This is a genomic window from Okeania sp. SIO2B3 (assembly GCF_010672525.1).
In the GTDB taxonomy this organism is placed as follows: Bacteria; Cyanobacteriota; Cyanobacteriia; order Cyanobacteriales; family Microcoleaceae; genus Okeania.
Genome location: NZ_JAAHGH010000020.1, coordinates 1 through 57,671, shown reverse-complemented (window position 1 = coordinate 57,671; position 57,671 = coordinate 1). Strand labels below are relative to the sequence as shown.

At 36.5% G+C, this 57,671-nt stretch carries 29 protein-coding genes and 1 pseudogene (1 of these 30 running past the window's edge); 18 read left to right on the top strand and 12 right to left on the bottom strand.

Going from position 1 to position 57,671, the window contains the following annotated elements:
• The 5 genes from F6K15_RS16845 to F6K15_RS16825 form a co-directional block, all read left to right on the top strand.
• A protein-coding gene (locus F6K15_RS16845) for a GAF domain-containing protein (protein ID WP_293062617.1) crosses the window boundary here: on the top strand, positions 1-1,017 show its final stretch. It extends 2,886 nt beyond the left edge of the window; the window shows 1,017 of its 3,903 coding nt (coding positions 2,887-3,903); its start codon lies beyond the left edge, outside the window; its stop codon occupies positions 1,015-1,017.
• A 173-nt stretch (positions 1,018-1,190) separates the two neighbouring features.
• Positions 1,191-4,073 carry a hybrid sensor histidine kinase/response regulator gene (locus F6K15_RS16840; protein ID WP_293062615.1) on the top strand — a complete coding sequence of 961 codons (2,883 nt, stop codon included), beginning with the start codon at positions 1,191-1,193 and terminating at the stop codon, positions 4,071-4,073.
• 1,251 nt (positions 4,074-5,324) lie between these two features.
• Complete coding sequence (locus tag F6K15_RS16835; protein ID WP_293062613.1) at positions 5,325-5,687, top strand: rhodanese-like domain-containing protein; 363 nt, start codon at positions 5,325-5,327, stop codon at positions 5,685-5,687.
• Positions 5,688-6,501: 814 nt separating this feature from the next.
• Entirely contained in the window at positions 6,502-7,602 is a 1,101-nt protein-coding gene (gene hrcA, locus F6K15_RS16830; RefSeq protein ID WP_363268132.1) for a heat-inducible transcriptional repressor HrcA, read from the top strand.
• 130 nt (positions 7,603-7,732) lie between these two features.
• Positions 7,733-8,095, top strand: a complete 363-nt coding sequence (locus F6K15_RS16825) for a hypothetical protein (protein WP_293062609.1) — start codon at positions 7,733-7,735, stop codon at positions 8,093-8,095.
• Between the two features lie 729 nt (positions 8,096-8,824).
• Here F6K15_RS16825 and F6K15_RS16820 read toward each other — a convergent pair.
• The 5 genes from F6K15_RS16820 to F6K15_RS16800 form a co-directional block, all read right to left on the bottom strand.
• A complete protein-coding gene (locus F6K15_RS16820) occupies positions 8,825-11,476 on the bottom strand; it encodes a CHAT domain-containing protein (RefSeq protein WP_293062607.1) in 2,652 nt (883 codons plus the stop codon).
• 964 nt (positions 11,477-12,440) lie between these two features.
• Complete coding sequence (locus F6K15_RS16815) at positions 12,441-14,105, bottom strand: ShlB/FhaC/HecB family hemolysin secretion/activation protein (protein ID WP_293062605.1); 1,665 nt, start codon at positions 14,103-14,105, stop codon at positions 12,441-12,443.
• 822 nt (positions 14,106-14,927) lie between these two features.
• The gene (locus F6K15_RS16810) at positions 14,928-18,884 is read right to left on the bottom strand and encodes a filamentous hemagglutinin N-terminal domain-containing protein (protein ID WP_293062603.1); all 3,957 of its coding nucleotides are present in this window, start codon (positions 18,882-18,884) and stop codon (positions 14,928-14,930) included.
• Between the two features lie 76 nt (positions 18,885-18,960).
• The gene (locus tag F6K15_RS16805) at positions 18,961-19,086 is read right to left on the bottom strand and encodes a hypothetical protein (RefSeq protein WP_293062602.1); all 126 of its coding nucleotides are present in this window, start codon (positions 19,084-19,086) and stop codon (positions 18,961-18,963) included.
• Positions 19,087-20,369: 1,283 nt separating this feature from the next.
• Positions 20,370-23,429: a filamentous hemagglutinin N-terminal domain-containing protein gene (locus F6K15_RS16800; RefSeq protein WP_293062601.1), complete on the bottom strand. Its 3,060-nt coding sequence runs from the start codon at positions 23,427-23,429 to the stop codon at positions 20,370-20,372.
• Positions 23,430-24,933: 1,504 nt separating this feature from the next.
• Here F6K15_RS16800 and F6K15_RS16795 point away from each other — a divergent pair.
• On the top strand, positions 24,934-25,080 hold the full coding sequence (locus tag F6K15_RS16795; RefSeq protein ID WP_293062600.1) for a hypothetical protein: 147 nt from the start codon (positions 24,934-24,936) through the stop codon (positions 25,078-25,080).
• 745 nt (positions 25,081-25,825) lie between these two features.
• On the opposite strand, the gene F6K15_RS16790 is transcribed toward F6K15_RS16795, so the two are convergent.
• The 4 genes from F6K15_RS16790 to F6K15_RS16775 form a co-directional block, all read right to left on the bottom strand.
• Positions 25,826-28,105 (bottom strand): adenylate/guanylate cyclase domain-containing protein, encoded by a 2,280-nt coding sequence (locus F6K15_RS16790; protein ID WP_293062599.1) that lies wholly within the window; start codon positions 28,103-28,105, stop codon positions 25,826-25,828.
• A gap of 233 nt (positions 28,106-28,338) precedes the next feature.
• Positions 28,339-28,608 carry a helix-turn-helix domain-containing protein gene (locus F6K15_RS16785; RefSeq protein WP_293062598.1) on the bottom strand — a complete coding sequence of 90 codons (270 nt, stop codon included), beginning with the start codon at positions 28,606-28,608 and terminating at the stop codon, positions 28,339-28,341.
• A gap of 174 nt (positions 28,609-28,782) precedes the next feature.
• Positions 28,783-29,544 (bottom strand): DUF928 domain-containing protein, encoded by a 762-nt coding sequence (locus F6K15_RS16780; RefSeq protein WP_293062596.1) that lies wholly within the window; start codon positions 29,542-29,544, stop codon positions 28,783-28,785.
• A gap of 888 nt (positions 29,545-30,432) precedes the next feature.
• Positions 30,433-31,287: an SWIM zinc finger family protein gene (locus tag F6K15_RS16775; protein ID WP_293062595.1), complete on the bottom strand. Its 855-nt coding sequence runs from the start codon at positions 31,285-31,287 to the stop codon at positions 30,433-30,435.
• Positions 31,288-31,475: 188 nt separating this feature from the next.
• On the opposite strand from F6K15_RS16775, the gene F6K15_RS16770 reads away from it, so the two are divergent.
• A complete protein-coding gene (locus F6K15_RS16770; protein WP_293062594.1) occupies positions 31,476-31,709 on the top strand; it encodes a hypothetical protein in 234 nt (77 codons plus the stop codon).
• Between the two features lie 56 nt (positions 31,710-31,765).
• On the opposite strand, the gene F6K15_RS16765 is transcribed toward F6K15_RS16770, so the two are convergent.
• Together F6K15_RS16765 and F6K15_RS16760 are read right to left on the bottom strand one after the other, a co-directional pair.
• Positions 31,766-34,957: a DEAD/DEAH box helicase gene (locus F6K15_RS16765; RefSeq protein WP_293062593.1), complete on the bottom strand. Its 3,192-nt coding sequence runs from the start codon at positions 34,955-34,957 to the stop codon at positions 31,766-31,768.
• A 1,008-nt stretch (positions 34,958-35,965) separates the two neighbouring features.
• A complete protein-coding gene (locus F6K15_RS16760) occupies positions 35,966-36,562 on the bottom strand; it encodes a hypothetical protein (protein WP_293062592.1) in 597 nt (198 codons plus the stop codon).
• Between the two features lie 1,401 nt (positions 36,563-37,963).
• Here F6K15_RS16760 and F6K15_RS16755 point away from each other — a divergent pair.
• From F6K15_RS16755 to F6K15_RS16745, 3 genes are all read left to right on the top strand, one after another.
• The gene (locus F6K15_RS16755; RefSeq protein ID WP_293062664.1) at positions 37,964-40,117 is read left to right on the top strand and encodes a polyribonucleotide nucleotidyltransferase; all 2,154 of its coding nucleotides are present in this window, start codon (positions 37,964-37,966) and stop codon (positions 40,115-40,117) included.
• 1,503 nt (positions 40,118-41,620) lie between these two features.
• Positions 41,621-45,703, top strand: coding sequence for a response regulator (locus F6K15_RS16750; protein WP_293062591.1), 4,083 nt, complete (start codon positions 41,621-41,623; stop codon positions 45,701-45,703).
• Positions 45,704-46,423: 720 nt separating this feature from the next.
• A complete protein-coding gene (locus tag F6K15_RS16745) occupies positions 46,424-48,100 on the top strand; it encodes an FAD-dependent oxidoreductase (RefSeq protein WP_293062590.1) in 1,677 nt (558 codons plus the stop codon).
• Between the two features lie 1,263 nt (positions 48,101-49,363).
• On the opposite strand, the gene F6K15_RS16740 is transcribed toward F6K15_RS16745, so the two are convergent.
• Entirely contained in the window at positions 49,364-50,284 is a 921-nt protein-coding gene (locus F6K15_RS16740; protein WP_293062588.1) for a sulfite exporter TauE/SafE family protein, read from the bottom strand.
• A gap of 201 nt (positions 50,285-50,485) precedes the next feature.
• On the opposite strand from F6K15_RS16740, the pseudogene F6K15_RS16735 reads away from it, so the two are divergent.
• From F6K15_RS16735 to F6K15_RS16700, 8 genes and pseudogenes are all read left to right on the top strand, one after another.
• A pseudogene (locus F6K15_RS16735) lies at positions 50,486-51,809 on the top strand (RNA-guided endonuclease InsQ/TnpB family protein).
• Between the two features lie 472 nt (positions 51,810-52,281).
• Positions 52,282-53,595 carry an AAA family ATPase gene (locus F6K15_RS16730; protein ID WP_293062586.1) on the top strand — a complete coding sequence of 438 codons (1,314 nt, stop codon included), beginning with the start codon at positions 52,282-52,284 and terminating at the stop codon, positions 53,593-53,595.
• An 18-nt stretch (positions 53,596-53,613) separates the two neighbouring features.
• The gene (locus F6K15_RS16725) at positions 53,614-54,243 is read left to right on the top strand and encodes a DUF4276 family protein (RefSeq protein ID WP_293062584.1); all 630 of its coding nucleotides are present in this window, start codon (positions 53,614-53,616) and stop codon (positions 54,241-54,243) included.
• Positions 54,244-54,313: 70 nt separating this feature from the next.
• Positions 54,314-54,445, top strand: coding sequence for a hypothetical protein (locus tag F6K15_RS16720; protein ID WP_293062582.1), 132 nt, complete (start codon positions 54,314-54,316; stop codon positions 54,443-54,445).
• 38 nt (positions 54,446-54,483) lie between these two features.
• On the top strand, positions 54,484-55,917 hold the full coding sequence (locus F6K15_RS16715; RefSeq protein WP_293062580.1) for a hypothetical protein: 1,434 nt from the start codon (positions 54,484-54,486) through the stop codon (positions 55,915-55,917).
• 224 nt (positions 55,918-56,141) lie between these two features.
• Positions 56,142-56,327, top strand: coding sequence for a hypothetical protein (locus F6K15_RS16710; RefSeq protein WP_293062579.1), 186 nt, complete (start codon positions 56,142-56,144; stop codon positions 56,325-56,327).
• Between the two features lie 112 nt (positions 56,328-56,439).
• Entirely contained in the window at positions 56,440-56,685 is a 246-nt protein-coding gene (locus F6K15_RS16705) for a hypothetical protein (RefSeq protein ID WP_293062578.1), read from the top strand.
• 701 nt (positions 56,686-57,386) lie between these two features.
• Positions 57,387-57,671: hypothetical protein (locus F6K15_RS16700; protein WP_293062577.1), on the top strand; the 285-nt coding region annotated here is incomplete at its 3' end.

Below are 57,671 nucleotides of genomic sequence, written 5' to 3'. Positions count from 1 at the left end.
TCTCAGGAGCAACAACAGCAAAAAGAATCATTAGAAAGTCAAATAGAAACTTTTTTGACAGAAATAGAAAATTCTTTTGATGGGGATTTGACAGTACGAGCTAATGTAACAGTAGGTGTCATGGGGACTGTGGCTGACTTTTTTAATGCCACGATTGAAAACTTACAGCAGTTGGTACTAAAGGTGAAGTCAGCAACAAATATTGTGAGTTCAACAACTGAAGGTAACAATGCTGAAATTGAAAAATTGTCCGGTGAAGCTCATCGCCAAGCAGAAGCGATCGCTAATGCTCTTGGGCAAATTCAGGTAATGACAAATGCGGTTAAAGCAGTAGCTGCTAATGCTCAACAGGCAGAAGCTAAGGTGCAGCAAGCAAATCAGATTCTCCAAACCAGTGATGCTGCCATGAACCGTAGTGTGGAAGGAATTGTGGTAATTCAGAAAACAGTGGAAGCAACCGCCCGGAAGGTGAAAAATTTAGGGGAAACTTCTAAGAAAATTTCACGGGTGCTGAGCTTGATTAATGATTTGGCAAATCAAACAAATATTTTGGCGTTGAATGCTTCGGTAGAGGCAACCAGAGCAGGGCAAGACGATCAAGGATTTGCTACAGTTGCTAGTGAGGTACGTTCTCTGGCGGAGCAGTCAGCCAGTGCTACTCAAGAAATAGAGCAAATTGTGGAAGAGATGCAATCTGGTACTAGCGAAGTTGTCAAAGCAATGATAGTAGGTCGGAAGCGGGTAATGGTAGGAACTCAGTTAGTGAAGGGAGCGCGACAAACTCTGACTGATTTATTGGATGTGAGTGCACAGATCAGTGAGTTGGTAGAGGAGATTACTTTGTCTGCTACTACTCAAGCTGATACTTCTAGTCAACTTTCAACAACAATGCAGGAGGTGGCAACGATCGCTAATCAAACTTCTGAACAATCTCTGACTGTTGCAGAGTCTTTTTCTCAGTTACTAGGAGTGGCAGGAGATTTAGAAAAGAGTGTGGCAGAGTTTAAGGTAAATTGAAGTAGCTATCAGCTATCAGCTATCAGCTAAAATCTGAAAAATTAGTGGCGCGCGCGTTCTGGACACCCTCATCATACACCTAGAAAAGCTGACTACTGAACGCTGACCGCTGACTGCTACTTCAAGGAGATGTAGCAAAACTTTTGAGATTTGACATAATATAATGTAATATAATGATAGAAATTGACGATCGAGCCTACGAATTTTTTGTAGAAGAAGCTACAGAATTACTACAGACTCTTGAGGAGGGATTAATAAATATCTCTCAAGAGCATGAGATCCAAAAACTACATCAACTAATGCGAGCAGCTCACTCAATTAAAGGTGGTGCTGCTTGTATTGGTTTAATGGGAATTCAAAAAATTGCCCACAATTTAGAAAATAGTATTAGAGCGCTTTATCAAGAAAATACTGTTTTTGACCTAGAGTTAGAAAATTTACTGCTGCAAGCTTTTGACTGTTTGCGATCGCCTACTTTAAAACAAATTGAAACAGGTAACTACGACCAAGAAAATTCGATGATTAAGGCGCAGCAAGTTTTTGAGCAGATCGAAAAGAAACTTGGGCATTCTTTAGAAGAAGCGGCAGAATTTCCCGAAGTGTCCATGGAAGAGGGTGATATGACCAAATTTCTGTTTACAGAAGAAATACCCTCTGGTTTAAATCGTTGGCACAATTTATTAGCTGGAAAGAATGGTTCCGGCAGTGGTTTATCCATTAAAGATGAACTGAAGAGACAAGCTGAAGTATTTGCAACTTTAGGGACAATGCTAAATTTGCCTGGGTTTACTTCCATTGCTCAAACTACGATCAAAGCTTTGGAAGTAAATCCAAAATACATCAAAAAAATTGCTACACTAGCTCTAGCAGATTTTTGGGCAGGGCAAAAAGCAGTATTAGCAGGCGATCGCACTCAAGGAGGAAATCCAAATCCCACGTTGGTCAAACTAACAAAACCACTAACATCCCGAAAGGTAGAAACAACTGCTAAGAGAAAACAAGTTAATCAACCAACTCAACCAGTAAAAGCTGTTGTCCCTAAAAAATCTGAAGTTGCAGCAGAAACAGAAAATGTCAAAACACCTAATAGTGCGACCGCATCAGTAAATATTTCTCAAAAACAAGCTTCTGCACCGGGAGTTACTAATAAAAAGAAACAAATTCAGCAAAATAAAATTACTTCTACATCCCCATCTTCATCTTCTTTAGGTGTCAGGATAGATATCAACCGTCTGGAAATGCTGAATAATTTGCTAGGAGAATTAGCAACTCAAGATAATAGTTTTATTCTCCAAAATGAACAAGCTCAAGCTGCAATAGGAACTTTAGAAAAAGGGTGGCAAAACTTTCATCAGTTAATGATGAAACTTCAAGATATGAATACTTTTTCAGAGGAATTAAATAAATCCCCAAATTCTCAGAATAATAAACTAGCATATCTTGTCAATATACTGCCAAATCTATTAGAAGAAATTGCTCAAGTAGGCGAAGCTGTGAATGATATTAAATTACTACATCAGCAAGGTCAACAAGTTGTCAAAAAAAGACAACAAACCTTACAGCAAATACAAAATAATCTCACAAAAACTCGAATGCTACCTGTGGAATCATTATTAAATCGATTTCCTAGAATGATTAGAGATTTATCAGTACAAAAGCAAAAACAGGTAAAACTAGAATTAGTGGGGATGAACACTTTAGTAGATAAAGCAGTTTTAGAGAAATTGTACGATCCTATAGTTCATATAGTCAGAAATGCTTTCGATCATGGTATAGAAACCCCAGAAATCCGACAAAATCATGGTAAACCCAAAGAAGGAACAATTACTATTAAGTCTTATTATCAAGGGAATTATACTTATTTAGCAGTTGAAGATGATGGTCAAGGTATAGATGTTAACAAAATTCGGAATCAAGCTATAGAAAAGAAAATTTTTTCTGCCACTGAAGCCGCGAAATTATCCACTAAAAAATTATACAAATTATTATTTTATCCTGATTTTTCAACTACAAAAAAAGTGAGTGACTTGTCCGGAAGAGGCATGGGATTAGAATCAGTTTACAGACAAATAGAATCATTGAAAGGAAATATTACTATTCAATCCCAACTTGGTAAAGGGACAAAATTTATTCTGAGACTGCCATGGACTTTAACAATTACAAAATTATTGGTTTTCCGCATGGAGGGAAATTTATTTGCAATTCCTTTAGATATTTTAGCAGGCATAATATATGTTGAACCTAGTGAAATTCAAGTTAATCAAGGGGAAAAAATATATTATTGGAAAGGTAAAAAGGTATCTATAGCACCATCAATTTTGTTCGATTGTAATTATCCCATAATCTCAGGAACTATTCAACAAGAACCAGTTGAATCTTCTTGGAAAAATTCTTATACAAAAAACTCTCAAGGAAAAGAAATGTTGCTATTAATATCTGAAGATTCAGAGACAATTGCCATCAAAATAGATCGAATATTAATGGAGCAAAATTTGACTATAAAACCTTTTAGCAAAATTTTAACACCACCATCATATTTATATGGTTGTGCAATTTTAGGAGATGGGAGCTTAGTACCAGTTATTGATGGTATTCAATTATTAGAAAAAACATTACACACTGAACAATTAGATAGTAAAAACTTACCAAAAAACACCTCTAAATTTAAACAGTCTACTATTTCTAAACTACCAACTATTCTAGTAATTGATGATTCTCTAACTACTCGCCAAGCTATTTCCAATACTTTACAAAAAGCAGGATATGATATTGTGCAAGCTAAAGATGGATGGCAAGGGTTAGTACAACTACAGCAACATACTCAAATTCAAGCTGTTATTTGTGATGTAGAAATGCCACAAATGAATGGTTTTGAATTCCTCAGTCGTTGTCGTAAACAATATTCTATGGCAGAAATGCCTGTATTAATGTTAACATCTCGCAGTAGTCAGCCCTATCGTATATTAGCTAAACAATTAGGTGCAAATGACTATTTAACTAAGCCTTATTTAGACCAAGAATTAATTAATAGTTTACAAAGCTGCTTACAAGTTTAATTAATTAGGACTTACCGAATAATTAGGGTTTGCGCTTAAAAGTCTTTTAGTAGGGGTAGGGGTAGGAGACAGGAGACAGGAGACAACCCACCCCTCGCCCCTCCCCCGACCGTGGAGGCAGGGCTGTTTCATTCTCAATAGACACGGGGACGCACCAGACACACCAGACACGGGGATGGAGGCTTTTAAGCGGCGTTGAACCAAATATCCTCTCAGAGCTTAAAGAGGCTTATTGGCTGAAAAATAGGCAAATTTTGGCAAATTTCACTGTTCCACTATGCCCATTACTCCCGTTCTCCATAAATCATTAATCTACAATACTTTGAAACAGCCCTGCTCCCAGGAGGGGAAGACAGGAGAAATGGCTTGGGAGCCAGGAGGTAGGAGCGGGCGTTTTGTCCCAAGATTTTTCTGCCCAACTATGCGCCTAAAATACGCTCCAAGCATGAGCGTTTTAGACGTGATACCAGGTACTTTTTTTGAATCCAAAAAGCCTAAAGTCCTTATATGTCAATGCTTTTAGATTTAATCAGCAGAGCAATAATTAAGGTTTAAAACCTCTTCTTTAAAGTAGAAAAAAGCGGTCGTTTGCGGAGCATGACCTTAGGATGGGATGGGGAGGTCTCCTCGCTGGCCGACCATCGACCAAGAGAAGAAAAAATTTTCCCTACCGAGTTAATCCTCTGATTTTCAAGGAGAGGTAATTGTTAATTGTTAATTATTAATTATTAATTGTTGAAGCACCTGCAACGTATTTTGGTCCGAAGCGACCGACAGGGTTTGTGGAGCATTCCGGGACGGAAAGCCATCTCAAATCCTAGTGTTTCCTACCTCATGGGTAAGTCCTGATTAATTTATATCAAATCTGCTCGGGTTCGGTAAGGTTTTCTGATTTTCGCTCTTTGTTCTATATTTTGTATAAATATTGTAGGCGTTGCTGATTTGAGGTATGGTATCATGTCCAGAAAAGAGGGCTAGCAAAAAACTTTTTCCTTCTACTCGGGCTTTCTTCTTCTTTCTTTCCTCCTGAGGAGGTCTTCCTGACTTCCCCTCCTGGGAGGGGCGCGCGGGTGGGTTGACTCCTAAGTAATTAATATTAATATCATACACACGCTTCAGCAACGCTAAATTGTACAAACCTGCTTGACTAAAATCAGAGAAAATGCTATAGATTACAACTAAAAATTGTAGTTAACCTGGAAAAGCTTTCTATAAGTTTATCATTAATGTCAAGTCATTAATTCTTCTAAAATGTCACAACAATCTTCCGAAGCGCCTTTACTCGATATTACTGTCGAAGAACTAGCAAACCGCTTAACAGATGGTATTCCTGAAAATTTACAATTAGTTGATGTTCGAGAACCTCAAGAAGTAGAAATAGCTTCTATTAAAGGTTTTAAAGTTTTATCTTTAAGTCAATTTTCTGAATGGTCAGACCAAATTCATGTCCATTTAGACCATGAGAAAGAAACTCTAGTCTTGTGTCATCATGGCATACGTTCAGCTCAAATGTGCCAATGGTTGAAGAGCCAGGGTTTTACAAATGTGAAGAATATTATTGGTGGTATTGATGCCTATTCAATCTTAGTAGATCAAAGTATACCTCGCTATTAGTCAGAATTCGGAACTTTTCGTTTCCGGCAAACTTTAGACTTCTCCTGAAAAGAGGGAGTAGGGAGTAGGGAGTAGGGGGAAAGAATTGATGATTTTTGCGCGATAATTGATTTTATTTTTGATTATTGGAGATGTCTTTTATTTACCTAAATATAAAATATTGCAAATATAAAATTTGCTAAACTCCGAAGATTTTATCCCACATTCCGCTCTAGTTTCAGCCATTGCCAAATATTTCTTTATTTCCCCACATCCTCCTCCTCGGAGGGGTTAGGGGTGAGTCCCCACACGATAAATCTAATTACACCAACGCTACTGGGTTTGATATAAAGTTCTCAATTACAGCAGATTTCAGGTAAATGAGGTCACATAATATATGAAAAGCCGAGTGCCAAACATTCCATAATTGTTGCTAAAATCCTCTGATCTTAGCAGACAGACGTAATAATAACACAGATTAATGGCGTAAAAACATAGATATTTTGTAGATATTTGTCTAGGATAATTCATGTTTTTAAGCTTTAGCAAGCAGCAGAGAAATATTTTTTGTTGTTGCTTGTTGCCTCACAGAAGTACGCTACTAGATGCTAGCTTAGTTTGCTCAGATGCCCACAGATGGTGCTTCCTTCCAATATCTATCGCTGAGGTTGAGTCGCACCGCTGTTCCTTGCTATACCTCAAACCAAGATAAATATGATTAGATAATAACGAAGTATAAGTTATATAAAGAAAAATAACTTTAGTGTTATGATTAACTCACATCATATTTGCTATTCGGTACCTTACATAATATATTCTCTCTACGTCCATGTCAGTGCAAGTTAATCTTAATAATCGTCATCAACATATACTATGGGCAACAGTTCGTCATTATATTGCAACAGCAGAACCAGTTGGCTCCAAATCTCTAGCAGAAGAGTACAATCTCAGTGTTAGTCCAGCGACAATTCGCAATGGGATGAGCTTTCTGGAAAAAATAGGACTATTATATCAACCTTATACTTCGGCTGGAAGAATTCCTTCAGACTCAGGCTACCGAATATATGTTGACCAATTGATGAAACCTTCAGAAAATCTGGCTTTTGAAGTTGAAGAACTTTTACAAAAACAATTGAATTTGCCAGAAAGTCGTCTAGAGGCCATACTTCAAGGATCGGCTCAAATTTTGGCTACTCTGAGTGGTTATATTACTCTAGTGACAATGCCTCAAACTGCCAACGCTAAGTTACGACATCTACAACTGGTACAAGTGGAAGCAGGAAAAATCATGCTAATTGTGGTGACAAATACCTATGAAACTCAATCTTTGATAATGGACTTGAGGGCTGTAAATCAGAAAAAACATGGGAACAATTTACCAGATAATTCTGTACTCCCTGACCCAGAAGATATTGATAGAGAATTACAAATATTATCAAACTTTTTGAATGGCCAACTACGAGGACGAGCAATAGGGGAATTATCTTCATTAGATTGGACGGAGCTAGACCGGGAGTTTGAGAAGTATGCTGAGTCAATCAAAAATCTATTGGAAAATTTAGCTTTCCGTTGTCAGACACCAGAGTATACTAAGATTCTGATTAGTGGCATCGCAGAAGTATTGCGTTTACCAGAATTCTCTAAACTGCAACAGGTTCAAACTATTATTCAACTATTAGAAGAAGAACAGGAACAGTTGTGGCCTTTAATATTTGAAGCCCCCAGTACAGACAAGCAGGTGACAGTAAGAATAGGTTCGGAAAATCCTCTAGAACCTATCCAAGGTTGTGCCCTGATTTCTGCAACTTATGGGAATGGGACAACTCCACTGGGAAGTGTAGGAGTTTTGGGACCAACTAGAATGTTTTATGAGAATGCGATCGCCATAGTAAAATCTACAGCAGATTTTCTCTCAGAAACTATTGGGAAAAGTTAGAGAATTTTAATCTTTCTAAGTTTCTCCGGATATGGTAAACAAATGCGCTCTGAAAATCACCTCTTTGGAGGAAGCATGACCCAGTGCCATGATTTATCTTAGAGAAAGATAGAGAGTTAAAGTCATAGACATGGGAAAACTAAAAAATATTGTATCAGCTTTCTTAGCAGCACTACAACCTAAATCAGAAGAACTAGAGGTTGAAACCTATGGTTTAACTGATAGTGAGTTTCCTCCAGAAAAAACCGAGGAAATTGTAGGATGGTTATCAAAAGGAATGATAAAAATGGGATATATTGGTAAGTCTTATTTAGTTTTTGACCATGGCAATGAAAACTGGGAAGATTTGATTTTGACAGCAATTTTGAGAGAAGAACCAATATTTTTATATCGACTAGAAAACAGACCTTCACCTGTTAATATTGGTTGTCATTGGTATTTAACTGAACATCCAAGTTTGAGACTTTATAAGTTACACTTTGAGGCTAATTAGGACGTGAGCGATCAAATCTAAAAGTATTGACATATAAAGACAAGTGCCTTTTTGGGGTCGAATTTCAGTGCAAATTTTTCAGCTGTTGATGTTCAAATTTGAGCGTATTTTAGGCAAAAGTTGGGCAGAAAAATTATTCTGACAATTGTTACTCCTACCTCCTCACTCATTCCCATTTCTCTTGTCTTCTGTCTTCTAATACCAAGCGTGAAAAAAGAATGTTACAAATAGTTTCAAACTTTAGATGTCGAATAATTTGCTGAAATTACTGAAGCATCAAAGTTTTGAGCTATAAAATCATAATGCATGACTTTTGACTTTTGACTGTCTTGAGTGCGTCTTGTATTCTGAGGAGACCTCACCAATTAGCACTCGCTTTTGAATTCCGTGAAACGGTATAACCCTACTAAAAGACTCTTGAACGCAAACCCTAATTAGGGCTTGCTGATTAAATCTCAAAGCATTTATAGATAAAGGTTTTAGCCTTTTTAGCTCTGGAAAAAGTACCTAGTTTTTAGCTCTTTATGCTCAAAAATCAGCATTTTGGCCAGGAGAGTAGCCCAAAAATTACTCCCCTACTCCCCTTCCCCTACTCCCCTACTCCCCTACTCCCCTACTCCCCCGCTCCCCTACTCCTTAAAAAAAGACTTTTGAGCGCAAACCCTAATTAGATTCTGCCTTTTGCCTTCTTCCTTTTTCCTTCTTCCTTCTTCCTTCTTCAAATAACTTCTATAACCAATTCCCGATCAAAACAAAAGTTGACCAGAAGTAGGGATGTTTAAATTCTGAATTTACCTCTTGTGCTTGAGCATCTCGTAACATTTTTCGTTGCGCTCGACGCAAAGCTTCTGCTTTAGTTATTTTTGGGTCAACCAACTGTTCATATAAATTTTTCATCAGCACAGCAGTTGCTTCATCACTCACATACCACAGACTAGCAATAGTACTTCTTGCCCCTGCTCTGACTGCAACTCCTGCTAACCCTAATGTTGCTCGATCGTCCCCAGTGGCAGTACGACAAGCACTCAAAACTAATAACTCTACAGGACTCGTTTGTTGAACGCCAGATTTAATCATACTTCGCAACTCTTCAACATTAATTCTATCATCCCAAGTCAGAATAAATGTATCTTCAACATTAGAACTAAATTCACCATGGGTTGCAATGTGAATTACTTGATAAGGAGTATCAGCGACTTCCGTATTAGCTTCCTTTTCTGTAAACGACTCATTTAGTAAAATCTCACTAGAAGCTTCAGCTTGAATATCCTCTAATTCTTGTCTCACATTTGGTAGTGGTGGAAAACCTTGACGACTTTCAGTTATTCCCATTCCCAGTACTTCCAGTTTTTTTCGTGCTAGTGGTTTAGGATCTATTAATTCTAGACTAGGAGCGATCGCCACATTATAGTTCTGAATTACATATTCCTGACCATCATAAAGACTAGCTAAAGGAATACTTCGCAACCTTCCTTCTAATACAAATACTAAGGTTTTGATCTTATTATCTCGCAATAGCTCTTCAGCAGGATAAATTAGCCATTGATAAATTTCTGCAGCAGGTTCCAAATAGTTTTCAATAAAAATTCGTTTTTGCGGAAATGTGAGAGCTGTTAGCATAGTTTCAATTTTTGAGTCTACTTCCGCTCTTGATATTTTAGTGCTGTAATAAACCAGAGGTTTTTCTGGTATAGCTAATATTACTGCCAAGCGATCGCGCAAAATAATTGTATAAAAAATAGCTGCATTTTTGTCTACGCGGTCTACTTCTACAGGTTTGGCATCTAAACAAGCATTACGAAAAAAATTATCTAGTTCAGCTAACTGCAAAGCTTCAATTACTTGTCGTGCTTGTTTTAATTTTTTTTGACTAATATCTGTTTTTCCAGGTGTAGAAGGTTCTAAAAGTAACTCTACTAATTCACGATAAATAGGTTCTACACTATCCCTAAAATCAAACTTGAATTCTGAACTAATAGCAACTATATCACTCCGCAAAGCTTGGAGAGTTTTTACTGATTGAGAATAAGCTACTATCGCTTCGTTTTTATTTCCTGTAACTGTTAAAATTCGACCTAATTGCCATTCCCACAGATAAACAATATCAGCAGCATTAATACTTTGAGCCAAAATTAAAGCTTTTTCTGTTAACTCTCTAGCTTCATTCCATTGCTGATTATGTTCATATAAAGTTCCCAAAGTTCCTAAACCATAAGATTCTGCTCTTGCATCTCCTAAGTTTCTTGCTTGTTGTACTGCTGTAACTAAGTAATCAGCAATTTTTGCTGGTGGATATAATGGTTTATTATTGCTATTTGCTAAAACTTCTTTTCTGAATTCTATTAAACTCTGAGCTAGATTAATTCTGGCATAAATACCTGGTTGAGAAACAGATAATTGATTTAATGAATCATCTATATTTGTCACTAATTCTGTGGCAGTTAAATATTGCTTTTGTTTTATAGCTAGGTTTAACTGATTGAGCATTGCTTGAATTTTAATTTCTACTATAGGTGATTCCTGAATAGCTCGTTGATAGAATAAATTAGCAGCTTGGGGATTATCTAAAAGGATAGCTGTATTACCTAAACTAATTAATATTATGGCAATCTCTTCTGTTGCTTGTAAATTTTCTGCTATTACCAAACTAGATTCTAAAGCTTTTTGAGATTCTGATAGTTGACCTATTCCTCGAAGCACATCACCCAAACTTTGTAATACTTTTGCTTTAATTATTGTATCTGGTTGTTCTTCCAGATTTTGTTTAGCTCTTGTTAACTGTTTAAATGCTTGAGAATATAAACCTAAAGCTTGTAAAGCCTGAGCTTGATTAATCACACTACGAGTAGACCCTAAATAATTACCAATTTTTTCATAAATTTCACTGGCTTCTTTCCAAGTATCTAAAGCTGCTTCTGATTGACCAATAGATAATTTTAATTGACCTTTTACTTCTAGAACACTAGCTGTAATTTTTTCTGTTTTTTGAGTATTTGATATTTGTTGAATTAGATTTAAACAATTATTTAAAGCTGCTTCAGCATCTTGCCATTTTCCTAGTTTGAGATAAACTAAACCTAAATTTCTGAGCGCTCTGATCTGACTATAATTATCTCCTTGAGTGGCATAATTATCAATAGCTACTTCTAACAGAGGTATACTTGCAGAAAAATCTCCTTTTTCAAAAAGTTTTTGTGCTTGTAGTTCTAAGTTACTAGCTGATATGGTTGGTGCTTGAGTTAGTAAATCCCAATTTATTTTACTTTTTTTAACTAGATGATTATTCAGGTAAATTGCCTGAACTTGTTTTACTTGAATACCTAAAATTAAGGCAGAAGGCAGAAGGCAGAAGGCAGAAGAAATAAGAAAAATTTTAAGCATATATTTGCTACAGAATAGTTCAACAATTAATAATTAATAATTAATAATTAACAATTAACAATTACCTCTCCTTTAAAACGGATAGGATTGACTCAAATCATCCTCTTAAAAGAGGAGGCTTGAAACCACAATTTTTCGGCAAAGCATAAAATTTTATATTTTTTGGCAAATAGTATTATCTTAATTTTGGATAAAATTATACCATGCATGAAAAAAAGAATTTTACAAATAAACTGGCTAGTAAATAACTAATAATCCACCTAAAATCTAAAACCTACCACCTAAAACCTAAAAAATTATTTGTAGCAAACATTTCTCAATTTGGTAAGTTCCTATGCAAAATTAATTACACATCCTATTTGACTTTCTGTTCCCTGTTCCCTGTTCCCTATCTCAACTAGGAAATTTATTTTGCACGACTACTTATTAGTATACAGCAGTTTTCATTTGGGTAGACCACAGTAGAAATCTCCAGAAAAGAAGGAGTAGGCAGCTTTGCTGTAGGCAGTAGGGAACCCACCCCTAACCCCTCCCAGGAGGGGAAGAATTGATAATTTCTGTACGATATAGATATTGATTTTTTATTATTACCAGATGTCTAGTAGAGACGTTCCATGGAATGTCCCTACAACGTTTGATGTGTGAAGATGTGGTTCATCAATTTGAAAAGCGCTGTATAGTAAAGAACGAGTTGGTGTTTGATTTATGTTGATGATCAACCTTAGACAGAGAAATATTTTTCCTACTGTTGCCCGTTGCCCATTGTCTGTTCCCTATTCCCTATTCCCATAGTATTTTTTTAATAGCTTTCTCCTGACGGCGTGTCGAAGACTATCCATAAGCAATTGATTCTGTCTTTTGTCTTCTGTCTCCTGACTCCTTCTTCAAAACAGAATACAATCAATTATCTAATATTATTTTTTTTGATATATTAAAAAATCGGAAATATTTAATTAATAAATGATTAGAAAGCTCTGTATTTAAGATAAAAGTATATACCATCTTCCTGTAATGAATCTCCATTTGTATCTATATCTACAAAAGGTATTCCCCAATCTAATTGAGCCGAAAAACGAGTTCCTACTTGAATTCTTAAACCCACACCTACAGAAGATAGAGTTTCCTCTACCAACTCAACATCATTACTATTCCAAACAGTACCAAAATCAACAAAAGGAGTTAATTGTAAAACAGCATCCCACTCTCGCACTCGCAGAATAGGAAACCGAAACTCACTAGAAATAAACAAACCATTATCACCAAGTAAAGCATCTTGACGATATCCTCTCACACTTAATCCACCTCCCAAACTAAACTGTTCTTGGGGAAACAAACTTCTAGGTGCTAATTGAATATCTGACCTAACTAAAAAAACTGTATCTGGTGCAAATAAACGTAAATATTGTGCTTGTCCCCGCCAAGAAAAATATCTCCCATCTGGAGCTTGATCATTAACAGTAGCATCAAAAGCATTTATCCCTAGAGAAAATTCTGACCGTGCCACAAACACATCATTAGTACTCCTAGAAGTATATTCCTGAAAAAAACGAACTGAAGAAATTCTAATCTCCCCATCATTTGGATCGGGAAAAAGTCCACCATTAAAAGTAGTTTTTGATTCATCTACAGAACCCGTTAAACCCAAAGCAATTTCTTTACTAAGAGTTTGATAAATAGGTTGGCGAAAACTTATCTCATAAGTACGAGAATTTGTTTCAATATCTAGTTCATCAAAAGGTTCTTCAATAATTTCACTATTGGTGCGACGATGACGTAAACTAATAGTTCCATTTTTAGAATTAATGGGGATAGTATAACTAAAGTCATCAAGAGTATCACTACCATCTGTATTGTAATAAGTCACATTAAGGCGATCGCCAAACCCAGTCAAATTACTATGAGAAAGTTGAACTTGGCGACGAACAGTACCCACACTAGGAGAACGTAAATTATCAGCAGAAAGTTGAGCAAAAAAAGCAGGTGCTTCTTCCACCTCAACCTCTAACCTACTCAAACCAGGACGAGAACCTGCTGTTAAATTAGCAGATAATCTCTCAACTAAAGGGTCAAGCTGAAGTAACTGTAAAGATTGAAATAAATCATCTTGATTTAAAGGCGTTTTAATACCAGATTCAATTCGACTGCGAATATAACCAGAATTAAGTCGTTTTAACCCCGAAATCTCAATTTCTTCAACGACCCCTTCTATTACTTCTATTGTAACTTTACCATCTTGCAAAGTTTGTGGGGGAATAAATGCCCCAGAAGTAACATATCCTCGATCAAAATATAGCTGAGTTACTGCTGTTTGTGCTTCTAGTAATTCGGCAAAAGAAATAGGACGATCTGTAAAAGGTTCAAGAATTTCCGCCAATTCTGTAGAACTAAAAACTGTACTACCAACAACTACAAATTGGGTTACTGTAATTTGACCTGGAATTTGTAGAGGAGGTGACTGGGGAGATGGTGTTGCTGGAGGTTGGAGTAAATCATCTGGTGGAGGTAATGGTTCTACTTGTGGTATGGGTTGAGGGTTAGGGTTAACTGGCCTAGGAGTTGTTTGAGCATTGGCAGGTTCAGAAGTAGAAATATAAGATAAAGAAATAAGAATTATTATCCAGACAATCATAACTTTTTTTCTAGGTTGAGGTCTTGCCTGAGCAAATAATAAAATTTGGTCATCGAAATAATAAAATTTTTTTTATAGTGTCCTTTCATAACTTAATGTTAAAACTCAAAATAAAATGCCCAAAATAATTTTCAGGGTGTAGAATGTCTCACCCATCATTGGGCTATTTTATCCATAGTTATACTTCTTTTTTTTCTATTTCCCTAATATTCAACGGAGAAAATAATGAGAAATTTGTTAACTTGGAGACGGTCGGTCAATAGAAAAAGTAGAGCGTTGCATAAATGCGCTTGAGATTTTAATAGTTTTGTGGAAGTGAAAGTGGAATGGGCATCTTGCCCGTTCCTGATATTTTCCCGTTCCTAATATTTTGGGGCAGGCAGGATGGGACAGGCAGGTATCCTGCCCCCGCTTACCACTTATATTTATCCCGCCCCCTCAGTAATGCCAAAAGTAGTGGCGTGACACAGCTAAAACTGTGGATTAGATTTTTTCCTATAATTCTGATTAATGAGAAAAGCAGCTCCCTTTTGTCTTTAACTATGGGATAGAGAAGCCAGTGCGCCCTTGCGGGTCCCCCGACAGTCACGCAACTGGCGTGGTGTTGTAGTGCCTCCTCCGGAGGAGCTGCGCTAACACGAGTGTCAGGGTAACGCCTGCAAAATAAGGATATGTCATATTTGACTATATTTTTATGAACTATAAAAGCATTTCTGTAAGTTTGGGTTGGGAAATAGGGAGATGGGAAAATCGAGAAATATTTGGTAATGGTTGAAGATGGAACATTTTTGAGGGCGAATGCCATTCGCCCCTACATATTTCCTATTTCCTATTCCCTATTCCAGTTCCAAATGCCACAGGTGAAAATAGATAACAACTAGGATGAATTAACTGTAAACCACCTGTATTGACAGAAGTTTCAGTAGTAGTGAGTATAATTGTACCACTGTCAGTCATGGCCCAACCCTGAGCTTGACGAATTTCTGGTAAGTTCTCGACTTCTGACCGATGGTAGACTACAACAGGTTGTCGATCGCCTCTCATAAAATTACTTGTATGACTGGGTATTTCTGTTTCCCATTCCACCGTTCCTCTCAAGACTGTCAATGGTTGAGTTGGATCTGGTGGTAAACCCCCTCGACCAGTAATTACAAATGAACTACCTTCCTTTTGAGTCTGAGTAGTCGCACATATATTTTTGGCCACTAATGACTCAGCATCTATGACTGTTGCAGATAATCTGACCACTCCTTGAGTGGGGTCTACTTGAGTATTAAGTTCAACTGTACCGTCAATGCCCAAAGTTGAAGTGGCAGTAATTTGACTACTATTATCAAGAAATAGCCCTTGTGCGTTAATAGAAATATTACCACCTCGACCCTCTATAGCATTGGCACTAATATTACTATTGTCCGAAATAATAAATTGTGCATCAATATTAATATCTCCACCTGTGGCAGACTCTGTAGCGTTGGTAGTAATTGCACTATTATTTTCTAGATTAATATCTGAAGCTTGTATAGTAATGTTACCCTGGTCTCCAGCTGTAGTTTCTGCACTCAGAGTACCATTGTTGAGTTCAATAGATGGAGCATTAATATTGAGGGAACCCGCCACCCCATTGCCAGAACTACTAACAGTAACGATCGCTCGGTCTTCCACTCTTAAATTTGGTGTATTAATATTGATAGACCCAGCATTGCCATTACCAAGGGTGCGAGCAGTAATAGTGCTGGAGTCACCAGAAATTGAATTTACTCCAGATAGAGTAATATTTTCACTGGCACTGACCGTTAAATTTCCTGCCTTGCCATCTCCAAAGGTGCTAGCACTGACTTCAGCTCCATCTAGAATTGTCAAGCGTTCTGTTTCTATGAATGCGTTGCCTCCATCTCCACTGCCTACTCCCAGAGACAAATTTCTTAAGTCTTCTACACTAGCAAGAATACTACTAGGAAGTCCACCATCTTCAGCACGACCAGTGAGTTCAATGTCTGTTGCTCGAATTCTTAAGTCTCCACTACTTCCCACTCCAGATGTACCTGCTCTGACTTGAGCACCATTTCTTAAGCTCAAGCGTTCGGTGTCAACAGTTAAATTTCCGCCGTTACCTGTAGCTTCATCAAAGACTGAGGTAAACAAGCCACTAGGGAGTTGACCGCTAGGAATAGTACCACTCATATCAATTTCTGTTGCTCGTACTGTTAAGTCTCCACTTTGACCTTGAGCAAATGTTCCAGTACCTATTAACCCTCCATCTTCTAACTGTAGACTTTGAGTATTAATTGCTAAATTTCCACCATTTCCTGTTGCTCCGGGTAAAACAGTTGTCAACAAACCACTAGGAACTTGGCCGTTTATACTTTGAACTAGAGATGATATTTCTGGCAATAAATTTTCACTGGTAGCATTACCTGATAGCTCTATTTCTTTTGCATTGACTGTAATATTTCCTCCATGACCGGAGCTGAAGACTGCCGCTTGAATTATTGCTCCGTCTCGTAGTATTAGACGTTGGGTATCTATTGTTAAGTTGCCCCCATCCCCTGTAGAACCTAATGCAACTTGACTATTTACACCACTGAGAAACTGACCATCTGGTGAAATACCCTCTGCTTCTATTTCAGTGGCATTAATTTCTATATTTCCTCCCTGACCTTCGCTAGAAGTAGATGCTAAAATTGAGCCTCCATTTGTCAACATGAGATTTTGAGTATTAATTGTTAAATTTCCTCCATCTCCAGTCTTAATTATTGCTGCACTCTTATTACTATCAGCACTAATAAAACCGTTATTTACCTCAATATCGGTGGCATTAATTTCTATATTTCCACCTTTGCCTTCCCCTTCAGTGCGAGCGCTAATTGTGCCTCCATCCTCAACAGTCAAGCGACCTGTGTTAATCAATATTTCACCACCATCACCACTACCAATACCCGATGGAGCCACAGTCGAGAAATCTTCAACTGCAGCCTGAATAGTACTTGGTAAAAGCAAAAAATCATTAGTAAAACTACCTTGTAAAGTAATCTCTCTTGCCGTCACAGTCACATCCCCACTGTCCCCCACACCAGACGTACCAGCTCTTACTTGTCCTCCATTTTGTAGAGTTAGAGACTGAGTATCAATAGTAAGATTTCCACCTTTGCCTGTAGCACCCAATAAAACTGTAGTAAAAAAGCTACTTGGTAGAAAACCATCTTCAGAAATACCGCTGACTTCTATTTCCCTTGCCTTAACTGCCAGTTCTCCACTATCTCCAGCTCCAAACGTACCAGTTCCTATTTGCGCTCCGTTGCGTAATACTATGCGATCGCTGTCAATTGTTAATTTGCCACTATTTCCTGTAGCTTCCGGTATAACTAGAGCTAAAATTGCACTGGGAAATTGACCATTTAGAAATTCTAACAGGAGTTGTTGCTGAGGAACAGTTGTTTCAAATACAATAGTATCAGAGGCTTCTATTTCAGTGGCATTGACAGTTAAATTTCCTCCTTGTCCTGGACCAAAAACGTTGGCTCCCAGTTGTCCCCCATTGAAAAGCTTGAGGGTTTGAGTATTAATTGTTATGTCTCCACCTCTACCTGTTGCTCCTGGTAAAACATCTGTAAATATGCCACTGAGATTTTGACCATCTGCTGATATATCCATAACTTCTATTTCATTGGCGTTTACTGTCAGCTCTCCGCTTGTACCTGTGCCAAATGTAGCTGTACTTATCTGTCCTCCACTTGTGAGTATTAAACGTGGAGCATTAGTTGTAATGGTTGCCCCACTGCCAGTTGCAGCAAATCCTACATCAGCATCCACAAAACTTTCTGTTACTTCCAATAATTCGGAAGATATCAATGAAATGCTACCTCCTGGTTTATTACCTAAAGTATTAGCTACAATAGTTGAACCTCCTGTGATGCTTACTTGTCTACCTTGGAGTTGAATATCACCACTACCTTCTCCACTTACATCCACAACAGCACCATTCTTGATTTGTATATTCTCAAAGTTTTCTACTTCTGAATAATTAAAAGTATAATTATTGGTGTTTTCTAATCTTACTAAACTGCTATCTCCAACGCTACCTATTTCTATTCTTCCTTGTTCTGTTGTCAGTTTTCCACTGTCAATAATTACCTCCCTTCCTATTAACCCTAAAGTTTCTCCAGATGGTACTTGTAGACCAATTTCTTCTGTACTTGATTGACTGACAATATTTCCTTGACACAGCGAGCAGGATGCCCGCTCTACAAAAATTTGATTGAAAAATAGAGCTGAAGGTTCTACTGATAATAAGTTACTATTTTGAGGATTAGTAACACTAAATAAACCATTTTCTCCTAACCTAATTTCGTTAGCTGTTGTCGCAATAAATGATCCTCTAATATCTAGACTAGAATTCGGACCGAATAATATACCATTAGGATTTACTAAAAATAAATTTGCTCCTCCTAATACTCCTAATTTTCCTAATATATTGCTGGCATTATTACCTGTAATTCTTGTTAATATATTTTCAATTCCTGCTGGATTTGTGAAGTAAACACTTCGATTTTCTCCAACGTTAAATTCTTGGAAACTATGAAATAAATTTGAACCTCTAATTGCTCCACCTTCTATCTGTTCTTTTAATCTATCTATGGAATTAATAACTGAATTTTCTTTCCCTAATGTTTGGTCGGGAATTATTTGAGCATTTCCTGAATTTTGGCAAAATAAACTAGAGAAAATTAGCCATATTCCTGATGTTGAACTGAGCAAAATTGGTAGAGATTTTAATTTCATAATTATTATTAAACATCGATCTATGATATATTTAGGGCTTACTGATTAAATATCAAAGCATTGACTGATATTGGTTTTAGGCTTTTTCTGTCTTTAAAAGTATGAGCTTTTCGGTTGCTGTAGTTAAAAAAGTGAGGATTTTCACCGAAGCAAAAGCCGAAAAATCACTCTGACAAAACTTAGCTCCTACCTCCTCGTTCATTCCCCGTTCCTCCTGTCTCCTGTCTTCCTCTCCCCTCCTGGGAGAGGGGCCCGCGGGTGGGTTGTCTCCTGTCTCCTACAAAGAGCAAAAAGACTTTATGAGCGCAAACCCTATTTATATAAAATGCGGTCATTTATAGCGCTGTGCGCAGGCAACAGGCAATAGACAACAGCAGTGCGATCCCGCGTCGGCGATAGACGCAAGCGGTCGGAACCCGGCGTTAGCGGAGCAGCTCTGTCAAGAGCTGGTCTCCTCGCCATGGGAATGCTGACCAAGAGAGGGAATGCGCACTTCTGTGAGGCAACAGGGGAATAAAAAGCTGTTTGCCCAAGCATTCCGTAGGAATCATATAAGACTTTTAGCTATTGGACACCTCCTGTAATTTGTAAATATGCCAGCGGACATTGCTATATAAATAGAATTTACCGAATAATTAATAATTAATAATTAATAATTAATAATTAAATAATTCGCGCCTTGAAGCCTCCTCATTTTAAGGGGAAAAAGCGGTCGAGGGATGGCGATCTTCGGAGCGGCTCTGATAAGAGCGGGTCTCGGAGCTGTCCGACCATCAACCAAGAGAAGAAATAATATTTCCTTATATTCAATTCCGTAACGGTTTTAACCTTCTTGTAATTACCAATTATCCATTATCCATTATCCATTAATGAAAGCATATTTCATATTAGTGAGGTACACCAGTCGCGGGCAAAATGCCCACACTACAAATACTTGACTATTCTTATGTGTACCTCATTTACCTTAAATCTGCTGTAAGAACTGACAGTACCGAAGAAATACTGAAATTATCTTTACTTTTCTTCTTCCCTCCTTTCTTCCTTCCTGAATTCTGTACATCGCCCTATCGACAGCTCCCCTACCAGAACTCAAGTCCGGTTAACGAAGTCAGAAGTCAGTAGGGGCCTTAACGATAGTTATGCGCAAGCTTTCGGCCGTTTGCTAACGCAGAGCTGCCGCTAATATCATGTCCGGTTGAATACTTACACTTTGGAAGAGGTAAGACAGGAGGCAGGAGGCAGGAGGTAGGAGGAAAGAAAAGGTCAGAAGGGAAAAGGTTTTTTTCTCACTGATTATCCGGACATGATATAACGCTCGTACAGAAGTTATTTTTGTAACGGGGAGTTGAGCAAGACTCCAAAAATATTTCGCCTTAAAAGGGGGGTTGCGCGACCCAATTATTTTGATAATTAGCGATCAAAAACTTCCTTATTTTTTCATTCTGACTCCTGACTCCTGACTCCTGACTCCTGACTCCTCCGTCGTTATTCCCCTAATACATAACAACCTGGGTGAATTAATTGTAAACTACCTGTATTTACACTGGGGGAAGTAGCTGTCAGGATAATATTACCAGATGTATTCATTACCCAACCCTGAGCTTGAAAAATTTCTGGTAATTTTTTACTCTGTTGTCTCTGGTAAACTAATACAGTTTGTTGCTTGACATCTGATGATGTAGTTTTTTTCGCGCCAGTTTCCCAATCTACGACCCCTCTCAATACTGTTAAGGGTTGAGTAGGATTTGGTGGTAGACCCCCTCGACCTGTAATAACAAAACTACTCCCTGCTATTCGATCTTGATTTGGTAAACATAGATTTTGTGCTACCACAGACTCCGCATCCACAACTTCAGGAGATAATGTCACCACCCCTTGAGTGGGGTCTACTTGAGTGTTGACATCAATTGTGCCATCAATCCCTAATGCTGAACTAGCAGTCAAATTGCTACTGTTGTCAAAAAATAATCCCTCAGCTGTAATATCAATATTACCACCTTGACCTTCAACAGCATTAGCATTAATTTGGCTACCATCTCTAGCTATAATAAACTGAGTATTAATCGTAATATTACCTCCCGTAGCATCCCCCCTAGCACTGGTAGTAATCGAACTGTTATTTTCTAAACTGATATTTGAAGAGTCGATCGTAATATTACCTTGGTCTCCAGCGCTAGTTTCTGCCGCCAGAGTACCATTGTTAAATTCAATTGATGGAGCGTTAATACTCAGCGAACCTGCTACACCTTCGCCGGAACTACTAACAGTCACTATACCCAGGTCTTCCACCCTCAGTAGGGGTGTATTGATTATAACTGAACCCGCATCACCATTACCCCTAGCACGGGAGGCAATTGCGCTTTCTGGACTACCGCCGATTTCTATTTCTCTATCTGTTATCATCATTCCCAATTCTTCTCTTTCATTGAAGTTGGAGTCGATGCCTGAAATAAAAATACCTTCTCTAGCATTTATTTCTATTGTACCTCCATCACCACCGCCGAAACTAGAGGTCACCACTTGACCACCTGTTGTGAGATTTAAGGTGTTGATATTCAGAGAAATATTACCTCCGTCAAAATCACTGTTACTTCTTGCCGTAATTAATGCTCCATTATCAATATTCAGGATAGGAGTAGTAATTTCTATACTACCGCCTTCTCCAGTTGCTCCTGACTCTGTACCAGCAGTAATAGCACTAGAATCACCATCAGTGGAACTAAATCCAGAAACAGTAATGTTATTATTGGCTTGAATAGAAATGCTTCCTGCTGTTCCATCTCCCTCAGTTCGAGCCTCAATTGTAGCCCCATCTCGGATTGTTAAACTATCAGTTTCAATGGATATTTCTCCACCATTACCACTGGATCTGAATTCGCCGTTATCCCTTACTGTGGCAGATATAGTGCTAGGAAAAATACCATCCTCAGAACGGCCAATCACTTCTATTTCATTAGCTTTAATGTTAAGTTCTCCTGCATCACCTGCACCAAGAGTAAAAACCCCTACAAATGCTCCATCCTGTATGCTCAAACTCTTAGTTTCAATGGAAAGAACCCCTCCATCCCCTGTTGCTTCTTCTTGAACTGTTGCAGACAAGGCACTACTAAACCCATCTTCTGTAATACCAATCAGTTTAATTTCTTTTGCTTGTACTGTCAAACTTCCTGCTTGACCTTCACCAAAAGTGTCTACTCCAATGTTTGAGCCATCTCTAAGTATCAACTGTTGAGCTTGGATATTAATGTTACCTCCTTTACCTTCCCCAATAGTACCTGTAGATATTTGAGTCTCATCTTGTAAATTGATATTTTGAGCTTCAATGGTTAATATTCCTCCATCTCCAGTGGCTTCCAATTCAACATCAGTGCCTATAAAATTGTTGAAATTAAAACCATCTTCATCTACTCGACTACTTTTACCTCTAGCTTCAATCTCAGTTGCTCTTAATGTTAAGTTTCCAGAATCACCTCCACCAAAAGTGTCTGTTGCAATCTCTGAGCCATCCCTGATAATCAAACGCTGAGTTTCAATATCTATATCACCTCCATTTCCTGTAGCTTCTTCGTTATTCCCATCTTCGTTACCAACATCACTAAAAATATCACTATCAGCTACTTCTACTACTTCTGAAGCAGTAATTTCTATGTCTCCTCCTGGCTGCGATCCATTTGTACTGCCTGTAATTTCAGATATTCCTGTAACAGTAATACGCCTCCCTTGAATTGAAATATCACCACCACCCTCATCTCCTTGAGTATCAATGACAGCAGAATTAATATCTATATCCTGAAAATTCTCAACCTCAGAATAATCTAACTCATAGCCTTTGTTTGTTGAATTTAACTTAACAACAGAGTTATTTCCTATTGCTCCTAACTCTACCCTTCCCTGTGGTACTATAATTACCCCTCCATCTACAATTACATCTCCTCCTACAAATGCTAGAGTTTTTTCTCCTTCTAATTCCAAACCTACTTCTACTGATTGATTAATAATTGCTCCTCTAGTTCGAGTCTCCAGTTGATTTGAGAATAGAGCTGAGGGTTCTACGGATAATAAATTACTGGTATGAGGTGCTGTAGCACTGAAGAGTCCATTTTCTCCCAGTCTAATTTCGTTAGCAGTTGTGGCAATAAATGAACCCCGAATATCTAAACTGGCATTAGGCCCAAAAAAAATGCCCTGGGGATTAACCAAAAATAAATTTGCCCCGCCATCTACCCCCAATTTGCCTAAAATACTACTGGGGTTATTACCTGTAATTCTAGTCAGGATATTTTCTATGCCGTTAGGATTGATAAAATAAACGCTTCTACCTTCTCTGATATTAAATTCCTGAAAACTATGGAATAAATTTGAGCCACGAATAGATCCTCCTTCAATTTGGTCTTTCAGTTGATCGATGGAATTGACTACAGAACTTTCTTCACCAAGGGTGTTATCTGGAACTATCTGAGCATTTGCCTGAGTTTTCCAGTTACTGAAAAAATTCCACAAGAAAAAAGTTAGTGATACTACGAAGAGAGAGGAATGGGATTTCACAACTAATTACCAATTTAATTAAGATTTATTATTTTGTAGACAACACCTATACTATCTAAAATAGTAGTAGATTGGGTAAAGCCGAGCAAAACCCAACAACAATATGTTCAAATTCTGGCCTTGGTGAATTAGTGTATGATATTAATCTTAATTATTTAGGAGTCAACCCACCCCTCGCCCCTCCCCCTCCCAAGAGGGGAACTCAGTCCTCAGGAGTCAGGAGGAAAGAAAGAAGAAGAAAGAGTAGCAGAAGGAGAAAGTTTTGGCGTTGCTGATGTGTGGGTATAATTTGTATTTTTTGACGGTTGCTAAACTACAGAAGGAAGGCAGAAGGCAGAAGGGAAAGAATAAGGTGAGAAGGTACAAAGTTTTTCATCAACTAATTATCCCGACAGGATATCATACCTCAAATCACCAATGTTCAAATTCTTATAGCTTCGTACCTTTTCTGAAGAATAATACTATCAGGACTTACGCATAAGATACGAAAAACTAGGATTTGAGATTGCTTCTGTTCGGTCCGGTCGCTTCAGACGAAAATACGTTGCAGGTGTGTAAGTCCTAATCTATCTTCTTGCTAAAACCCAACTACGAGAGCTTCTAACTTATAACTATTCAACCGGACATAATAGACTTGTCGCTTTATAACTATAAAAAACTGGTAAACCCTTATCATGTAAGGATTTTAGCCATTCTCATATCAAAAAACGTCTGGAATTATTACTGTGTCTTAATTTGAGCGATTTTTTTCTATCTATATTAGCGACAACTCTAATATAAGTCCTAGCTATATTTGATTACCGAATAATTAATAATTAATAATTAAATAATTCGCGCCTTGAACCCTCCCCTTGATCGGGGAAAAAGCGGTCGTTAGCGGAGCTTCCCGAAGGGTGGGATGGCTCCGAAACCTGCGCCATATCCATGAGACCAAGAGAAAAGAAATAATATTTCCTTATATTCAATTCCGTAACGGTTAAAACCCGAGGTAATTATCAATTATCCATTATCAATTATCAATTAATGAACATCTCCCTACCTGCCCATCTCCCTTATTACTAAATAAAGATGATATACAGCAAACGTTTTGAGATTTGGTATTAGATTTAGCGATCGCCACCTCAATCAATAAAATGTTGTCCTTTCAAATCTTCTCCGGCGAGAGTAATAAAAGATGGATATATATTGTGGTAAAATATTTATCAATTCCGGATCGATTGCCTATAGTATTGTAGTTATAATTAAGTTCAAGTAATTGGTGATGGCCCACATTTACCCTCTTAAAAGATTGTAAGTACCTAGTTAATATTATTGAGTATGTAAAATTTTTTTAAAGACTCACTATATCAGGGATTTAAACGATTACTTGGTGGGATATGATAGACGCAAGGGTTAACTATGAGTTAAACTATAAGTAGGATATGTAGTTAAATACTATCTCACCATAGTATACAACAGTATACACACTTAGATTGAGTTAGAAGAGTTACTTAGGAGAAGGACAATGACAGATAGACAACAAAAACCAAACCCAAAACGAGAAAGTACCTGGAAAAAGCCTACTGCTGACAAGCAGCCTACATTGGAAAAGCTAACTGACAAGGATTTAGACTCAGTAGCTGGTGGTCGTCGTCGTCGTCGTCGTCGTTAATCAATTACAACGATTGCTGTGTGTGCTAATTAAGTAATAACAGTAGTAGTGCCATATATCACAGACATTTAGTCTTAACTACAGGTATACCACAAAGAAAAAAAAATTGATATTCCATTTCATTTTACCTAAAAATTTCCCATATTTTAAAGATAGCGATTACTAACTAGAAGCTCTAGGCCTAATGTAATCAGCTATCTTTTAATGATTCCAGGGCTTGATATTAACTTCTACAGCTAGAGTTAAAAATTTTCCTCTAGCCTATTTTATGTGTAATTTTGATCATAATGTTGGTTGAAGACTCACGCTCTCCTTGAGGGGATCATCTTATGGTAAAACCAGTCAATTTTGTGGTTCTGACAATAATGTGTTCTAGTAGAGCAAATAAGGCTCCTGGGTTAGGAGTGTCATCGCTAGTCGCTTATGAGATCAACCCAAGACGTAACTAGCTTGTCCGTACAGAGTGCTTTGAGAGATGCGTAGAATGCCATTTAGCTGGTAAGAGCAGGGTAGGGAAGATATAAATTAAATTATTGTTGTCGATACTTTAAAATTTAGTATAAAGGTTAAATTTTGATTAATAGGGAAAAGGGAACAGAGATTTGTGGCAGATATTTATCCTGAATGACATAGTAAAAAGCTCAAGACTTAGTCAGTCGCAATGATGGAAATACGCTCTACTGCTTAAGTCCTAAAGATTAATCAGGATATACAGTAACTAATTCATTCCCCAACACATCATTTACTATCGTTGCAAAGAAGATTGATATAAACTATCAAGTTGTTCTAAAGCAGATTGAGGCTTAAAAGTAAAGCGGATGTAAAAAGTCTTTGATGCTTCTTCTACTCTTAATACTTTTCCATAAATATGCTCACTCATAAACGATTTATTGCTAGGGTTTAATAAATTAAGTTGGATATTACTGTGAGCTAATGGTAGTGAATCTTCTGAAGCATATCTGTTAATTTCTATCTCCGCTCCTCTTTGAGAAAGCTTAACTAACTTTCCCTTAAACACAGTATTACTAATATGTTTACCTTCTACAATTAAATAAAAGATAGGAATTGGTTTTTCTATCGGTAATAGAATTTCCTCTTCTTTCGGCAAAAATAGATTATATTTATCGCTAATTCCTCCCACCTCATAAATATTAATTGGATTACTAATACCTTTAGGCCTAATTTCCTTCGTACTATCTATCCTTAATTGTGAGGTGCCGATCGCTGCCCTAGTAGCATTAGAAATCAAAATTTGATTTCCAGTGGCATAGCTTTCTATCCGAAAAGCCAAATTAACTTCCCAACCAATAGCAGTATATTCAGTATGTTCTTCAGAGCCAATATTTCCGACTACAGCATCCCCTGTATTAATACCAATACCCATTTCTAAAGCTGGAAACCCTAGAACTTTAATTTTTTGATTAATGGATTTCATTTCTAGCTGCATTGCCACTGCACAGGCCACAGCTCTATGTGCATCATCTTCTCTAGCTATGGGAGCACCGAATAAAACCATTATCCCATCACCAAGTAGTTTGTCAATACTCCCACCATATTTTGTAATTATTTTTAATATATCTTTGAGATAAATATTAATAATTTCTACAACACTTTCTGGGGATAGTTGCTCAGAAAGGGCAGTGAACCCTCTTAAATCAGAAGTTAATACAGTTATACATTGCCTCTTACCTCCTATTTTTAAACCCTCTTTACTTTCCAATAAGTTCTTGACTATTTCATTGGAGTGATAACGAGCAAAAGTTTTTCTAATCAGACTAGCAGTGCCAGCAACATAACCTGTAATAGCAAATGAAGAAACTACTATTGCTAATAAAGGAGGCACTACAGGAAGCCACCATCCCCAAATAAACATAATATAAGTGCTAAGAAAAATGATCCCAGCTTCTAGGGTGAGGTGCTTCAATAATGTTAGTGACAAGAATTTTTTTGTTTGATTTCGCCACTGCCATGTAACTATGGCACCAACTCCAGACCAGATAAAAATCCATAACCATTCCTGGGGTTCAGACCAAGTTTTGATTAAGGGACGTTCATTTAGGGCCGCACTAATAATTTGACTAATAAAATTTGCTTGTAGTTCTACTCCTGCCATTGGTTTTGGTGGAGCTAACAAATGACTACTATAGGGTGTATAGAATAGATCGTTGAAGCTTTCTCCTACTGCTCCAATTAGAATTATGCGATCGCGTCCCCAGTCTGGGGGGACTCTATCTTCAAGAATATCTGTCAGAGAAACTTGTTCAAAATGACCACTTGGCCCTCTATAGTTAATTAATAACTGATATCCACGGGAATCAGCTCTGACATAACCACCTTCATTTTTTTGAAAAGGAGGGAATACCTGATTTCCCACACGCCAGCGATCGGTTCCCTCTACTATTTCTGCTCTAATATTTTCCTGTTCTAAATAAAACAATGCTAAATGCAGGGCAAAGCTATAAATAATTTCCCCATATTTATTATCTAAGTAGAATAAGCCTCGCCGAGCTCTATTATCTGCATCGACAGGGGTATCATTTGCTCCTACTTGTCCTTTTTCTTGTAAAGCAGGTGGTGGTGCTACTCCTTCTCCTCTATCATCCCCTACTACTTTTTGGATGCCAACTAGATTAGGAGTGTTTTGAAATACTTCAACCAGTTTTCGATGACCAGGTGGTACAGGTAAATTTCGGTAAATATCTAAACCAATAGCTCTGGGTTCCATTGCTATAAGTTTTTTGAGCAGCTTGGCAAGAGTTGCATCAGGAATTGTTCCCCGGCCTACTCTGCGGACATCGGCTTCATCAATACCAACAATTATGATACGTTTGTCCCTTGGAGGTAAAGGTCTATTTCTGATATAAAAGTCGTATGTACCCCACTCCCATAGCTGCAATATTCCAGTTAGGCGGAGTAATATTATCAGTAGAGTTACGCAGGGAGTAGTTATCCACACCCCGCGCCACTGCCAAATTAATGAGTTAGTTCTCGATCCAAGAGAATCATAATGAGATTTCAGTGACATAGTTCATAAAAATATAGTCAAATATGACATATTCTTATTTTGCAGGTGTTATTCTGACGCTCGTGAACTACAACACCACGCCAGTTGCGTGACTGTCGGGGGACCCGCAAGGGCGCACTGGCTTCTCTATCCCATGGTCGAAGACATTTGGGACTGCTTTTTTCATAATGTTTAAAGAACCGTTGACATCAGCATCGATTAACCCAATGCTTGCGGTACGATACAAACCTCATTTATGTATAACTTTTATTATACTCCCACACTAAGCTGGCGCTATAGTGTGGGCTTCTCGTTTCCCTGCCCTGCCATTGCATCGGGAGCCACGAGATTTCAGGATGTCTGGGCCCTGTCGCCCTATTTTTGATCTTACGGTTTTCTTCCCACCTAGACAATCTTTCACTAAAACGATAGTTGTACTGCCGACGTAACAATTCTAACCACAATTCTATGGTGGCTATTTGGTATGAGTTGGGCCTTAATTTATATTGGTAGGCAGTGCGCATGGTGGAAAATTTCCAGGGTTATAGCAACATCATAATACAAGTTTTTCTACCAGGACGAAGGCTTCTGCTGAGATAGCATGCAAATTGAATGGGCATCGAACCAATTCAATTTGCTGCTGATTCATCTAATGGTTTCTCAATATGTTTAACTTTTAGGCAATTTAACAATTTATATTACCTTTGAGCAGGTTGTATTTCTTGACAACAATCAAAGATTTTACTATCAGCATAGTCCCCTAACCCAACTGATTTTAACAGTTCTTTCCAGGCATTAGGATAAGCAACACGAGATTTTTCTAAAGTTGTAATTGTTTCACTCCAAACTGATGATTCAGCATAGAGTTTAGCTTGCTCTAATGGTTTTTCCTGCAGTTGTTTTAATTTAGCTTCTGTTTCTGGCTTGAGAGGGGTACGTTTTAGCCATCCATTAATGTAATAATCTAAAGCACGTTCTTCTGGATCACAAATTATGCCAAAGTGCCAAACATAAGTGTTATTAGGTTCTAGTTCAACTGTTTTTGGCAAACTTACTTTGACAATTCCAGCGGACTCAGGCAGAGATACACCTACTTTATATATTGGTTCTCTGACTCTATTGGTCCAATCAAATAAAGCAAATTCTGCCTTTCGTTTACTACTTTTAGGAACATAAAGGTAAACAGTTGGATTAGGACTAACTGTTGTACCAATATTATTTTCTGGTACTACAGCAGTTAGATTACTTAATTCTTGTTTAATTATTGGATTACAAGGACCGCGAGACCCAGCTCCTCTAGTTCTCGATGGTGCACCTCTTGAAGTTGTTGGTGGAAATGTTACTGCCTGTAATTGTGGGCTTGATTCCACCTTAGTTTTTTCTGTTTGAGGGTGATTGACTGGAGGAGCTGAAACTAAAAGACTTACTAAAGAAAGTCCTAAAAAGTTTCGTACAAACATGATAAAAAATCACCACCGTATAAACTAAAGTTATATAGCTATTGGTATTTTTAGCTATTCTATCCTATTATAACATATAGTTGTTTTACATTGTCTATTAATAATAGAATAACGAACTTACAATTATTAAGTTTGTGTGGAGTAATTATTGTGCAAAAATGGAACTGCTAATTTAGCAATAGTAATTAAGAGCTTCAATTTTTTTATCTATTAGTTAGTATTGCTTTACAGAGTTGCCAGATTATTTGTAAGCAAACAGCAGTCAGCTATCAGCTATCAGCTTTATTACCTTTAAAGGAGAAAAAAAGCAATTTTATCAAAACTTCAGAGTACGAATTTCTGGTTGATAATTTAGTATAAGTTGAACGAATGCTTGCTTTATTTGTTAAAAAGCTGAATGCGAGCGCATTCCGCACCGAATAGCTGACCGCTAATAGCTGTTTGCGCAGCATTCCGCAGGAAATGCTTACGAATTATTTAATTAATAATTATTAATTAGGGCTTGCTGATTAAATCTAAAAGTATTGACTTATGAAGACAAGTGCCTTTTTGTGGTCTTTAAAAAGTGCGACTGTTTCAGTCTAAAACGCTCATGCATGGAGCGTATTTTAGGCGCATAGTTAGGCAGAAAAATTTATTGGGACAATTCTTACTCCTACCTCCTCATTATTCCCATTTCTCCTGTCTCCTGTCTCCTGTCTCCTACCCCTATTAAAAGACTAGTGAAGCGCAAACCCTAATTATTAATGATTCGGTAAGTTTTTTTTTACCGAATAATTAAGGTTTAAAGCTTCTCCTTGGCTGCGCCATGGGATGTCGTTCTACAAAGATAAAAGATATTTTTAGTCAATCTTCTTTCCTCTTCTTTTAAGGATAAATAATTGTTTATTATTCATTGTTAATTTTTGAATTATCTTGTCCCTGGTTTAAGGCGGTTATTACTGCCTGTTGACTAATATTTTGATAAATTTTCTTAAAATAATCCTCGATTGTATCAGCAGATGTACTCAAAGGAAGAGGTCCTAAAACATCTAAAACTGTCTCATTACTTGGGGGTGGTGTAATCACTACTAGGGACGAATCTAGCTGTTGTTTGTATTCCCAAAAATCCTCAAAATTTGTAGATTCTTGAGTTGCTGAATTTGGAGATTTTTGTGTTTTTTCTGCTGTGATTTTTTCTGTGATTATGGAATTTTCTTCTTGACTTTGACCACGTTTTTGCCGAAGAACTTCTAATATTTTTTCTTTGCTACGACCGCGTAATTGAAATAATAAAAATGGATCGTCACTAAAGCGATCGCCTAATATATAATAAACTGCTGCAATATGTTTACAAACTCTAGCTTTGTCAGGGCAGTCACATGTAGCATGGATATCGTCTAAGGTAAATGGAAATAGTCTTAAACCATTAGCAGCAAAAACTTCTTCTATATTTTGAGGCATTTCTCCTGCTAATAATTTGGCAGTAAAAATTGCTCTTTGTGACATTGTTTCAATGACATAATTCCAGTCTTCATCACTAAAAGTATCTAACCATAATGATTGTTTATATGGTTCTGGAGCTGTTCCTTGAACTTGGGAAATAATTTCTTTGTCTTTAAATTCTAGACTCAGAACGTTTCCTTGTCTGGCATAATTTCTTGCTCTTTCTAATCGCTTTTTAAACCGATAAGAATTTAACAAGTCTATCCATTGTTGAGTCCACCATTCTTTATCACTTTGTGAGTTGTTATAGTTAGTCATTTCAGTTATCAGTTATCAGTTATCAGTTATCAGTTATTAGTTATTAGTTATCAGTACCTCAAATCTGAGAGGAGATCTGAAAATTTTTTTGATACTGAATTTTGCCCCCCTAGCCCCTCAACTTTGGGGGGAACAAGAGTCAATTTGCTTCTAATAATACCCATTCTCAAAACTAACGCTATACTTGGATGATACTTCAGTTATCAAATAATGAATACAAGCAAAATACTTTTTCTCTAATTATTAGCCAGTTAATGTTAATTATTCTGATTTTTACTTCTCCCCTACTCCCCTACTCCCCTACTCAAGAAAGTGTAGAAAAGCTTTTGAGAAATGGTATAAGTCCCCCAATTTTGGGGGATTTAGGGGGCTTGGATGTAGCAAATGGGACTTTTCAGACAATCCCTGAAGCAGGAGGCTAAATACAGAATTCTCTTTTTGTTATCTAATCATTTGATTACTTTTCCAATACTCAAATTTATTCTTCTTCAATTACTTTATTTCTATCAAGTATTAATAAATTTCTCAACTGGTCTGTATCTAGTTCAGTTAACCATTGTTCTCCTGCACCTACTACTTGTTCTGCTAGTTCTTTTTTACTTTCAATTAAGTCGTGTATTTTTTCTTCTAAAGTTCCGGTACAGACAAATTTATGTACCTGAACATTTCGGGTTTGACCGATTCTAAATACCCGGTCTGTAGCCTGATTTTCTACTGCTGGGTTCCACCATCTATCAAAGTGAAAAACATGATTAGCACGAGTTAAATTTAAACCAGTACCTCCAGCTTTTAAAGAAAGAATCATTACTGGTGGACCTTGAGGGTCTTGTTGGAATCTGTCTACCATTTCTTCTCTTTGATTTTTGCGAGTTGCTCCATATAAAAATGATATTTCTCTACCTAATTTTTCTTGCAAGTAAGGTTGTAATATTTTTCCCCATTCGGCAAATTGAGTAAAAATAATAGCCCTTTCTGTTTCTGAAATTATTTCTTCTAACATGGCAGATAAACGTTGCAGTTTTCCTGAGTTTTTATGGCTAATTTCTACTTTTTTCCTACTACCTTTTTTAATCTGTAGAAGTACAGGATGGTTACAAAGTTGTTTGAGTTTTACTAATAGGGCTAAAATTTTACCTCTTCGCTGAATACCATCAGCAGCTTCAATTTCTGCTAAGGAAGTTTCAACTATGTCTTGATAAAGTTTTGCTTGTTCATTTGCTAGTGGGCAAAAGATAGTATTTTCTTGTTTTTCTGGCAAGTCTTGAATAATATCTTTGTCAGTTTTGAGCCGACGTAGAATAAATGGTTGAACTAGAGAACGCAAAGTTTGTAATGAATTTGTATCTCCATATTTTTCAATAGGAATAGCAAAGCGACGTTGGAAAAATTGTTTTTTTCCTAAATATCCAGGATTCAAAAAATCTAAAATTGACCATAATTCTGAAAGACGATTTTCTACGGGAGTTCCTGTTAAACCAATTCTAAAGGATGCTTCTAATTTTCTCACAGCTTGAGATTGTTTTGCTTCTGGATTTTTGATATTTTGAGCTTCATCAACTATTACTGCCTGCCATTTTATTGTCTGTAATATTTTTTCATCTCGATACAATAAAGCGTAACTGGTTATGACTAAATGTTTGTCTTTAATTACTTTGAGAAACTCTTTACCTTTAGCACGTTTATCACCATGATGTACTATTACTTTTAAGGTTGGTCCGAATTTTTTAACTTCCCTTTCCCAGTTCCCTAATACTGAAGTGGGGCATACTAATAATGTGGGTGCTTCTAGTAATTCTTGTTCTTGTTGATTGAGAAGAAAGGCTATTGTTTGGATGGTCTTACCAAGACCCATATCATCTGCCAAACAAGCACCTAAACCCCAACGTTCCAAAAATGTCAACCAACTTACGCCCCGCGCTTGATAAGGACGTAGTTCGCCACGAAAATTCTTCGGAGTTGGAATTTCCTCTAAGGAACGATTATTCGTTAAAGTGTCCAGAAGTTCTTGGAGTTGACCGCCAGCTTCAAAATTAACGACGGGTAACTTTTCCATTACCTGAGTATCTCCGGTGGCCAATCGCAAAGCATCTTCTAAAGATAAAGCCATTTCGTCTTGACGACTGGCAAAGAAATTTTGGGCTGCCCGGATATCTTGGGGTTGCAGTTCGACCCACTCGCCGTTAATTTCTACTAAAGGACTATCTTTTGCCACTAATTTATTAAATTCGGCTTTAGTTAATTTCTGACCTCCAATGGACAATTCCCACTGGAAATTGAGGAGACTTTTTAAGCCTAGTCTTTCAGTTTTTTTAATTTTTGGAGCTTGGGCACGAATACTTAGACCTAAGCGGGAAGCCCATCCTTCTCTATTAGCTAAACTAGGTGGTAAAATCACTCCTAAACCACTGTCTGTAAACCGCCAACTCCCACTTTTAATAAATTCATAAGCTTGGTGTGGAGTTAATTGGCAATTTTGGGGAGTTGCTTGTTGTAAACTAGGTTCAATAGTTGGGTAAATTCTTGATGCTAAACCTAAACCACTTAGCAGTGTTTCTTGAGGAAATTTAATTGTTCGTCCTTGATAGTTGAAGTTTTCTACAGGATTTTTCCAAATTGTCTTGGCATCGACTAAAAATTCTGGTTCGTCTATTGCTTGAAGACAATATTCTAGAGTCCAATATTTGGAATTGTTGGATGGTGAATGAAGGTTAAAACAGGTAATGAATTGATTTTCTGTGGTTTGATATTGTTGGAGTGGGGATTGCCAATTATCCAGTATTTTTCTAATTTGCTGTGTTTCTTTAGTGGCAGGTAATTTTAAAGCTGATTGTTCTGATAAGGATTTTAACCATTGTTTAATTGCGGGATTTAATGAGGCAATTTCTGTTTGAGGTATTTCGGATGATATTTGTCTAATTTGTGCGTCTATTGTTTTTTGCAAGAAATCTTGGAGTAGTTCTTGACTTGCTCTGAGATTTGGTAATTTTGAAGTGTTATTTTTGGGGATAATTTGTAGATTTTCTAAGGAATCTAAGGAAATAGTTGACTGCCAATCTAGTTGATATGTGCGACAAGCAAGAGGCATTTGTAGGGTGAAATTTTTCAGTCTATTTTGGTCTGTAGCACTATCAAGTAAGGGTTTCCAAATAGAAAAGTTTTGTTCATTTGATTGTTGTTCAATAGTTGGTAAAAATTTACATCTTGCTAATAAGTCAAGATTCCATCTAGCAACATGAGACCAAAACCTTAAATCTGCTCCAATAAAAGATTCAGTAATATTGCCCAGAGGAAAAGAGCGTAAAAATTCTATTGTTTGTATAGGGTCTAGGCAAATTCCTTCTATTTGCCAGGGATAAAGATATAACTTTTCTGTGGTTTCTGAGAAATTAGTCGCAGAATGAAGTGGGTATAATTTTTGGCTAGATTCTAATGATTTTGTGGGAAAAGCTAAAGTTTGGTTTGTTGTGATTTTCTGATTTTTTAAATAAATATCAGTCTTTTCCTGGAATAGCTTCAAAAGTTCATTTCCAGTTATTGCATAAGGATTATTAATTATTTTTCCTGTTTCACCAGCATCCTCTTCTGTAATTCTGCGCCAAGTTTCTCCCCAAATAAATAAAGAACTAGGTTGTTGATGTTCGGTCAGCCAAAAACTATGTAAAATTGCCATATTAAAATATTTATTAAAAAGTTTATATTTTGACTACAAATTTTTTCTAGTGAAAATTTTTGAACAATGAAATTCAACAATGAAAAATGGCATCCGAGTTAGAATAACTGGATGCAAACTTCATCATTTGCGATGAAAGGTAAGTAGGATTATTATAGCGGTTTATCTTGTAGCACAGGCATCTTGCCTGTAATAGTCCAGTAGTGGACTGACACAGCTAAAAGTTTGTAGAGCGTTTTTTTCTATAGTTCTTGTTATAACAAGGTTTGAGCATTTTTGATAATGCAACATTTAAGGTGTGTCGGTCTAGTCGGAAAATTTCACTATTCATCTCCTCACTGCCAAGCGATTAGATTGGAATGCTGGCCAGGTCTCTAAGTTGGCTGGTTATCTTGGTGAAAAGATAAGCATTTATGCGGTGTGGGGAGAGCTAATAGAGGCGGTCACTTCTGTATTAAAAGGTCTTAATACAAAAGTGACCGGTTGCTCAAATCTAAGTGATACCGAGCTTCGAGTGGTTGAGGTGTTTTTCCCTAAGCTCCTGGATGACTTTCAGTAGGATGCGGTTAGTGCTGAGGAGACAGCACAGCAAATTTATCTCGCGTTGGGGTTAGGGGAATTGTCAGAGAGGTTGCTTTGGAGAGTGGTTAGTTTGTTTGCCCACTTCAGAAGTAAGGCCGACTTGAATGTGGAGGAATTGGCTGTGTTTAGGGAGAATAGGCTGGTTTGATTAGATATCCGACCTTTTCTGATTCAACACTGAATTCAATCTGCGTGATGATTGCTATCCGCTCGCTTCCCCAACCCAAGAGATCATAATTTTCATTTTGCTCCCCACATTAGGTGACGAATAAAGGTAACTTATGTTAGGTTTCACTTCGTTATACCCAACCTACGGCTATTACAGCTACGGCAATCCCGATTGCACTAAGCAACTCCGCGCGATTGCACCATGGATAATAGGGCAAGGCACTTGCAATGCTCTCTTTCTACAAGCAATCGACACGCTTACTTTGGCACCACCAGGTTATTGCACGTACAGCCTCCTGGGTTTATACATTTTAAAAAACATAGTTTAGTAGCATATACATACCCTAAAATGTTCTTATTTGTTGGGTTTGTTGCAACTCCCTTATCATCAAATTTGACATAATTATTAAGATTCAATGCCACCCAAGAAGCCACTGGGATAAGCATCCCATTATTTGATCCCATTGCAATGGACGAACCGCATGTAACCATGACATGCGCGACATATTTTTCCCTAGGCTTGCCTTCTGTATCGGCTCCAGTAAATATCAGCGCAAATCCTGCAGTTAAGTCACTTAATTGCTCCGCATTTGTGATGGGGTTAGTTTTGCCTTCGATGAAAAAGCACGGGATAACCGTATTTTGAGTCAGGCTGTTTGGGACTACTTGAAAAATCCCGGACAAATATGTGTAATACTGAACTGAATTGTAGCATATATTAGAAGAAAGTTTTTTGATATCATTACTGAAGCTTTCTTGGGTGTAATTGCGCGGGCACTGTTCTGGTTTCGTGAGTCCGTTGAATTTTCTCACGACTTCTGTTACCTGATGGAACTCGTCATATTGCATTTCCATGTGTGTTCTCCTTTAATCCTAATTTTACTCTTCTGGGTAAACCCGAAACTGACCTCAAAGCATCTTATTGAGCGCAAACAATTGCTCAAACCAAGCAAAGGTAGAAAATCCTCTTGACATCCTCCCTGGCCTAAAGGCGCGGGGATTCCTACCGAGCCATAGCTCCTCGGCGGGTTGACGTCTCACAGACTGCTGCACCCACCCCTCTTGCTCCCCTCCCGGGAGGGGATGGGGGTGGGTTACGCTTGCCTCCGCGTCCGCGCACGAGTCTCGGAATGCCCTCCCGCGACTTAATCAAGAATTCTTATAGATGTTTATTTGTGCCTTCTCTTTTTAGCTGCTTATTGACCTGAAGGCTTCCCTTGTTCTGCTCTCAACTGAAGGAGTTTCGACCTAATCTTCTTTTCTACAGTATTTATGAGACAAGGCGGGTACATGACCCATCTTAATTATAGCATAGTATAGATATAGAAAGTCGCCCGCTTATGGGGGAGGCTTTAAACCTAATTTTTCGGTAAAAAGTGGGATTTCTCAACTACTAGCCCCAACCGACGACTCTTGCTCAACAACATTGATCGCCCCAACAGAGACACAAAAATGATGTTAAAAGCAAGTACCTCCCAACATTGAAGTTTAAGTTAAGTGGCATATATCTAAAATTTATCTGCGATTTAAGCTTCTGTCAACCCCTAAATATTTTTTTTGTCACCCAATCAATATATATTTTTAAACTCTCACTACATAAAATAACTTTTGTCAATCCCCTAAAATCAACCTTTTTTTCAGAACAGCACAAAATTTCACATTTATCAATCCCCCTAAAATCAACCTTTTTCAGAGAGGACAAATAAAAGTGGACTAGCATTCTTTAAATTATTGGCAGAAGGGGTTTGGTCTCTAGGACACCAAAAACAAACAAAGCGGACTATTAGTTTACCATGACTCTTTGGCCTGCTTTGTTGGAGCGATCACCCCCACCCCCCACTAATCACCTACCAAACACAACCACACCCTCCACAAGCAGCGCTTTCGCCATCGAATTGCGCATTACAAACCGCTCGCCCGTTAACTAAAAAAACTCCTCCAGTTGCTCCATACAAACAAGTGTTGCCGACAATGAAATTTTCCCCAGGCTCGTCTATGGAGGGATGCTTCAGAAAATGTATTAACCGCATGGGGAAGAAAAGTTTCACTATCCATCATTAGCTTTTTTCGTATAACTTTTGTTATGGCAAGGTTTGACAATTTTTTTTCTCATGCAAAATTTAAGGAGTGTCAGCCAACTACTAGACCTCAAAAGACTCCTGACTTCTGACTTCTGACTTCTGACTTCAAATTGCCCCATTAAGAATGCTACGATTTCCTAAAGAAGCGAAAGAATATAGAAGGAAAAAAAACTGGATGGAAGAGATAGACAAATCCATATCCTTTGATGGACGGGATATTAGACTAAAAGTTGGTTTATTTGCGCCTCAAGCTGGTGGTGCCGTGATGATAGAGTCAGGAGATACAGCGGTGTTAGTGACGGCCACCACTGCCCCAGGTAGAGAAGGAATAGATTTCCTGCCTCTTTTAGTGGACTACGAAGAAAGACTCTACGCTGGTGGTAAAATTCCTGGTGGTTTTTTGCGTAGGGAAGGTCGCCCACCAGAAAAAGTAACACTTACTGGTCGTTTGATTGATAGGCCGCTACGCCCTTTATTTCCTAGTTGGTTACGAAATGATATTCAAATTGTGGCCACAACTTTGTCCATGGATGAAGAAGTGCCACCAGATGTGCTAGCTGTGACGGGTGCTTCTGTGGCAGTATTACTAGCTCAATTACCATTTTATGGCCCAATGGCAGCAGTGCGGGTAGGTTTGGTAGGAGACGATTTTATTATCAATCCAACTTACCGTGAAGTCAAAAATGGTGATTTAGATTTGGTTGTTGCTGGTTCTCCTCAAGGGGTGATTATGGTAGAAGCAGGGGCAAATCAGTTACCGGAACAAGATATTATTGAGGCAATTGATTTTGGTTATGAAGCAGTTTGTGACCTTATTCAAGCTCAACGAGAAATTATTGCGGAAATGGGTATAGAACTTGTTGAGTCGGAAGCTCCTGAAGTAGACCCTACTTTAGAAGACTATATCAAAGACAAGGCAACAGATTCTATCAAACAGATATTATCTGAATACGACCTGGATAAAAATCAGCGTGATGAAAAACTCGATGCAATTAAAGAGTCTATTGCAGAAGCGATCGCTGAATTACCTGAAGAGGAACCAGTAAAGGTATTCATTGAATCAGATAGTATGGCATTAGGGAACGTTTTTAAGGGCGTTACCAAAAAACTGATGCGTAAACAAATTATTGATGAAGGTATCAGGGTTGACGGTCGTAAATTGGATGAGGTACGTCCTGTTTCTTGTCGGGTAGGAGTTTTGCCACCACGAGTCCACGGTAGTTCTCTATTTAATCGAGGTTTGACTCAAGTAATGTCTGCTGTAACTCTGGGAACACCTGGTGATGCTCAAGAATTGGCAGACGACTTACATCCACAAGACGAAAAACGTTATCTGCACCATTATAATTTCCCTCCTTTTTCTGTAGGAGAAACCAAACCATTACGATCGCCTGGTCGTCGTGAAATAGGTCACGGTGCTTTAGCTGAACGTGCGTTGAACCCAGTTATACCAACAGCGGATATTTTTCCCTATGTTATTCGAGTGGTTTCAGAGGTGCTTTCTTCAAATGGTTCGACTTCTATGGGTTCCGTTTGTGCTTCGACTTTGGGTTTAATGGATGCTGGTGTTCCGATTACGAAACCTGTGAGTGGAGCAGCTATGGGTTTAATTAAAGAAGATGATGAAGTTCGTATCCTCACAGATATTCAAGGTATAGAAGATTTCTTGGGTGATATGGACTTCAAAGTTGCTGGTACTGATAGTGGTATCACAGCTTTGCAGATGGATATGAAAATTACAGGTTTGCCTCTAACAGTAATTTCTGATGCAATTCATCAAGCTAAACCTGCACGGATACATATTTTGGAGAAGATGCTTGGTACTATCGATCAAGCTCGTCCAGATATGTCACCTTATGCACCGCGACTATTAACATTTAAGATTAGTCCAGACATGATTGGTTTAGTGATTGGACCTGGTGGTAAAACTATTAAGGGTATTACTGAGGAAACGGGTGTCAAAATTGATATTGATGATGATGGCACCGTGACTATTGCAGCAACTGATGGCGAAAAGGCTAAACAAGCTTGCAATATTATCCAAGGTATGACCAAGAAACTGAATGCTGGGGATGTTTATGTTGGTCGTGTGACTCGAATTATTCCTATTGGTGCTTTTGTGGAAGTGTTTCCAGGAAAGGAAGGAATGGTTCATATCTCTCAAATTGCAGATTATCGTGTTGGTAAAGTTGAAGATGAGTTAGCAGTTGGAGATGAAGTAATTGTTAAGGTACGAGAAATTGATGCTAAAGGTCGGGTGAATTTAACTCGTTTGAATATTCATCCAGATGAAGCTGCTGCTGCTCGTGCTAATGCAATGAGTTCTTGAATAGGGTTTGCTGAATAACTCTTTTGGTAAGGGTAGGAGTCAGGAGTCAGGAGGAATGGGAGTTATAGAGGAGGTAGTCGGAAAAATAGTCTGTTAATTTTTCTGTCTTAGTGAGCCTTTTATGCTAACTTTTTGAACCTTTTTGACCTCAAAGCTGGCACTTTCCAGCCCTAAAAATGCTAAAAGCTAATAGCTAGTTAAAAATAGTTACAAGTCAAAAGTCAAACGTCAGCAATGGGTAGTAATCATTCTGTTGTTTTTGTGTCGATAGAAAATTTAATTTTTCGTGTGTAAATATCCCATTAACTGGCACACTTTTGACTTGCTAAGTAAGTTGTTCATTTTAGTTATCAGTACCTCTGGAATAAGGAGGCTGAACATAACTAATAGTCTCTTTTTTTATCCCTTTAAAAAGGGAGGCTTTAGACCATAATTTTTCGGTAAAATTACAAAAATTACAGCATTTTTGAGTCATAAACTCCAAAATTGCTGTAAATAAAAAATGCTTAAAAGAGGAAAAAAACATGGAATTTTGATTAAAAAATATTTCACTTTGCCTGAAGTATACGTCTTAAATTTTTATACTTATTTATAACCACTTACTTAAATTTAACAGTAATGTTTAGATTAAAAAATATTTGTTGATTATTTGACAAACATACCTATGCAGCAAATTTCATATATAGAACCCCTAAGCGTATCTTCATAAATATTAAATTTTTTTAGCTTTGAGACAGGAGACAGGAGACAGGAGACAACCCACCCCTAACCCCTCCCAGGAGGGGAAGAAGAAAGAGGGAAGATGTGGGGAGAAATAATACAAAAAATTCAACACTCCTTCAGATGATTTTTCTTCAAAATTGATGCGCGAAAAGACTTGACTAGCATAATTATATAGATATCAAATTGGTTCTATATAGCACTACGTCTTTTGGTATTTGACAATAAATTTTTTGTTTGTAGTTTTGCTTTAACCTTTGCAATACTTATATAATTGCTCAAGGTCAACTACCGAATAATTAATAATTAATAATTATTAATTAAATAATTTAGGTTAAAACCCTCCTCTTTCCAGGGGAAAAAAGCGGTCGATCTTCGGAGATTCCCGTAGGGTGGGATGGATTGGTTTCCTAACCATATCCAATCGATCAATAGAAGAAATAATATTTCCTTATATTCAATTCCGTAACGGTTTTAACCAGAGGTAACTATCCATTATCAATTATCCATTAATGAAGAGCCTGATTATAACTTTTCTACTGAACATAATATTATTTGTAGCAAACATTTATTAATTTGGTATAATACCATACATGAAAAAAGAATGTTACGAATAATCAGCACCATCGCGCATATTTTATCTGAAAGTCTATTTGACGAAAAATATAATTTACAACATCAAAAATGGTATTAAATCTATTCATTCTGACTCCTGAGGACTGACTCCTGACTCCTAGATACTTAACCATTTTATAACTGTTTAACCGGATTTAGTATAATATCATGGCAAAATTTAAGAAACTATTTCATCCCATAATTAAAAAACAACTGCCATTACGTTTGGTTCTTACTTTACCAGTAGCATTACAAATATGCGCTTTTATTAGCATATTAGGATGGTTGTCATTAGTTAATAGCCAAGCAGCAGTTAATGAAATTGTTAATCAGCTCCAAAAAGAAATTAGCAGTCGGGTAGAAGAACGGACAAAAACTTACACAAAGATTCCATATTTATTTATGAAAATTCATAGTTCTGCAGTAAAAACTGGCGAACTAAATTTAGAAGATTTTCCCAAATTTCAACGCTATTTATGGGAACAAGTACAACTATACGAGTCAGTTCCTTTTATTTACTATGCAAATGAACAAGGAGAATTTATTGGGGTTGAAAAAAAAGAAGATGGTACAGGAATTCTCTGGATTTTAGACAAACCAAAAATCCCAAGATTAACATTTTATCAGTTAAATAAAGAAGGCAAAAAGGGAGATTTTATTGAGAGCAAAGAGTACGATCCTCGTACTCGTCCTTGGTATCAATCAGTTATTCAAAATGTTAGTAAAAAACAATCGGGTAGAATTGGTGAACCTATTTGGTCTCCCATTTATGCGGATATTAGACGACCGATATTAGTTACTAGCTTAATGGTTCCTATCTACACAAAAACAGAAAAGATTCAAGGTATACTAGCAACAGATTTAAGTTTAGTTTCATTAAGTAGCTTTCTGCGCGATCTAGAGGTTAATAAATCTGGTAAAGGGGAAGTTTTTATTGTTGATGATTCCGGAAAACTATTTGCAACTTCAGGAGAAGAATTACCATTTAAAGTAACAGTTAATGGTATAGAAAGAATTCATGCAATAAATAGTAGAAATCCATTAATTAGAGAAACAGCTCAATATTTACTAGATAATTTTGGTAATTTTTTGGCAATTAATCAAGACCAAAGCTTAAAAATTTCCATAGAGGAAGAAAAACATTTTGTTGAAATAAATCACATCAAAACGCAAGGTGATTGGGAATTACTGATTGTGGTAGTAGAGCCAGAATCAGACTTTTTAGAAGAGATTAATCAGAACACTCAGGGCACAATTAGATTATTGATTTTAGCATTAGTAGCTGCTGTAGTTCTCGGTTATTGTACTACTCGTTCGATTACACAACCAATTCAAAATTTGAGCCAAATTTCTCAAGAAATTGCTAATGGTAAATTAGACCAACATCTTAATATATTTTGGATTAAGGAACTGGCAATTTTAGCTCAATCTTTTAATCAAATGATCGAGCAACTCAGGGAGTCATTTACTGCTTTAAAAAATACAAATGAAGAACTAGAACAGCGGGTGGAAGAAAGGACTAAAGAGCTACGAATATCAGAAGAAAAATTCTCTACAGCTTTTCGCAGCACTTATCATGCAATTACTCTTAAACGTCTTGAAGACCAAAAATATATTGAAGTCAATGAAAGTTTCTTGAAGTTGACAAATTACACTCTAGAAGAAGTAATTAATTCTACAGTAGATGATTTGAATCTTTTGCCAAATTTTTCAGAACGTAACTTATTGAATCTCTTAGAAAAAAAAGGAATAATTCGGAATTATAAACTTGATATTCAAACTAAAGATGGTGTAATAAAAACAGTTTTATTATCAGCAGAAGTCATAGAAATTGATGGTGAAAAGTATATATTGACTGTAACTAATGATATTACAGAAACCAGGCTGGCTCAACAAGAACTGAGAAAAGAAAGAAAATTATTGCGGGTGTTAATTGATTCAATTCCAGATATCATATATTATATGGATGAGAATGGAACTTATCTAGCTTGTAATAAAGCTTTTGAGCAATATTTAGGTAAAAGTAGAGAAGAAATTATTGGAAAAACAGATTTAGATTTGTTCTCTCCAGATTTAATTGAAACAAGTCGTTTTCACTGTGCAAAAATACTAAATTCACCTGAAACTAATCAATATGAAGAAGTTTTAAAATATCCTGATGGCTCATTTTATGCAGTTGATACTTTGATTAGCCCTTTATTAAATGAAGAAGGAAAACTAATCGGAATTATCGGAGTTAGTCGTGATATTTCCCAACGTAAAGAAGGGGAAGAAGAACTAAAACAAGCAAAAGAATTAGCCGAGCAAGCGACTAGAGCAAAATCTCAATTTCTAGCAACAATGAGCCACGAAGTAAGAACTCCTATGAATGGAGTTTTAGGAATGACACAACTATTAGCATCAACAGAACTTACTCCCGAACAACACAAATATGTCAGAACTATAGATATTAGTGGAAATACATTATTAACTGTAATTAACGATATTCTTGATTTCTCAAAAATTGAATCTGGCAAATTAGACATCGAAAATCGACCTGTAGATATTCGAGCCTGTATTGAAAATGTTTATGATGTTTTGGCAATAAAAGTTGAAGAAAAAAATATTGATTTATTATACTTAGTAGACCCAAATGTTCCTGCTTATATTATTGGTGATGAAACTAGAATTAATCAGATTTTAATGAATCTGGTTAACAACGGAATTAAATTTACAGAATCAGGAGAAGTTTATATTCGAGTTTCACAAGAAAAGAACAATAGTAATAGAACCAATACTAATAATAAAAAGATGAGGCTACATATTTCTGTAAGCGATACAGGAATTGGTATGAATGAAGAACAAATTAGTCGTTTATTTAAACCTTTTTCTCAAGGAGATTCTTCCACTACTCGTAGATATGGAGGTACAGGTTTAGGGTTAGCTATATGCAGTCGTTTAGTCCAATTAATGGGAGGAAGTTTTTCTGTTGAAAGTGAAGTTGGCAAAGGTAGTAAATTTTCATTTACTATCCAAACTAAAGCAGCTCCAGCACAACCAAAACGATATCTAAATAAACAAACTCCAGAAATTAAAAATAAGCGAGTATTATTAGTAGATGATAATCAAACTAATCTGGAAATTTTAATCTGGCAATGTCAACAATGGGAAATGTTACCTTTTGCTACAGATAATGGTAAAGAAGCAATTTCATGGATAGAAAGAGGAGACTTATTCGATCTAGCAATTCTCGATATGGCAATGCCAGAAATGGATGGTTTGACCCTAGGTTTTGAATTGCGAAAATTGAAATCTCAAAATGAATTACCACTAATTTTACTAACTTCTCTAGGGAAGTATAATGAAGATGTTGATTTGATAAATCAAATTTTTTCCGCCCATATTTCTAAACCCGTTAAACAGTCTACTTTGTTGAAAACTATAGTGGATATTTTTGCTACTGTTAAACAGTCATATCACAAACAACCAGCAAAACAAGTGCAAATTAACCAGAAATTAGCAGAACATCTACCTTTAAAAATATTGCTGGCAGAAGATAATGTAATTAATCAAGAATTTGCTGTAGCAATATTAGAAAAAATGGGCTACAAAATTGATGTAGTAAATAATGGTAAAGATGCCGTCGCAGCTTCTAAAAAACAAAATTATGACATTATATTTATGGATGTACAAATGCCAGAAATGGATGGTTTAGAAGCTACTCGCGAAATAATTAAGCAGTTGCCATCAGAAACACGCCCGAAAATTATTGCCATGACTGCTAATGCGATGGAAGACGATCGAGATGAATGTTTGAAAGCAGGAATGGATGACTATGTTAGCAAACCGGTAAAAATTCAACTTATGCAACAAATACTAGAAAAGTGGGGAACAAAACACACTCAGATTAATGCTAACGATACTACTTCCAACACTCAAATACTCGATCGAACTGCAATGATTATGTCTATGGCAGAAACTAAACCTGATTTAGTCAAGAAAATGACACATCTATATTTAGACCGGGAAGCACCCCGACGTCTTACAGAAATTAAACAAGCGATCGCCGAAGAGAATGCTAAAGGTTTGAAACATTCTGCTCACACTCTCAAAGGTGGTAGTGCTACTTTAGGAGCTATAGGTGTAGTAGAGGTTTGCCGACAGTTGGAAGCTAAGGCAAAAAATCAAGATTTTGCAGATATTGAGCATTTAGTGCAGCTATTGGAAGAACGTTATGAAGAAGCTAGAAAGGAATTAATTAAGTTTCTATAAGAAGCAACAGGGAAGAAGCAACAGGGAAGAAGCAACAGGGAAGAAGCAACAGGGAAGAAGCAAGAGGGAGAAAAAACTTAAATTTCCTGTAGATATTCGCCCTTGGGTTTACAAAAACGATAAAAAGAAGGAACAAGGAACAAGGAAGAGGGAACAAGGAACAACAAAGAGGGAGAAAAAACTTAAATTTCCTGTAGATATTCGCCCTTGGGTTTACACAAACGATAAAGTGCGGACATGATATTAGTCCTGCTCCCGTAATGCTAAATAGGAACAAGCAATACCTAGTGCGAGTATCCTGCTCTAGCGGTCCTACCAGCGAGGGAGCAAGATGCTCCCACTACCGTGTCTGGCAACAACAATAATTACAATGAACCACCACTGAAAATTTTTAATCTTATATGATGTCTCATTAAATAACTGTAATAAACAATCTTTACTCAACCTGGTAGGGACGTTGCATAACAAAAATGCGTTTTCCGTTCCGGAATGCTCCGCAAACATGTCGCGTAGCGTTAGCGGAGCTTTGCGTTAGCAAAACGTCCCTACATTGCGGTTAATTAATGTTACTTGATATTAGCAATATAAAGTGCTGTGGTATAGTTATACAGGTAAAATTTGTCAGGCAAAAAATTAAGCAAGCTAAGTATCACTTGGCTGATTTTTTTTCATGTCAATCAATATTGAAAAGTATTATTTTCTCTGAATACTCAAAACCTTATGTCTTCTGAGTCCTCAAAAAAATTAATTTTAATCACAGCACTTCTCTCATTAATTCCATTAAGCGCTGCTCAATACTTACCTCAAGTTAGTAATAATTTCATCTCCACATTTTGGCAGAAATTAACAACAACAAATACCAGCAATAATTCACTCGCCATTGCAACTCCTACACCTTCATTATCTAAACCACCAAAACCTCCACTACAAACTTATAAAAACTTCGACATCGTAATTTATGGAGATGAACTCCAAGGAATATGTGCTGCTATCTGGGCAAAAAAAACATTAGGAAATACAGGTAAAATTGTACTAATACGTTCCAATTCTGAAAATGCACCTCTAGGTGGTTTACTAACACGAAGTGGATTAGCTTATTTAGACTATGATAAAACACCAGGTTGGCAAAATCGACCATACTCTCAGTGCTTTCTTAACTTTTTGAAAAAAGCAAAAGTTGTCGAAGCTTGTGTTGCTCCAGACAAAGGAATAAAAGCAATGAAAGAAATGTTAGAAGAGGCAGGAATTGTAGTTATTTCTCATGCTTCAATTACACCTTATGTCGAAAATCAAAAAATTAAATTTGTACAGATAAACGACACAAATATTAGAGTCAAAGCTGGTGCATTTATAGACACCACTCAAGATGCAGAATTAGCAAGAAAAGCTGGTGTATCTTACTCTGTAGGATTTGCATCACAAAATCCCAAACTACGGGATGAAACTATCGCAACTTCTATTGTTCCTACAGTGACTGGTTTAAGTATTTACGAATTCAAAAACATAGAAGCAAAAATACTGTATAACCGTCAAAAAATGACAAAAATTAAGGCAAAAATTCAAGCAGACCAAACACCAACAAATGCTGAATTTACCCTGGCAAAATTTAGATTGCCAATAATTAAAACATATAAAGACGGCTATATTAACAGAAGTATTGCTCTAGGAGGGGCTTATCACATTCATAGAAAACACTCATTTAATCTAGATTTATCATCAATATTCTTATTTGATAAACTGAATATTTGTCGTGTGGGTCAACGGGAATTATCTTTGAATGGATTTTTGTTTAAATATAACAGTCAAAAAGTGAGAGAAATAGAACTGAATAACTTTAAACCAACTCAAGAAATGATTATAGAAATGCAGGAACTTGAAGCTTGGTTGAGAAAAATGTCAGGGAAAGATGTCAAAGTAATTTTACCTTCAGAAGTTTATATTAGACATAGTTTAAATATTATGGATGTTGTCGATCCATTGACAGGAAAAGAAATTCTTCAAGGAGGAACTTCAGCAGAAAATTCCATTGGTACTTTTTCTTATGAATTTGATTTTCGAGGTGGCGTTAAAGGTTTAGGTATTAATTATTTACCTCTACCGAGATATAACTTTGGAATTGAAAGTGCTTTAGCTAAAAATGTGAATAATTTAGCAGTTGTCGGACGCTCATCTGGATATATAGGAATTGCTGTAGCAGTAGCAAGAATTCAAACTATGAGTATTTATCAAGGACAAGCAATTGGAGTAGCAGCAGCTATGGCAAATCAAAAAGATATACCTTTGAATCAAATTACCTCTGCTGAAGTTCGGGAAAAATTAGAAGAATTAACTGGTAAACAGACAAAATTAAGAGGTGAAAACCGAATAGGAGACAAAGATTATAGTCATGTAAAATGACCTAAAGGGAATAAGGAATAGGGAGTAATATATCTTATAGAGAATTTCATCTCAGTCAGGTACAGTAATAGTGGGCAAAATGCCCGCACTACAGAGATTTAAACATTAATATTTGTACCTCATATACCACCGAATCTCCTTTCATTAATTGATAATGGATAATGGCTTTGTTGCACAAAAGACGATCTGGTAAGCTATTTTTTTGCTAGTCCCTTACTCAAGCGTTGGCGGAGCCTAGCGGTAGCTATATCGCTCAGTTGAGGGAAATTAATGTGTGATTTAACTATTGTCCAATAGTTATTTTTATTTATATACGCTCACAGTCAAGCGATCGCTCAGTTGAGGGAAATTAATGTGTGATTTAACTATTGTCCAATAGTTATTTTTATTTATATACGCTCACAGTCAAGCGATCGCTCAGTTGAGGGAGATTAATGTGTGATTTAACTATTGTCCAATAGTTATTTTTATTTATATACGCTCACAGTCAAGCGATCGCTCAGTTGAGGGAGATTAATGTGTGATTTAACTATTGTCCAATAGTTATTTTGATTTATATACAGTCACAGTCAAGCGATCGCTCAGTTTCAGCAGATTCATATTTGATTTAACTATTGTCCAATAGTTATTTTGATTTATATACAGTCACAGTCAAGCGATCGCTCAGTTTCAGCAGATTCATATTTGATTTAACTATTGTCCAATAGTTATTTTGATTTATATACAGTCACAGTCAAGCGATCGCTCAGTTTCAGCAGATTCATATTTGATTTAACTATTGTCCAATAGTTACAGCAGTTTCCGCGCATTATGAAGTACATATCGGGAGTCTAGTCGCAGCTATATACTTTCATGCAACAAAGCCATTGATAATGGATAATTACCTCGGGTTTTAACCGTTACGGAATTGAATATAAGGAAATATTATTTCTTCTCTTAGTCGATTGGATATGGTTAGGAAACCCATCCATCCCATCCTTCGGGAAGCTGCGAAGATCGACCGCTTTTTTCCCCTTAAAAGGGGAGGCTTTAAACCAAAATTATTTAATTATTAATTATTAACTAGACAGTGCAAATTTCTTGTAGTAACTATTGTTAGCTAAGGTTTTCAGCGGTCTAAAGGTTAAAAAAATTTATTCACAGCTGTAAGTACTGTAAGCCTTTGTCAGTAATACTTTCAGTCTTCAAAACAAATCGTTTTTTGGGAGAACTTTGTACTCTCCAGTTATTAATTATTAATTATTAATTATTAATTAATAATTATTAATTATTCATAATTGCTTGCCCAAAAATATAAATTGATAGAATTGCTAATAATCCACGAAAAGCTAAACTGATAATTTTGTCTGGTAATTTAGGTAGAAACCTCGTACTAAATTGAACTCCTAATAAACCACCAAATCCTAATAATACTCCAGGTTCCCATAAAACATTGCCTCTAATTGCATGACCTATACAAGCAGAAAAAGCCGTAATTACAATCACTCCTAAGCTAGTTTGAATAGCTACCTTAATACTTTCACCCAATAATAATATTTGCAAAGGTACCATAATTACACCCCCTCCCACACCAAACACACCTGCTAATAATCCAGCCAAACTACCAGTAATAATCCTAGCAATAACCTTTATATATTTCTCTGGAAATTTATAATTTACTTCTTTAACTATTTTCTCAAACATTAGTGGTAAAGGATGGGGAGTAAATGGCAAAATAAATTCCACGACAAAATCTTGATGATTAGTATTTTCTGCTTTGACTTGAAGATTTTCCTGCCGATTATTTTGTAATTCTTCCTCTTGCTTTTTCTTCATCGTTATTTGTTTACGAAACTCCACTAAATAGATATTCAAAGCTAGAAATAATCCAAAAGCAAATAACAACCAACGAGAAGGAAATAAATTAGCAAAATATACCCCTAACTGAGCAGTAATCAAAGCCGGAAATCCTATTCCTAGCACTCGACTAATACTTAAATATCCCATTTTCCAGTTTTGAAAACTACCAGAAGTAGCCGTAATTATAATAGATAAACTGCTAGTAGCAACTGCTTGTATTGGTTCATATCCTAATGTTACTAATAAAGGTACCAGAACAGTACCACCACCAATACCTAAAAATCCAGCCAATACACCCGCAAATAATCCAGAAAAAGCCAGACTAAATAATTCTATAAAAGTCATTTAATTTAAAATTTTCAATTTTTTATCAGAAAAGTTCGCTCTTCTTGAAAACCACGTCACTTCAGCGCGTGGATGAAAAGCGAACGGAGGACTTTAGTCGCCGTTAAATATCTTATCTTAACAAAAAATACTTCGCTTTTCTTAACATTTTCTCAGTCAATTATGCTATAATACCAAGCATAAAGATGGTAAGGTCGGGCTATGATAATTTATGAGTTTAAAGTGAAAGCAAAAGAAGTCCAATATCGTGCAATAGACGAGGGAATTAGGACATCTCAGTTCATTCAAAATAAATGCTTGAGGTATTGGATGGACAATAAAGGTGTAAGCAAATATGACCTTAATAAACATTGCGCTGTATTAGCTAAAGAATTTGCTTTTGTTAATGAACTAAATTCAATGGCTCGACAGTCTGCGGCAGAAAGAGCTTGGAGTGCGATTAGTCGATTTTACGATAACTGCAAGAAGCAAATACCTGGTAAAAAAGGTTATCCTAAATTCAAAAAGTACTGCCGTTCTTTAGAATATAAAACGTCTGGCTGGAAGATATCTGAGAATAGGAAAGCGATTACATTCAAGGACAAAAAAGGTATTGGTAAGCTTAAGTTGAAGGGAACTTATGACCTTAACTATTATCAACTAGACCAGATTAAACGGGTTAGGTTGATAAAACGTGCTGATGGTTATTATTGCCAATTTGCTATTAAAGCAAATGTCAAAGTTGAAACTGAGCCAACAGGAAAAGCAGTCGGTTTAGATGTTGGCATCAAATATTTCTTAGCAGATAGTAATGGCAATACTGTAGAAAATCCAATGTTTTATCGGCAATCGGAAAAGAAGTTAAACCGTGCTAATCGACAGAAATCTAAGAAGTACAAAAAGGGCGCAAAACCGCAGTCTAAAAACTACCATAAAGCCAGATGTCGATATGCCAAAAAGCATTTAAGAGTAAGTAGGCAGCGAAAAGAATATTGCCAGGGAGTAGCATATTCCGTGATTCAATCTAACGATTTGATAGCCTACGTAGACGCGGAGCGGCGTGCCGAAGGCAGACTTAAATGTTAAAGGCATGATAAAAAATCGACATTTAAGCAAATCAATCAGTGATGTTGGATGGTCAACTTTTCGACAATGGTTAGAACATTTTGGAAGAAAGTACGGCAAATTAACTATTGCTGTATCGCCACAAAATACTTCTCAAAATTGTTCTAATTGCGGTGGGAAAGTTAAAAAGTCTCTATCAACTAGAACTCATATTTGTCCTCATTGTGGCTATGTAGAAGATAGAGATATTAATGCAGCCAAAAACATCCTAAAAAAAGCGCTCAGTACCTTGGGGCACAGGGAAACTAATACGCTTGCGGGAGATTTGCCCTCTGGCTTGGTTGGCTTCGGCCTGTCAAGTGATGGCGAGTCGATGTTCGCGCAGCGTTGCGCCAGCAAACCAAGAATCCCCGTCGCGAAGAACGCGGGGAGTGTCAAAGTAGGCAACCTAAGTTATAGTAATTTCATTTTAGTTGCGTAAAAAACCTGGTTGCTTTTAGGCAACAGGCAACAGACAACAAGTAAGAAGGTTTGCCGGACTTTTTACTGTTAGTAAATAACCAACTCTTGTTTGATATCTCATTTGAAAACGCTATATCTAAAAAGAACTTATTTGGAAAACTCCAGTTATTGTATCCTAATTCTTTCTTCTTGCCCAAAATTTATTGTCAAAATAGATATCTGAGAAATTCCACAACTATAACAGATATTTAATTATGATGAATATTAACCCCAAAAAAATTTAGTTTTTCTCAAATGTTATACTTAGCCAAACACCCTCAAGTGCTAAGACGCTTTTCAATCTTGAGTAAAAAATAAACTTCTCCGGAAAAGTAGGGATGTTGCATACAACGTCCCTACAGAGTAGAGGGAAATAATTGATGATTTATCTACGATAATTGATTTTATTTTTTATTATTGGAGATGTCTAATATTAAATTTAAAGACTTCCCTTGAAAGCTGCCAATTATACTTTTGATAATTGTGAGAAATTTAAACAGAGCAAACTTAATATTATTAAAGGAAATTTATCTGAAAAAATGCCCAAACAATCTATTCCCAGAATTGAATATCTACGAGTGCAAAATTATCGCGCTCTGCGTGACTTAGAACTAAAAAAAATCACCCCATTAACTGTATTTTTAGGTCCAAATGGTAGTGGTAAATCTACAATATTTGATGTCTTTGCATTTTTAGCAGAATGTTTCACAGATGGATTGAGAAAAGCTTGGGAAAAAAGAGGTAGATTTCGAGAACTACGAACTAGAGATACTGAAGGAAATATAGTATTTGAACTCAAATATCGAGAAACAAAAAAATCGCCTTTAATTACATATCATCTTGCCATTGCTGAAAGAATAAAAGGTCCTTATGTTGCTGAAGAATGGCTGCAATGGAGAAGAGCTGAAAGAGGAAAACCTTTTAAGTTTTTAGACTTTAAAGAAGGCGAAGGCGAAGTAACTACTGGGGAAAAGCCTGATAAAGATGATAACCGCATCAAAGAAAAGCTAGAATCTGCTGAATTTTTAGCAGTAAGTACTCTCGGACAATTTGCTAAACATCCTCGTGTTAGTGCCTTAAGAAAATTTATTACAGGTTGGCATCTTTCCTATTTAACTGCAGATAATACTCGCAGCATTCCTGAAGCAGGTGCCCAAGAAAGATTATCTCCAACAGGTGATAATTTACCTAATGTTATTCAATATCTAAAAGAACAACATCCAGAACGACTTGAAAAAATTCTTGATATTCTTTCTTGTCGAGTTCCACGCTTAGAAAAAGTTGCTGCTTCAATTATGCAAGATGGCAGACTTTTACTACAAATAAAAGATGCTCCTTTTGCGACACCAATTTTAGCTAAGTTTGCCTCCGATGGCACATTGAAAATGTTAGCTTATCTAACTGTATTGCATGATCCAGACCCAGCACAACTTATTGGTATTGAAGAACCAGAAAATCATTTACATCCTCGTTTATTACCAGAACTTGCTGAAGAATGTCGCGCTGCTTCAGCTAATACTCAACTGATGGTGACAACTCATTCTCCATTTTTTGTTGATGGGCTAAAACCACAGGAGTTATGGGTACTTTATCGAGATAAAAATGGCTATACTCAAGCTAAACGTACTGATGAAATGCCAGGAATTAAAGAATTTGTGGAAGAAGGAGCGTCTTTAGGTGATTTATGGATGGAAGACTTTTTTGAAGTTGGAAATCCTTTAAAAAATCAAGGTGCCCCACGCAAAAATCAACCTAGAAATCAATAATTATAGGAGTAGTTAACTTTGCATATTGAATTTCTAGTGGAAGATTTATCAACGGAGGAAGCTCTCAGTTATTTATTGCCAAAAATTCTGAGCGATTCGATAACTTTTGACACTCATTCTTTTCAGGGGAAACAAGATTTACTTTCTAAACTACCGAAACGATTAAAAGGATATAAAAAATGGATACCTAATGATTATAGAATCCTAATTCTAGTAGATAAAGATAATGAAGATTGTCAAAAATTAAAACGGAAGTTAGAAAAAATTGCTGTAGATGCTGGATTTGTTACAAAATCTTTAGCAAAAGGTCAAAAGAAAAATAAATATCAGTTAATTAATAGGATAATGATTGAAGAATTAGAAGCTTGGTTTTTTGGAGATATTCAAGCTGTGACTAAAGCTTATCCTAAAGTCTCTAAAAATATTTGTGAAAAAGCTACATATCGTGACCCCGATGATATTAAAGGTGGTACTTGGGAAGCCTTAGAAAGGGTACTTCAAAAAGCAGGTTATCATCAAGGAGGATTACAAAAATTGAAAGCTGCAAGAGATATTGCTCCCCAGATGAACCCCACAAAAAATAGCTCTAAAAGTTTTCAAATTTTTTATACTTGTTTATTAGAAATAATACAAACTGAAGAAATTTAATTTAATCAAATATGAAATGAGAAACTAATCAGTATTTATCAAGGTCAGGCAATTAGGAGTAGTTACTGCAATGACTAATTCAAAAAGTTTACCTTTAAATCAAATTACCTCTGCTGAAGTTTGGCAAAAATTAGAAATTTTAACTGGTAGGAAGACAAGGTTAAGGGGTATAGATAGAGCTGAAGGTAAAGATTATAAGTAATATAAAATAAGTTAAGCTATATTTGTCAATCAAAAATTATGAAATATCAAATGAGAAGTTATAGTCAATTAGCCGATCTAGAAGCACTTTTACTAGAAATTGAAAATGATAATATTCGTGCCTATGCAGGTGAAGCTATCGTGTCTTATTCTGCCGGAGCTTATCGTTCTGCGATTGTTTCAATTTGGATTGCTGTTGTATATGACCTGTACCAAAAATTTAGGATTATTTCTGAAACTTATCGCGATGAAGCAGCACAAAAAAGTATAGAAAGAATAGATAAAATTAGAAATAATACCGATAAAAAGCAAGTGGCAAGTTGGGAAAGAAATATTTTAAAAGATGCTAGTGACGAAGTTAAAATGATTACTAATTTAGAGTATGAACATTTAGATAGAATTCAACAAGATAGACATCGTTGCGCTCATCCTGTTTTAGATTCTGAAGGACTGCTATTTCAACCTACTCCAGAATTAGCTCGTACACATATTAGAACTGCCATAGAAGTTTTGCTTAGTCAACCTCCTATTATTGGAAAAGCAGCAGGGGAAGCTTTAGAAAAAGATGTGGAAGGTTTGTATTTTCCTGACGATATAGAGGGAGTGAAAAATTTCTTAAGTGGTAGACATTTCTTAGTAGGTTCTGAAAAATATTTAGCCAATATTATTCTGCTTTCTCTGAAAAAAGTTCTCTTTCTAGATATTCCTTCTAATAGGCCAAGGATAATAAAAAATTATCAATTAGTTATAGAGTGCTTAGTGAGAAATTACAGAAATGTTTTTGAATCTTTGGCAAGAGAAAAACTCAGTAATATTCTAGGTATGACTAAAGATGATAGGATACAAAATTTAGCAATTCTTTTTAACATAGATGATAGGTTTTGGGGTGACTGTCCTGAACATATAAGAGAAAAATTTAAGTCTTTTATAAAAGAAGAAAAAGCAATTTTGATATTTTATGGGATTTTCGTGCTTCATTTATTACCAGAGATTAAAAATGATATTTTAGTTGTTTATAAAAACAATTACATCAATGAATATGAAGGAAATTTAATTTTCATTAGAGGATTAAAGATGGCAAAAACCAACAAAAAAGAGAGTGCTATTTTTGCGCAGGAAATAGTTCAACTGAATATAGACATTTTTCTTGGTTCTCGTTCCTATGCATCTGGTAGGAACAATGGAACAAAACATATTATACCTTTTATTCCAATTTTTACAGATGAGAATATTAAATACTTGCTTGAGAAAATAGTAAAAAACGATCAACTTATAGACTGTATATTTGTACTGAAAGAATTGTTTCAAGAAACTATAAATACCTATCCTGATACTTTGCCTCTTTGGAAAAAATTCTATGAATCAATATCAATAATATATAAAAATCAAAATGCTTGGTCTGGAAAAGAGGAACTAAAACAACTTATTGATAATTTTCCAGAGTCAAAACAGGTAGAAACAGAAACTTTTTAAGAACGGAAATAGAAAGCGATCGCTCCTGATAAAAATCTAATTACTCAATACCATTTATGGCTTTGCTAAAATGTAATGCTAAGTAGCTGAAGGTAAAATTGAAAAACTTATGTTTTGCGTTGATACTTAATCTAAAAATCATTACCATTCAGCAACGCCGGAATTTGGATATCCTCTACCAACTATTTGTACGCCTTTGGAACTAATAGGAGATTAAATAAATTATGTGGCATGACGAAGTATTAGCAGAAATTTATAAATACCGAGAAAAATATGCTAAATCCTTTAATTATAATTTACACGCTATGGTTGAAGATTTAGAAAAAAAACAAGCTGCTAGTGGCAGACAAATTATTTCCAAACCAATCAAACCTACTCAACAAGAAAACAAATCTTTAGTTGAAACTTAAAATTATGTTCCGTTTGATTTGCCTACATTGAAATAAAGACTAGCTAGATTTCCCAGGGTATTAATTCCTCTTGGCGATCGCTCTGTTTCACCATTTATTGATGATTTATCTATTGTCCAATAGTTATTGCTCTGCACTGCCAAGCGATCGCTCTATTTCGAGATTATTGATGTTCTATCTATTGTCCAATAGTTATTGTTCTGCACTGCCAAGCGATCGCTCTATTTCGAGATTATTGATGTTTTATCTATTGTCCAATAGTTATTGTTCTGCACTGCCAAGCGATCGCTCTATTTCGAGATTATTGATGTTCTATCTATTGTCCAATAGTTACTGTTCTGCAGCAACCACTGAGTAAAAATTCCTATTGCGCCATCCGCAACAAAAGCAACCACTGAGTAAAAATTCCTATTGCGCCATCCGCAACAAAAGCAATCACTGAGTAAAAACTTCTATTGCGCCATACGCAACAAAAGCAAATTCTGAGTAAAAACTCCTATTGCGACATCCGCAACAAAAGCAAATTCTGAGCAAAAACTCCTATTGCGACATTCGCAACAAAAGCAAATTCTGAGCAAAAACTCCTATTGCGACATCCGCAACAAAAGCAAATTCTGAGCAAAAACTCCTATTGCGACATCCGCAACAAAAGCAAATTCTGAGCAAAAACTCCTATTGCGACATCCGCAACAAAAGCAAATTCTGAGCAAAAATTCCTATTGCGACATCCGCAACAAAAGCAAATTCTGAGCAAAAACTCCTATTGCGACATCCGCAACAAAAGCAAATTCTGAGCAAAAATTCCTATTGCGCCATACGCAACAAAAGCAAATGTTGTAGAAGTAAGCAAAAATTTTTATTGCGAATATCGCAATAAAACCACCGAATCAAAACTAAGCAAAAATTCTTATCAAAATAATATGGGTCTAAAACCCTGCCTTTTAAGGCGCAATATTTTTGGAGCCTTGCTCAAATTCCCGTTACAAAAATAACTTCTTACTTCTGACTTTTGAATTCTGACTTTTGACTTAGTTAATGCAGGCATTGCTGAGGGGCGGAATGAATATAAGTGGTAAGTTAAGTGGGAGCAGGCATCCTGCCTGTCTCCATCCTGCCTGTCCCGAAAATATCTCGAACGGCAAAATATCTCGAACGGCAAAATATCTCGAACGGGCAAATATCTCGAACGGGCAAATATCTCGAACGGCAAAATATCTCGAACGGGCAAATATCTCGAACGGGCAAATATCTCGAACGGCAAAATATCTGAAACGGCAAAATATCTGGAACGGGCAAATATCTGAAACGGGCAAATATCTCGAACGGGCAAATATCTCGAACGGC

Excerpts from the sequence above, each read along its gene's own strand:
- F6K15_RS16715 (WP_293062580.1), top strand. The coding sequence starts at position 54,484 with ATGAAATATCAAATGAGAAGTTATAGTCAATTAGCCGATCTAGAAGCA.
- F6K15_RS16780 (WP_293062596.1), bottom strand. The coding sequence starts at position 29,544 with ATGTTTGTACGAAACTTTTTAGGACTTTCTTTAGTAAGTCTTTTAGTT.
- F6K15_RS16750 (WP_293062591.1), top strand. The coding sequence starts at position 41,621 with ATGGCAAAATTTAAGAAACTATTTCATCCCATAATTAAAAAACAACTG.
- F6K15_RS16785 (WP_293062598.1), bottom strand. The coding sequence starts at position 28,608 with ATGCGCACTGCCTACCAATATAAATTAAGGCCCAACTCATACCAAATA.
- F6K15_RS16740 (WP_293062588.1), bottom strand. The coding sequence starts at position 50,284 with ATGACTTTTATAGAATTATTTAGTCTGGCTTTTTCTGGATTATTTGCG.
- F6K15_RS16720 (WP_293062582.1), top strand. The coding sequence starts at position 54,314 with ATGACTAATTCAAAAAGTTTACCTTTAAATCAAATTACCTCTGCTGAA.
- F6K15_RS16765 (WP_293062593.1), bottom strand. The coding sequence starts at position 34,957 with ATGGCAATTTTACATAGTTTTTGGCTGACCGAACATCAACAACCTAGT.
- F6K15_RS16810 (WP_293062603.1), bottom strand. The coding sequence starts at position 18,884 with ATGAAATTAAAATCTCTACCAATTTTGCTCAGTTCAACATCAGGAATA.
- F6K15_RS16840 (WP_293062615.1), top strand. The coding sequence starts at position 1,191 with ATGATAGAAATTGACGATCGAGCCTACGAATTTTTTGTAGAAGAAGCT.
- F6K15_RS16790 (WP_293062599.1), bottom strand. The coding sequence starts at position 28,105 with ATGTCACTGAAATCTCATTATGATTCTCTTGGATCGAGAACTAACTCA.
- F6K15_RS16805 (WP_293062602.1), bottom strand. The coding sequence starts at position 19,086 with ATGAACGAGGAGGTAGGAGCTAAGTTTTGTCAGAGTGATTTTTCGGCT.
- F6K15_RS16775 (WP_293062595.1), bottom strand. The coding sequence starts at position 31,287 with ATGACTAACTATAACAACTCACAAAGTGATAAAGAATGGTGGACTCAA.
- F6K15_RS16755 (WP_293062664.1), top strand. The coding sequence starts at position 37,964 with ATGGAAGAGATAGACAAATCCATATCCTTTGATGGACGGGATATTAGA.
- F6K15_RS16795 (WP_293062600.1), top strand. The coding sequence starts at position 24,934 with ATGACAGATAGACAACAAAAACCAAACCCAAAACGAGAAAGTACCTGG.
- F6K15_RS16825 (WP_293062609.1), top strand. The coding sequence starts at position 7,733 with ATGGGAAAACTAAAAAATATTGTATCAGCTTTCTTAGCAGCACTACAA.
- F6K15_RS16745 (WP_293062590.1), top strand. The coding sequence starts at position 46,424 with ATGTCTTCTGAGTCCTCAAAAAAATTAATTTTAATCACAGCACTTCTC.
- F6K15_RS16760 (WP_293062592.1), bottom strand. The coding sequence starts at position 36,562 with ATGGAAATGCAATATGACGAGTTCCATCAGGTAACAGAAGTCGTGAGA.
- F6K15_RS16820 (WP_293062607.1), bottom strand. The coding sequence starts at position 11,476 with ATGCTTAAAATTTTTCTTATTTCTTCTGCCTTCTGCCTTCTGCCTTCT.
- F6K15_RS16770 (WP_293062594.1), top strand. The coding sequence starts at position 31,476 with ATGATACTTCAGTTATCAAATAATGAATACAAGCAAAATACTTTTTCT.
- F6K15_RS16815 (WP_293062605.1), bottom strand. The coding sequence starts at position 14,105 with ATGATTGTCTGGATAATAATTCTTATTTCTTTATCTTATATTTCTACT.
- F6K15_RS16835 (WP_293062613.1), top strand. The coding sequence starts at position 5,325 with ATGTCACAACAATCTTCCGAAGCGCCTTTACTCGATATTACTGTCGAA.
- F6K15_RS16710 (WP_293062579.1), top strand. The coding sequence starts at position 56,142 with ATGTGGCATGACGAAGTATTAGCAGAAATTTATAAATACCGAGAAAAA.